Origin of the sequence: Paraburkholderia sp. BR10937, from assembly GCF_040965695.1 — a bacterium.
Classification (GTDB): domain Bacteria; phylum Pseudomonadota; class Gammaproteobacteria; order Burkholderiales; family Burkholderiaceae; genus Paraburkholderia.
In genome coordinates this window covers 1-51,835 of record NZ_JBFRCL010000063.1, presented here as the reverse complement: position 1 = coordinate 51,835, position 51,835 = coordinate 1, and the positions used below count along the sequence as shown (strand labels likewise).

Annotated in this window: 45 protein-coding genes and 1 pseudogene; 22 read left to right on the top strand and 24 right to left on the bottom strand. The window is 65.9% G+C overall.

Features of this window, described 5'->3' with window-relative positions:
• Positions 1-66 precede the first annotated feature (66 nt).
• The 8 genes from AB4Y44_RS35160 to AB4Y44_RS35125 all read left to right on the top strand — a co-directional run bounded on the left by AB4Y44_RS35160 (position 67) and on the right by AB4Y44_RS35125 (position 9,147).
• A complete protein-coding gene (locus tag AB4Y44_RS35160; RefSeq protein ID WP_368702095.1) occupies positions 67-1,209 on the top strand; it encodes a carbon-phosphorus lyase complex subunit PhnI in 1,143 nt (380 codons plus the stop codon).
• Positions 1,206-2,135 carry an alpha-D-ribose 1-methylphosphonate 5-phosphate C-P-lyase PhnJ gene (locus tag AB4Y44_RS35155; protein ID WP_368702094.1) on the top strand — a complete coding sequence of 310 codons (930 nt, stop codon included), beginning with the start codon at positions 1,206-1,208 and terminating at the stop codon, positions 2,133-2,135. Before AB4Y44_RS35160 ends, AB4Y44_RS35155 begins: the two co-directional genes overlap by 4 nt.
• Positions 2,132-2,902 carry a phosphonate C-P lyase system protein PhnK gene (phnK, locus tag AB4Y44_RS35150; RefSeq protein WP_342919031.1) on the top strand — a complete coding sequence of 257 codons (771 nt, stop codon included), beginning with the start codon at positions 2,132-2,134 and terminating at the stop codon, positions 2,900-2,902. Before AB4Y44_RS35155 ends, phnK begins: the two co-directional genes overlap by 4 nt.
• A gap of 10 nt (positions 2,903-2,912) precedes the next feature.
• On the top strand, positions 2,913-3,683 hold the full coding sequence (phnL, locus tag AB4Y44_RS35145) for a phosphonate C-P lyase system protein PhnL (RefSeq protein WP_368702093.1): 771 nt from the start codon (positions 2,913-2,915) through the stop codon (positions 3,681-3,683).
• A gap of 46 nt (positions 3,684-3,729) precedes the next feature.
• Complete coding sequence (locus tag AB4Y44_RS35140) at positions 3,730-4,863, top strand: alpha-D-ribose 1-methylphosphonate 5-triphosphate diphosphatase (protein WP_342919033.1); 1,134 nt, start codon at positions 3,730-3,732, stop codon at positions 4,861-4,863.
• 478 nt (positions 4,864-5,341) lie between these two features.
• On the top strand, positions 5,342-6,109 hold the full coding sequence (locus tag AB4Y44_RS35135; protein WP_342919034.1) for an ABC transporter substrate-binding protein: 768 nt from the start codon (positions 5,342-5,344) through the stop codon (positions 6,107-6,109).
• A gap of 246 nt (positions 6,110-6,355) precedes the next feature.
• Positions 6,356-7,471 carry a succinylglutamate desuccinylase/aspartoacylase family protein gene (locus AB4Y44_RS35130; RefSeq protein ID WP_368702092.1) on the top strand — a complete coding sequence of 372 codons (1,116 nt, stop codon included), beginning with the start codon at positions 6,356-6,358 and terminating at the stop codon, positions 7,469-7,471.
• Between the two features lie 500 nt (positions 7,472-7,971).
• The gene (locus AB4Y44_RS35125; RefSeq protein WP_342919036.1) at positions 7,972-9,147 is read left to right on the top strand and encodes a porin; all 1,176 of its coding nucleotides are present in this window, start codon (positions 7,972-7,974) and stop codon (positions 9,145-9,147) included.
• Positions 9,148-9,306: 159 nt separating this feature from the next.
• Here the strand turns inward: AB4Y44_RS35125 and AB4Y44_RS35120 are convergent, their stop codons facing one another.
• Positions 9,307-9,648 (bottom strand): zinc ribbon domain-containing protein YjdM, encoded by a 342-nt coding sequence (locus AB4Y44_RS35120; RefSeq protein ID WP_368702091.1) that lies wholly within the window; start codon positions 9,646-9,648, stop codon positions 9,307-9,309.
• 167 nt (positions 9,649-9,815) lie between these two features.
• Between AB4Y44_RS35120 and AB4Y44_RS35115 the strand changes: the two genes are divergently transcribed.
• A complete protein-coding gene (locus AB4Y44_RS35115; protein WP_342919038.1) occupies positions 9,816-10,232 on the top strand; it encodes a DUF6232 family protein in 417 nt (138 codons plus the stop codon).
• Positions 10,233-10,275: 43 nt separating this feature from the next.
• Here AB4Y44_RS35115 and AB4Y44_RS35110 read toward each other — a convergent pair whose 3' ends face one another.
• Positions 10,276-12,729 (bottom strand): glycogen/starch/alpha-glucan phosphorylase, encoded by a 2,454-nt coding sequence (locus tag AB4Y44_RS35110; protein ID WP_368702090.1) that lies wholly within the window; start codon positions 12,727-12,729, stop codon positions 10,276-10,278.
• A 600-nt stretch (positions 12,730-13,329) separates the two neighbouring features.
• Between AB4Y44_RS35110 and AB4Y44_RS35105 the strand changes: the two genes are divergently transcribed.
• Complete coding sequence (locus tag AB4Y44_RS35105; protein WP_342919238.1) at positions 13,330-14,682, top strand: MFS transporter; 1,353 nt, start codon at positions 13,330-13,332, stop codon at positions 14,680-14,682.
• 77 nt (positions 14,683-14,759) lie between these two features.
• Here the strand turns inward: AB4Y44_RS35105 and ltaE are convergent, their stop codons facing one another.
• On the bottom strand, positions 14,760-15,764 hold the full coding sequence (gene ltaE, locus AB4Y44_RS35100; protein WP_368702089.1) for a low-specificity L-threonine aldolase: 1,005 nt from the start codon (positions 15,762-15,764) through the stop codon (positions 14,760-14,762).
• A gap of 153 nt (positions 15,765-15,917) precedes the next feature.
• A complete protein-coding gene (locus AB4Y44_RS35095) occupies positions 15,918-16,640 on the bottom strand; it encodes a peptidoglycan DD-metalloendopeptidase family protein (protein WP_342919041.1) in 723 nt (240 codons plus the stop codon).
• Between the two features lie 290 nt (positions 16,641-16,930).
• Between AB4Y44_RS35095 and AB4Y44_RS35090 the strand changes: the two genes are divergently transcribed.
• Together AB4Y44_RS35090 and AB4Y44_RS35085 are read left to right on the top strand one after the other, a co-directional pair.
• The gene (locus AB4Y44_RS35090; protein WP_342919042.1) at positions 16,931-17,251 is read left to right on the top strand and encodes a hypothetical protein; all 321 of its coding nucleotides are present in this window, start codon (positions 16,931-16,933) and stop codon (positions 17,249-17,251) included.
• 130 nt (positions 17,252-17,381) lie between these two features.
• Positions 17,382-18,194 (top strand): DUF2968 domain-containing protein, encoded by an 813-nt coding sequence (locus AB4Y44_RS35085; RefSeq protein WP_368702088.1) that lies wholly within the window; start codon positions 17,382-17,384, stop codon positions 18,192-18,194.
• On the opposite strand, the gene AB4Y44_RS35080 is transcribed toward AB4Y44_RS35085, so the two are convergent.
• From AB4Y44_RS35080 to AB4Y44_RS35025, 12 genes are all read right to left on the bottom strand, one after another.
• Positions 18,195-19,118: a dihydrodipicolinate synthase family protein gene (locus tag AB4Y44_RS35080; RefSeq protein ID WP_342919044.1), complete on the bottom strand. Its 924-nt coding sequence runs from the start codon at positions 19,116-19,118 to the stop codon at positions 18,195-18,197.
• 17 nt (positions 19,119-19,135) lie between these two features.
• A complete protein-coding gene (locus tag AB4Y44_RS35075; RefSeq protein WP_368702087.1) occupies positions 19,136-20,863 on the bottom strand; it encodes an IlvD/Edd family dehydratase in 1,728 nt (575 codons plus the stop codon).
• A 572-nt stretch (positions 20,864-21,435) separates the two neighbouring features.
• Entirely contained in the window at positions 21,436-21,762 is a 327-nt protein-coding gene (locus AB4Y44_RS35070; RefSeq protein ID WP_342919046.1) for a DUF4148 domain-containing protein, read from the bottom strand.
• Positions 21,763-21,971: 209 nt separating this feature from the next.
• A complete protein-coding gene (gndA, locus tag AB4Y44_RS35065; RefSeq protein ID WP_342919047.1) occupies positions 21,972-23,384 on the bottom strand; it encodes an NADP-dependent phosphogluconate dehydrogenase in 1,413 nt (470 codons plus the stop codon).
• A gap of 119 nt (positions 23,385-23,503) precedes the next feature.
• A complete protein-coding gene (locus tag AB4Y44_RS35060; RefSeq protein ID WP_368702086.1) occupies positions 23,504-24,118 on the bottom strand; it encodes a DUF938 domain-containing protein in 615 nt (204 codons plus the stop codon).
• Between the two features lie 47 nt (positions 24,119-24,165).
• Entirely contained in the window at positions 24,166-24,783 is a 618-nt protein-coding gene (locus AB4Y44_RS35055; protein ID WP_368702085.1) for a pyridoxamine 5'-phosphate oxidase family protein, read from the bottom strand.
• Between the two features lie 28 nt (positions 24,784-24,811).
• Entirely contained in the window at positions 24,812-25,678 is an 867-nt protein-coding gene (locus tag AB4Y44_RS35050) for an NAD-dependent protein deacetylase (RefSeq protein WP_368702084.1), read from the bottom strand.
• A gap of 21 nt (positions 25,679-25,699) precedes the next feature.
• On the bottom strand, positions 25,700-25,960 hold the full coding sequence (locus tag AB4Y44_RS35045; RefSeq protein WP_342919051.1) for an oxidoreductase-like domain-containing protein: 261 nt from the start codon (positions 25,958-25,960) through the stop codon (positions 25,700-25,702).
• A gap of 86 nt (positions 25,961-26,046) precedes the next feature.
• Positions 26,047-26,811: an SDR family oxidoreductase gene (locus tag AB4Y44_RS35040; RefSeq protein WP_368702083.1), complete on the bottom strand. Its 765-nt coding sequence runs from the start codon at positions 26,809-26,811 to the stop codon at positions 26,047-26,049.
• A 37-nt stretch (positions 26,812-26,848) separates the two neighbouring features.
• The gene (locus tag AB4Y44_RS35035; RefSeq protein ID WP_342919239.1) at positions 26,849-27,790 is read right to left on the bottom strand and encodes a transporter substrate-binding domain-containing protein; all 942 of its coding nucleotides are present in this window, start codon (positions 27,788-27,790) and stop codon (positions 26,849-26,851) included.
• 181 nt (positions 27,791-27,971) lie between these two features.
• A complete protein-coding gene (locus tag AB4Y44_RS35030) occupies positions 27,972-28,865 on the bottom strand; it encodes a LysR family transcriptional regulator (protein WP_368702096.1) in 894 nt (297 codons plus the stop codon).
• 112 nt (positions 28,866-28,977) lie between these two features.
• Positions 28,978-30,387, bottom strand: a complete 1,410-nt coding sequence (locus AB4Y44_RS35025) for a DUF2252 domain-containing protein (protein ID WP_342919053.1) — start codon at positions 30,385-30,387, stop codon at positions 28,978-28,980.
• A gap of 258 nt (positions 30,388-30,645) precedes the next feature.
• Between AB4Y44_RS35025 and gltS the strand changes: the two genes are divergently transcribed.
• The 3 genes from gltS to AB4Y44_RS35010 all read left to right on the top strand — a co-directional run bounded on the left by gltS (position 30,646) and on the right by AB4Y44_RS35010 (position 33,736).
• Positions 30,646-31,860, top strand: coding sequence for a sodium/glutamate symporter (gene gltS / locus AB4Y44_RS35020; RefSeq protein ID WP_342919054.1), 1,215 nt, complete (start codon positions 30,646-30,648; stop codon positions 31,858-31,860).
• Between the two features lie 86 nt (positions 31,861-31,946).
• Positions 31,947-32,567, top strand: a complete 621-nt coding sequence (locus tag AB4Y44_RS35015; RefSeq protein WP_069261635.1) for a LysE family translocator — start codon at positions 31,947-31,949, stop codon at positions 32,565-32,567.
• A 191-nt stretch (positions 32,568-32,758) separates the two neighbouring features.
• Complete coding sequence (locus tag AB4Y44_RS35010) at positions 32,759-33,736, top strand: 2-dehydropantoate 2-reductase (RefSeq protein ID WP_133185663.1); 978 nt, start codon at positions 32,759-32,761, stop codon at positions 33,734-33,736.
• Positions 33,737-33,854: 118 nt separating this feature from the next.
• Here AB4Y44_RS35010 and AB4Y44_RS35005 read toward each other — a convergent pair whose 3' ends face one another.
• Positions 33,855-34,994 (bottom strand): LysR family transcriptional regulator, encoded by a 1,140-nt coding sequence (locus tag AB4Y44_RS35005; RefSeq protein WP_342919055.1) that lies wholly within the window; start codon positions 34,992-34,994, stop codon positions 33,855-33,857.
• 22 nt (positions 34,995-35,016) lie between these two features.
• Entirely contained in the window at positions 35,017-36,372 is a 1,356-nt protein-coding gene (gene oxlT / locus AB4Y44_RS35000; protein ID WP_342919056.1) for an oxalate/formate MFS antiporter, read from the bottom strand.
• A 372-nt stretch (positions 36,373-36,744) separates the two neighbouring features.
• Here oxlT (AB4Y44_RS35000) and AB4Y44_RS34995 point away from each other — a divergent pair, with 372 nt between their 5' ends.
• Entirely contained in the window at positions 36,745-37,689 is a 945-nt protein-coding gene (locus AB4Y44_RS34995; RefSeq protein ID WP_110383445.1) for a LysR family transcriptional regulator, read from the top strand.
• 102 nt (positions 37,690-37,791) lie between these two features.
• On the opposite strand, the gene AB4Y44_RS34990 is transcribed toward AB4Y44_RS34995, so the two are convergent.
• The 5 genes from AB4Y44_RS34990 to AB4Y44_RS34970 form a co-directional block, all read right to left on the bottom strand.
• A complete protein-coding gene (locus tag AB4Y44_RS34990; protein ID WP_342919057.1) occupies positions 37,792-38,757 on the bottom strand; it encodes a hypothetical protein in 966 nt (321 codons plus the stop codon).
• A 51-nt stretch (positions 38,758-38,808) separates the two neighbouring features.
• Entirely contained in the window at positions 38,809-39,621 is an 813-nt protein-coding gene (locus tag AB4Y44_RS34985; RefSeq protein WP_368702082.1) for a fumarylacetoacetate hydrolase family protein, read from the bottom strand.
• Positions 39,622-39,636: 15 nt separating this feature from the next.
• Positions 39,637-40,884 (bottom strand): formyl-CoA transferase, encoded by a 1,248-nt coding sequence (frc, locus tag AB4Y44_RS34980; protein WP_324160147.1) that lies wholly within the window; start codon positions 40,882-40,884, stop codon positions 39,637-39,639.
• 475 nt (positions 40,885-41,359) lie between these two features.
• Entirely contained in the window at positions 41,360-42,088 is a 729-nt protein-coding gene (locus tag AB4Y44_RS34975; RefSeq protein WP_133185668.1) for a GntR family transcriptional regulator, read from the bottom strand.
• Complete coding sequence (locus AB4Y44_RS34970; protein WP_342919061.1) at positions 42,069-42,305, bottom strand: hypothetical protein; 237 nt, start codon at positions 42,303-42,305, stop codon at positions 42,069-42,071. The genes AB4Y44_RS34975 and AB4Y44_RS34970 overlap by 20 nt, the downstream gene beginning before the upstream one ends.
• 557 nt (positions 42,306-42,862) lie before the next feature.
• Between AB4Y44_RS34970 and AB4Y44_RS34965 the strand changes: the two genes are divergently transcribed.
• Positions 42,863-43,276 (top strand): DUF2917 domain-containing protein, encoded by a 414-nt coding sequence (locus tag AB4Y44_RS34965; RefSeq protein WP_342919062.1) that lies wholly within the window; start codon positions 42,863-42,865, stop codon positions 43,274-43,276.
• A 116-nt stretch (positions 43,277-43,392) separates the two neighbouring features.
• Here the strand turns inward: AB4Y44_RS34965 and AB4Y44_RS34960 are convergent, their stop codons facing one another.
• Positions 43,393-44,556, bottom strand: coding sequence for a porin (locus AB4Y44_RS34960; protein ID WP_342919063.1), 1,164 nt, complete (start codon positions 44,554-44,556; stop codon positions 43,393-43,395).
• Between the two features lie 625 nt (positions 44,557-45,181).
• Between AB4Y44_RS34960 and mprF the strand changes: the two genes are divergently transcribed.
• The 5 genes and pseudogenes from mprF to oxlT (AB4Y44_RS34935) all read left to right on the top strand — a co-directional run bounded on the left by mprF (position 45,182) and on the right by oxlT (AB4Y44_RS34935) (position 51,689).
• Entirely contained in the window at positions 45,182-47,791 is a 2,610-nt protein-coding gene (gene mprF, locus AB4Y44_RS34955) for a bifunctional lysylphosphatidylglycerol flippase/synthetase MprF (RefSeq protein WP_342919064.1), read from the top strand.
• Between the two features lie 92 nt (positions 47,792-47,883).
• Positions 47,884-49,161 carry an AcvB/VirJ family lysyl-phosphatidylglycerol hydrolase gene (locus AB4Y44_RS34950; protein WP_342919241.1) on the top strand — a complete coding sequence of 426 codons (1,278 nt, stop codon included), beginning with the start codon at positions 47,884-47,886 and terminating at the stop codon, positions 49,159-49,161.
• 96 nt (positions 49,162-49,257) lie between these two features.
• Positions 49,258-49,547: pseudogene (locus AB4Y44_RS34945) on the top strand (type II toxin-antitoxin system RelE/ParE family toxin).
• Positions 49,519-49,842, top strand: coding sequence for a HigA family addiction module antitoxin (locus AB4Y44_RS34940; RefSeq protein WP_368702081.1), 324 nt, complete (start codon positions 49,519-49,521; stop codon positions 49,840-49,842). The pseudogene AB4Y44_RS34945 and the gene AB4Y44_RS34940 overlap by 29 nt, the downstream one beginning before the upstream one ends.
• Positions 49,843-50,345: 503 nt before the next feature.
• The gene (oxlT, locus tag AB4Y44_RS34935) at positions 50,346-51,689 is read left to right on the top strand and encodes an oxalate/formate MFS antiporter (protein WP_342919066.1); all 1,344 of its coding nucleotides are present in this window, start codon (positions 50,346-50,348) and stop codon (positions 51,687-51,689) included.
• Positions 51,690-51,835: the final 146 nt, after the last annotated feature.

Sequence of the window (51,835 nt, the reverse complement as noted above, 5' to 3'; positions counted from 1 at the left end):
CTTCTATCTCGTGTGCGGCGACCGCCTGATGGGCCTGCCGCGCACCACTCTCGTGGAGAAGCACTGATGTACGTCGCCGTCAAAGGAGGAGAGCGCGCGATCGAAGCGTCGTGGCGTCTGCTCGACGAGGCTCGCCGCGGCGATACGCGCGTGCCCGAACTGAGCGTCGCGCAGATCCGCGAACAGATGCGTCTGGCCGTGGCGCGTGTGATGGCCGAAGGTTCGGTCTACGACGAAGAGCTTGCCGCGCTCGCGATCAAGCAGGCCGCGGGCGATCTCGTCGAAGCGATCTTTCTGCTGCGCGCGTATCGCACCACGCTGCCGCGTTTTGGCTACACGCAGCCAGTCGAAACGGAAAACATGGTGGTGGAGCGCCGCATTTCCGCGACCTTCAAGGACGTGCCCGGCGGCCAGGTGCTCGGCGCGACCTACGATTACACGCAGCGCCTGCTCGACTTCGCGCTGCTCGCCGAAGGCGACGATGCCGCGAGCGCCGCGCCCCGGGCGCCGCGAGCAACCCCGCCCGAAGAAGCGATGCCGCGCGTGGTCTCCCTGCTCGACAAGGAAGGCCTGATCGAGCAGGAAACGCGCTCGCCGCAGGCGCGCGAGCCCGGCGACCTCTCGCGCGAGCCACTCGCGTTCCCTGCCGACCGCACCGTGCGCCTGCAAAATCTCGCACGCGGCGACGAGGGCTTCCTGCTCGCGATGGGCTATGCCACGCAGCGCGGCTACGCGCATTCGCACCCGTTCGCGGGCGAGATCCGCTTTGGTTCGGTATGCGTAGAAATGATGCTCGATGAACTCGATGAAGCCGTGGAGATCGGCGAGATCGACTTGACCGAGTGCCAGATGATCAACCAGTTCGCGGGCGCGAAAGACGTGCCGCCGCAATTCACGCAAGGCTACGGTCTCGCGTTCGGCCACGCGGAACGCAAGGCCATGGCGATGGCGCTGGTGGATCGCGCGCTGCGCGCCGAGGAGCTGGGCGAGACGGTCGCCTCGCCGACTCAGGACATCGAATTCATGCTCTCGCACAGCGACAACGTGGAAGCTTCGGGCTTCGTCCAACACCTGAAGCTGCCGCACTACGTGGACTTTCAGGCCGAGCTGGAACTCGTGCGCAAGCTGCGCGCGCAGCACGAAAGCGGCGCCGGCGCCGATGCCGATGCCGATGCCGATGCCGACGCGCAAAACAGGGAGGCCGCATGAACGCGCCCGATACCTTGCAAACCGCCGCAGCCGAAGTCGCGTCGCACGAAACGCAGGCCGTCTCGGGCTACAACTTCGCCTACCTCGACGAGCAGACCAAGCGCATGCTGCGCCGCGCGCTCCTCAAGGCCGTGGCCGTGCCGGGCTACCAGGTGCCGTTCGCCTCGCGCGAAATGCCGCTGCCGTATGGCTGGGGTACGGGCGGCATCCAGGTGACGGCGGCGATCATCGGCGCGAAGGACACGCTCAAGGTGATCGACCAGGGTTCGGACGACACCACGAACGCCGTGAACATCCGCCGCTTTTTCGCGCGCACCACGGGTGTGGCCACCACGCGCCGCACGAGCGAGGCGTCGATCGTCCAGACGCGGCACCGCATTCCCGAAACGCCGCTCACGGACAAGCAGATCCTCGTGTACCAGGTGCCGATGCCCGAGCCGCTGTTCCGGCTCGAGCCGCGCGTGGCCGAATGCAAGAAGCTGCATGCGCTGGCCGACTATGGCCTGATCAGCGTGAAGCTTTATGAGGACATCGTGCAGCACGGCAGCATCGCCACGACGTACGACTACCCGGTGACCGTGAACGGCCGTTATCTCACGTCGCCCTCGCCGATTCCGAAGTTCGACAACCCCAAGCTGCATATGAACGCCGCGCTGCAGCTGTTCGGCGCGGGCCGCGAACGCCGCATCTACGCGATTCCGCCGTACACGCCGGTGAAGAGCCTCGACTTCGACGACCATCCGTTCGAAGTGCAGCGTTGGGAGCATGCGTGCGCCTTGTGCGGCTCGCGCGAGAGCTTCCTCGACGAGATGATCGTCGATGACGCAGGCCAACGCATGTTCGTCTGCTCGGACAGCGACTACTGCCACGACCGACGCGAACAGATCGATGCGCACGCAACGAATGAAGCAGGAGAGAACGCATGACGCCGCTGCTAAGCGCAAGATCGCTCACGAAGCAGTACGGCGGCCGCAATGGCTGCCGCGACGTGAGCTTCGACCTGTATCCCGGCGAGGTGCTGTGCATCGTCGGCGAATCGGGCTCGGGCAAGACCACGCTGCTCAACACGCTCGCGCTGCGCACCGAGTCCGACTCGGGCGCGCTGCACTACACGAGCGCGAACGGCGAAACGCTCGACCTGCGCACACTTTCCGAGCCGCGCCGGCGTCTGCTCGCGCGCACCGAATGGGGCTTCGTGCAGCAGAATCCGCGCGACGGGCTGCGTGCGGGCGTCTCGGCCGGCGCCAATATCGGCGAGCCGCTGATGGCCGTGGGCGCGCGCCACTACGGGCAAATCCGCAGCACGGCGCAGCAGTGGATGCAGCGCGTGGAGCTGGACGCCATGCGCATCGACGAATTGCCCTCGGCGTTTTCGGGCGGCATGCAGCAGCGCCTGCAGATCGCGCGCAATCTCGTCACGGGCCCGCGCCTCGTCTTCATGGACGAGCCCACGGCGGGTCTCGACGTGTCCGTGCAGGCGCGCCTGCTCGACCTGCTGCGCACGCTCACGACCAACCTGCATCTTTCGGTGCTGATCGTCACGCACGACATCGGCGTGGCGCGGCTGCTCGCGCACCGTTTGATGGTGATGCAGGGCGGCACGGTGGTCGAATCGGGCCTGACCGACCAGGTGCTGGACGACCCGCAACACCCCTATACGCAGACGCTGGTGGCATCCGTGCTGCCGGTCTAGGATGAAAGACATGACTCTGAACTCATCAGCGGGCACGCGCGTGTTCCTCGAAAGACCGGCGCTCATGCTGCGCGCCGAAGACGTGCGCAAGACCTTCACGCTGCACGGCCAGGGCGGCATCGGCATCGAAGCGCTCGCGGGCGTTTCGCTCGACGTGGAGCGCGGCGAATGCATCGTGCTGGTCGGGCCCTCGGGCGCGGGCAAGAGCACCTTCCTGCGCTGCCTGTACGGCAACTATCTCGCCAGCGGCGGCTCGATTGCGATCCGCGACGAGGGCGCGCCGCTCGAGCATCTGGAGATCACGGGCGCGGCGCCTCACGACATCCTGCGCCTGCGCCGCAACGTGGTGGGCTACGTGAGCCAGTTTCTGCGCGTAATTCCGCGCGTGAGCACGCTCGACATCGTGGCCGCGCCGCTCGTTTCGCGTGGCATGGAGGAAGACGAGGCACGCGGGCGCGCGCAAACGCTGCTGGCACGCCTGAACGTGCCGCAGCGCCTCTGGCCGCTCGCGCCCGCCACGTTTTCGGGCGGCGAGCAGCAGCGCGTGAACATCGCGCGGGGCCTGATCGCGCAGCACCGCGTGCTGTTGCTGGACGAACCGACGGCCTCGCTCGACGCGGAAAACCGCGAAGTCGTCGCGAGCCTGATTGACGAAGCGCGCGAGCGCGGCGCGGCGATCGTCGGCGTATTCCACGACGAGGACACGCGCCAGCGCGTCGCCACCCGCGTACTCGAACTCAGCGCGCCGCGCGCGCAAGCGCCGCTCAGCGCCGCAGCCTGAAACCCGCCTGAACGGCGCAAACCGATATCTGATACGGAGCCTGACGATGTTGATCAAGAACGCTCGCATCGTGACGCGAGACGAAGTTTTCACCGGCACGCTAAGCGTGGCGGACGGCAAGATCCGCGACATCTCGCGCGGCTCGACCGCCGCGCCCGAAGCCGAAGACTGGGAAGGCGACTTCCTGCTGCCCGGTCTCGTCGAACTGCACACCGACAACCTGGAAAAGCACCTCGCGCCGCGCCCCGGCGTGCACTGGAACACCGACGCCGCATTCGTCATTCACGACGCGCAGATCGCCGCCGCCGGCATCACCACGGTATTCGACGCGCTGGCCATCGGCACGCGCCTCGCCGTGGGCGTGCGCGGCCGCGACGTGCAGCTCGCGAGCGCCAAGGCGCTCACGCGCTTTTCCGAGCGCAACCTGCTGCGCGCCGAACACTTCCTGCACTTGCGCTGCGAAATCGCCACCGAAGACGTGATCGAGCTGTTCGACACCTTGAGCGACCACCCGCTGCTGCGCCTCGCCTCGGTGATGGACCACACGCCGGGCCAGCGCCAGTGGCACGACCGCGAGCAATGGCGCAAATTTCAGGAGCGCCACGGCAAGTGGACCGACGAGCAGACCAACACGATGCTCGCCGAAATGGCCACGGAGCAGGAACGCTACGCCGACGCGCACCGCCTCGAAATCGTGCAGCGCTGCCGCACGCGCAACATCCCGCTCGCGAGCCACGACGACACACTCGTGGAGCACGTCGAGCAGGCCGCCGCCGAAGGCATCGTGCTCGCCGAATTCCCGACCACGCGCGTGGCCGCCGAGGAAGCGAAAAAGCGCGGCATCGCGACGATCATGGGCGCGCCGAACGTCGTGCGCGGGGGCTCGCACTCGGGCAACGTCTCGGCGCTGGAACTTGCGCAGGCCGGTTTGCTCGACATCCTCTCGTCCGATTACGTGCCGTCGAGCCTCCTGACCGCCGCGTTCGACCTCGTGACCAAGGCCGACTGGACGCTGCCGCGCGCGCTCGCCACGGTCTCGTGGGAACCCGCCAGCAAATCGGGCCTGCACGACCGCGGCGCGATCGAGCCGGGCCTGCGCGCGGACTTCGTGCGGGTGACGATGCTCGATTCGCTGCCCGTGCCGCGCGCGACGTGGCGCGCGGGCGTGCGCGTGGTCTGACGTCGTCCATACGGTGCAGCCGATGTGTCTGACGCACCGCAACAATAAATGGCGCGCCGCCCGGCCCCATTTGGGCAGAAGGCCAACGGCGCGCCGTCAATTCGATTTCAATTTGCCTTCATACCGCTGACGAAGCCGCGAGCGCGCGGCATCGCATTCTTCCGACTGTTGCGGCAGAGCATCGCGCAGCGCATCCCAAGCCCCCGCAACGGCCTGTCCCCATTGGCCTGCACGCCTTGCCCGACAAGGCTTCGCGTTAAATCGTACAAGCGCACGGGCGTACACTTACCGGCACCCTTTCCCGCTATCCGGTATTACACTAGCGACGCAGCAATTTTGACCTGGTAAGCTTGCGCGCGCTTCGCTGGCCGCAGGCTGGCGGGTCCAACGATAATCCGGCGCGAGCCGCGCCGGGAAATGCGCCATGGCGGCACGACCGCACGCGGCGCGCCCTGAACCATCTCGAGGAGTACCCATAGTGAAGAAACTGCTTGCCACCCTCACGGTTGCCGTGCTCGCCGTCTCGGCCGGCGTCGCCCATGCGAAGGACTGGTCCACCGTGCGTTTCGGCGTTGACGCCAGCTACGCACCGTTCGAATCCAAAGCACCCGATGGCAAGCTGGTCGGCTTCGACATCGACCTCGGCAACGAAATCTGCAAGCGCCTGAACGCCAAGTGCGTGTGGGTCGAGCAAGACTTCGACGGCATGATCCCGGGCCTGAAGGCCAAGAAGTTCGACGGCGTGCTCTCGTCGATGACGATCACCCCGCAGCGCGAACAGCAGATCGCCTTCTCGGCGAAGCTGTTCAACACGCCGACGCGCCTCGTCGCGAAGAAGGGCTCGAGCCTCGCCCCGACGGCTGACTCGCTCAAGGGCAAGTCGGTTGGCGTCGAGCAAGGCACGATCCAGGAAACCTACGCGAAGGAAAACTGGGCGCCGAAGGGCGTGAACGTCGTTCCTTACCAGAACCAGGACCAGGTCTACGCCGACCTGATCTCGGGCCGTCTGGACGCCGCGCTGCAGGATGAAGTGCAAGCGGATCTGGGCTTCCTGAAGACGCCGCGCGGCGCTGGCTTCCAGTTCGCCGGCAAGGAAATCCCGACGGGCGCCGCCGCCATCGGCCTGCGCAAGGAAGACGCCGACCTGAAGGGCAAGATCGACAAGGCCATCGCCGACATGATCAAGGACGGCACGTACAAGAAGATCGAAGCCAGGTACTTCGACTTCGACGTGTACGGCGGCTAAGCACCGCATCGCGCCGGCGCTGCATTACGGCGCACGAAGCCCGGGCTTTCCGCCCGGGCTTTTTCTTTTCCGGATTTTTATTTCGGATTCCGTATTTTCAGATGATGCCGCAGGCGCGCGCGGGCGCGCCGGTTCCGGCGGCGCGTCGAATCGGCTAAGATCGGTCTACGGTCCCCTGCACGTGCTCACGGGGGCCATCGTTCACCCCAACACCTTTTGCGGGCCGCCGCGCCCCGCGCATCCATCATGCAAACCCGAAACCACCCGTTGATCGCGCCCGCCCTCGGTACCGCGCGGGAACTTGCCAGTTTCCACTACGGCAAGGCCGGCGGTCCCAAGGTCTACATCCAGTCCTCGCTGCACGCCGACGAATTGCCGGGCATGCTCGTCTCGTGGGCGCTGCGCCGCAAGCTCGCGGACCTGGAAGCTGCGGGCCGCCTGCGCGGCGAGATCGTGATCGTGCCGGTACCCAACCCCGTGGGCCTGAATCAGCACTGGCTCGGGCATATGATCGGCCGCTTCGAATCGAACACGGCGCAGAACTTCAACCGCAATTTCCACGAGCTCACTGCGCTCGTGCTGCCCAGCATCGAGGCGCGTCTCGGGCCCGACGAAGCCGCGAACCGCACCGCGATCCGCGCCGCCATGGGCGAAGCATTGGCCGCGCAGAAGCCGAAAACCGAACTCGATTCGATGCGCCTCGCGCTCCAGTGCCTTTCGTACGACGCCGACATCGTGCTGGACCTGCATTGCGACTGGGAAGCCGCCATGCACATCTACACGAACCCCGAACTGTGGCCCGAAGTCGAGCCGCTCGCGCGCTATCTCGACGCCAAGGCGTCGCTCCTCGCGCTCAACTCGATCGGCAATCCGTTCGACGAGATTCACAGCTTCTGCTGGTCGGAGCTGCGCGAGCACTTCGGCACGCGCTTCCCCATTCCGTACGGCTCGATTTCGGTGACGGTCGAACTGCGCGGCCAGCGCGACGTCTCGCACGAGCTCGCCGAGCACGACGCCCAGGCCATCGTCGACTATCTGATCGCGCGCGGCATCGTCGAAGGCACGGCCGCGCCGCTGCCGCCGCTCGCCCATGCGGCCACGCCGCTCGCGGGCACGGAGCCGATCGTGGCGCCTGCCAGCGGCGTGCTCGTGTTTCGCGTGGATTGCGGCACGTGGGTGGAACGCGGCGCGGCCATTGCCGATGTCATCGACCCGCTCGCCGACACCGTGACGACGCTGCACGCGGGCGTGAGCGGCGTGATGTATGCACGCCATAGCGCGCGCTTCGCCACGGCCGGCATGGAAGTCGCACGCATTGCCGGCGAAAAGCCCATTCGCAGCGGCTCGCTTCTTTCGCTGTAACGGCAACGCCTTACCGTAAAAAGGCTCGCATCATGGATGCGGGCCTTTTTTATGAGCATTTCCCGCCATTTCAACTACTTCGGGTAACTAATTTTTAACCTCCATGAATCGACGGCAATCAACCATGTAAAGCGCGCATTGATCGGCCTTTAATGCGCCCTTGAGATAAATCAAACTCAGCCTGAAGCCAGATTCAAAAGATCGATTAACCCGGCAGATAAAAGAAAGCTTAGAAAAAAATTTTATAAGGCCGATTGCCGCAGTCCAGCCTTTCAAATTGACAGGAAAATCGCCCGCAAAGTCAATAACGGCGGGGTTCGGGCGCCGTTCACCCCGGCTGCAACCCGTGTGTCGCATTCGCACAACAGAATGGCGACATTTTCCCTACAAAGTCTTACTGTCACATTCCTTTCGTTATCGACCCTTAAATTGCAGCCCGTCACATTGACCGGCCCATAAGAGGCCGGAGTAGTCATCTCGTCCTTTACCCGGAGAAACAGTTGAAAAAGAAAATTCTGACCACCGCTATTCTGACCTCGATCGCAGGCGTTGCCCACGCGCAAAGCAGCGTGACGCTGTACGGCGTGATCGACGCGGGTGTGAACTACATCAGCAACGTGAAGAACTCGAACGGTACGAACGGCAGCTCGCACCAGTTCTCGTACGGTGACGGCGTGGCGCAGGGCAGCCGTTGGGGCCTGCGCGGCACGGAAGACCTGGGCGGCGGCCTGAAGGCGATCTTCGTGCTCGAAAACGGCTTCAACAGCGGTAACGGCACGGCAGGCCAGGGCGGCGCGATGTTCGGCCGTCAAGCATTCGTTGGTCTGACGCAGTCGAACATCGGTTCGCTGACGTTCGGCCGTCAATACTCGCTCAACACGGACATTCTCGGCTCGCAGTACTCGACCGGTGGCAACACGGTTTCGGGTAACTGGGCCTACCACTTCAACGACATCGACCAGCTGACGTCGAGCCGCATCAACAACGCGGTCAAGTTCCAGAGCGTGAACTTCTCGGGCTTCACGTTCGGCGCGTTGTACGGCTTCTCGAACTCGACCTCTTTCGCCGGCGCACCGGCAACGGGCACGACGGCCAGCCCGATCGCCGGCTCGTCGCGCGCGTACAGCTTCGGCGCGAACTACGGCTACGGCCCGTTCAGCATCGGCGCTGCTTACTTCAACCAGACGTACCCGGGCCAGACCACGCCGTCGACCACGACCACGATCGCCAACGTGCCGCAGGGCACGCTGCGCGACCTGCGCTCGTTCGGTGTTGGTGGCCGTTACGTCGTCGGCCCGGCAACGCTGTGGGCCCTGTGGACCAACACGCTGCTCTCGCCGATCGCTGGCTCGTCGACGCTCTACAACGCGTACGAAGCAGGCGGCAAGTACGCCTTCACGCCGGCTCTGTCGGCTGCGCTCGGCTACACGTACTCGCGCACCTCGGGCAGCCAGACGGCTCACTGGAACCAGGTCAACGCATCGCTTGACTACGCGCTCAGCAAGCGCACCGACGTCTACGGCCTCGTGTCGTACCAGGACGCATCGGGCACGCTCGCGAACGGCCAGAAGGTTCAGGCGCAGATCGGCGACTCGGGCTCGAACATTTTCCAGCCGTCGGGCACGGGTTCGCAGGATCAAGTCGCGGTTCGCGTCGGTATCCGCCACAAGTTCTAAGCAGCGTCACATACGCAACAGCGGCAGCCGGCGACTCATAGCGCCGGCTCTGCTCGGCGCGCCGCAGCTCACGCTGCGCGCCGCGCCTTACCGGACGGGGCATCCCTTGGGATGCCCCGCTTTTTTTGGTTCATCGCAGTCGATGCGCGGCGCCCTTCGTCACGCCTTCTTGACGAATTCCGATTTGAGGCTCATGGCGCCGAAGCCGTCGATCTTGCAATCGATATCGTGGTCGCTGTCCACCAGCCGGATGTTCTTCACTTTGGTGCCCATCTTGATCACGCCACCCGAACCCTTGAGTTTCAGGTCCTTGATGACCGTGACGGTATCCCCGTCCTGCAGGACATTGCCGGCCGAATCGCGATAGACCTTGCCCGCTGTTTCGGCGGGCGAGGTGGCTTGCGCCGACCATTCATGAGCACACTCCGGGCAGATGTAGACGCCCCCATCTTCGTAGGTGAACTCGGAATTGCATTTCGGACAGCGTGGCAATGCGCTCATGGAGAATCCCTGGTGCCGACGGGGGCATTAAAAGCGTGCAAGTATAGCGGCTCCGGCAGGCGGCCCAACCCGCCATGCGTCCGGCCTGCGACGTTATGTCCGCCGCGACCCCGCCCTGGCCCCGCTTCTGGTACGCTGCGCTCTCTCACCTCGCAGCTATCGAACCGATGGAACTCCCTTTCAACGAAGCCGCCGTCTCGGTCACGCGCAACGCGCTCTCCGCAGCCGGCCAGGTCTTCCCCATGCGCGACATCGAGGACGTGCGTATCGTCATCGGGCGGCGCAGCCGCGTCGTGCCGATCGCGATTAGCCTGGTCGGCGCCGCCGGCGCTGTCGTGGGCGGCGTGCTCGGCTCGGCGACCGGTCTCGCGTGCGGCGTGATGGTGATCGTGGTGGGCTGGCTAGCGTGGCTCTGGCAGGAAGCCGTCCACCGGCTCTACGTCGTGACGGGCGGAGAATCGCGCGAAGCGGTCACGAGCCTCGACCCGGCATTCCTCGAACGCGTGCAGGAAGCCGTGCGCACCGCCAAGGCCGCGCAAACGGCGCAGGCCGAGGGCGGCACGACGCGGCCCGCAGCACCCTGATCCCGCCGGAAGCACCGCTGGAAGCACTGCGGGCGCTTGCCCCTCACTCCATCTCGATCGACTTCACGTGCCAGATATCGCGGGCGTATTCCGCGATCGCACGGTCCGACGAGAATTTCCCCATCCCCGCCACGTTTTCGATCGCGCTCGCGGTCCATGCCGGCACGTCCATGAAGCGCTGGTCGGCCGCGTCCTGGGCCTCCATGAAGGCCGAATAGTCGGCCAGCACGAGGTAGTGGTCGCCCCAGTCCACGAGCGTATGAAAGATGTCCGTGTAGCGTGCCGAATCGTGCGGTGAGAAGAAGCCCGTGCGCATCTGGTCGAGCGCGCGGCGCAGCTCGGCGTTTTCCTCGTAGACCTGGCGCGGCCGGTAGCCCGCGCAACGCAGCTGGTCGACCTGGTCTGACGTGTGGCCGAAGATGAAGATGTTGTCCTGCCCCACGGCCTCGCCGATCTCGATGTTCGCGCCGTCCAGCGTGCCCATGGTGAGCGCTCCGTTGAGCGCGAGCTTCATGTTACCGGTGCCCGACGCTTCGGTGCCCGCGGTCGAGATCTGCTCGGACAGGTCCGCCGCGGGAATCAGCACCTCGGCCACGCTCACGCCGTAGTTCGGCACGAACACCACCTTGAGCCGATCGCCCACCACGGGATCGCTGTTGATCTTCGCGGCCACGTCGTTGATGAGGTGGATGATCATCTTCGCCATGCGGTACGCCGACGCGGCCTTGCCCGCGAACAGCACGACACGTGGCACCCAATCGCGCTCGGGCGCTTCGAGAATGCGGTTGTAGCGCGTGATCACGTGCAGCACGTTGAGCAGCTGGCGCTTGTACTCGTGGATTCGCTTGACCTGCATGTCGAACAGCGCGTCGGGATTGAAGACGATGCCCGTGCGCTGCAGGGCGCGATGTGCGAGACGCACCTTGTTGCTGCGCTTGGCCGCGCGGAACGCGGCTTCGAACGAAGCGTCGCCGCGCAGCTTGCGCAGCGCGCCCAGTTCGAAGAGATCGCTGCGCCAGCGCGGCCCGATCGCTTCGTCCACGAGGTGCGCGAGCGGCTGGCTAGCCTGCGCGAGCCAGCGGCGCGGCGTGATGCCGTTGGTCACGTTGGTGAAGCGGTCGGGAAAGAGGCGCGCGAAGTCGGCGAAGATATCGCGCGTCATCAGTTGCGAGTGCAACTTCGAGACACCGTTCACCTTGTGGCTCGCCACGATCGCGAGATAAGCCATGCGTACGCGGCGCTGGCCGTATTCGTCCACGAGCGAGATGCGGCGGATCAGGTCGAGGTCATGCGCGCCGCGGTCGCTCGCTTCGCGCAGAAATGCCGCGTTGATGTCGAAGATGATTTCGAGGTGGCGCGGCAGGAGGCGCGCCAGTAGTTCGATGTCCCAGGTTTCCAGCGCTTCAGGCATCAGCGTGTGGTTGGTGTACGAGAACACGCGGCGCACGTGGCCCATCGCCTCGTCCCAAGGCAGATGATGCACGTCCACGAGCAGGCGGATCAGCTCGGGAATCGCCAGCACCGGGTGCGTATCGTTCAGGTGCACCGCGACCTTTTCGGAGAAGCGCCCGAACGTGCTGTGCGTGCGCAGGTAGCGGCGAATCAGGTCCTGCATCGTCGCGGAAACGAAGAAGTATTCCTGGCGCAGACGCAGTTCGCGCCCGGCCATCGTCGAGTCGTCGGGATAAAGCAGCCGCGAGACGTTCTCGGAGATGTTGCGCGCTTCCACCGCGCGCTGATAGTCGCCCTGGTTGAACGCCGAGAGATCGAGCTCTTCGTCCGCGCGCGCGGACCACAGCCGCAGCGTGTTGGTCGCGCTGGTGGCGAAGCCGGGAATCACCGTGTCGTAGGCCATGGCGTTCACGTGCTGCGTGTCGACCCATTCCACATTGCCGTTGCGCTGCATGGTGCGCCCGCCAAAGTGCACGGGATACTGCACCTCGGGCCGCGGGAATTCCCACGGATTGCCATAGCGCAGCCAGTAATCGGGCGCCTCGACCTGTTCGCCGTTCACGATCTGCTGACGGAACATGCCGTAGTCGTAGCGAATGCCATAGCCGAAGCCCGGAATGCCGAGCGTCGCCATCGAATCGAGAAAGCACGCCGCGAGCCGGCCGAGGCCGCCATTGCCGAGCGCCGCGTCGGGCTCGTAGTCGAGCACCGTGTCCATGTCGACGCCCACGCTCGCCAGCGCCTCTTTCATCTGGTCGTGGATGCCGAGCGCGATCAGCGCGTTCGAGAACGTGCGGCCGATGAGAAATTCCATCGACAGGTAATAGACGCGTTTGACGTCCTGGTCGTACTGGCGGCGCGTGGTGATCATCCAGCGCTCGACGAGCCGGTCGCGCACGGCGAGCGCCGCGGCGTGCAGCCAGTCCTGCGGACGGGCCGTCACGGCATCCTTGCCGACACCGTACATCAGGCGATTGGAGAGGGAACGGCGCAGCGCTTCGACGCTGCTTTGCAACTGATCGAACTCGAGACCGATGGCTGTCATCGATTGACTCCTGTCGAGTGCACCTGGTGCAGAGCGCCTGGTGCAGTCCCACGCATAGCGCTGGAAATGGCGGCGCGCCCATAAAGGTGCAGGGCGCGCGGTTGTTCCGGGCCTGCGCCGCGCGCGGCGGTACGGAACCATGACGCATCGGCGCCACGGCGCAAATGGCCGGCACCGCTCGCCAGCGAGCGCAGATCAATTTGCAGAGTAGTGCATTTTCAAATGGCGTGCGGCGGCGCGCCATGCGGCCGCGGAGCGTGTCCGCCAGCCACGCGGAACCCGCCGGCCGCCTCGATCCCTTGCCATGCGGACGGTTGCGCGCGCGCAGCGCGGCGCCATACCTGCGCGTGACGGGCTTGGCGGTTAGTTGCGATATGCCTGCGCGATGGCGGTCGCGCGCCACCCACTGCCTTACAGTCGCCCCACGCTCTGGAGCGTCTCCTGCAGAACCCGGCGGGCTCTGTAACAATCGCAAAATTCGTCCGCTCGGCCCGCGCCGCAGCCTTCATCGTCCATCCGCCCGAGACTGTCTTGTCCGAAACCTTTTCCGCGGCGCGCGAAACCCGCAATACCCTCAATACCGAGCCGCCCGACGCGCCCATGTCCGCGAAGAACCGCCGCGCCATGGGCGCGGTGATGCTCGCCGTCGCGCTCGCCACGCTCGACACCGCCATCGCCAACACCGCGCTGCCCGCCATCGCCACCGACCTGCATGCGGCCCCCGCCGCCTCGGTGTGGATCATCAACGCGTACCAGCTCGCGATGGTCGCCACCCTGCTGCCGCTCGCCGCGCTCGGCGACATCATCGGCCACCGGCGCATCTATATCAGCGGCCTCGCGATCTTCACGGTCGCTTCGCTCGCCTGCGCGCTCGCGCCCACGCTGACCGCGCTCGCCGGGGCGCGCGTGCTGCAGGGGCTCGGCGCGAGCGCCATCATGAGCGTGAACACCGCGCTGATCCGCTTTCTCTACCCGCCGCACCGGCTCGGGCGCGGGCTCGGCATGAACGCGCTGATCGTGGGCGTTTCGTTCGCCGTGGGGCCGACCATGGCCTCGCTGATCCTCTCCGCGGGCACCTGGCCGTGGCTCTTCGCGATCAACGTGCCGCTCGGCGTGCTCGCGCTCGTGTTCGCGCTGCCCGCGCTGCCGCAGACGGCGCGCGGCAAGCACGCCTTCGATCCCGTCGCGGCGGTGCTCAACGTGATCACGTTCGCGGCGCTGATCTTCGCGCTCGGCGAGGCTGCGCAGCGCGCGCCCGGCATGGAAGTGGGCATTGCGGCCGTCGTCGCGCTGGTATTCGGCGCGTTGCTGATCCGGCGCGAGGCCGGGCATCCCGCGCCCATGCTGCCCGTGGATCTGTTCCGCCGGCCGGTTTTCGCGCTTTCGTCGGTCACCGCGATCTGCTCGTTCGCGGCGCAGGGCCTCGCATTCGTCTCGCTGCCGTTCTATTTCGAAACCGTGCTGATGCGCAGCCAGGTGGAGACCGGCTTCCTGATGACGCCCTGGCCCGTGGTCGTGGCCGCCGCCGCGCCGATTGCGGGACGCCTCTCCGACCGCTACCCGCCGGGCCTGCTCGGCGCGATCGGGCTCGCCATTCTCTCGGCGGGCATGGCGTCGCTGGCGCTGCTGCCCGCGCACCCCTCGGTGACGGACATCGTCGTGCGTATGGCGATCTGCGGCGCGGGCTTCGGCTTTTTCCAGTCGCCCAACCTGCGGGCGATCATGGCGAGCGCGCCGCCCGAGCGCAGCGGCGGCGCGAGCGGCACCATCGCGGTCTCGCGTCTGCTCGGGCAGACCACGGGCGCGGCATTGGTGGCGCTGTGTTTTGGGATCGTGGGCCGGCACGGCCCGACGCTCGCCCTGGGCCTTGGCTGCGCCTTTGCGGGCGCGGCGGCCATCGCGAGCGGGCTGCGGCTGTTCGCGCCGTCGCACCGGGCGGTGCAGCGCGGGTGATGCGGGTGGTGCGGGCGGCTGAGGTCTGAGGCAAAGGCGCGCAGGAAACGCATGCCTTCGCCAGCCCGTCGACCGGCTTATCGCGCGAAGTAACCCTTCACCGCCGCCACGAACGTGTCGATATCGGCGGCCGTCACGTCGAGGTGCGTGACGAAGCGCGACGCGTACAGCATCTGCGTGAGGATGCCGCGCTCCTTGAGATACGCCTCCAGCGGCGCGCAGTGTTCCTGCGGGAACTGCACGAACACCATGTTCGTGGCCTGCGACATCACCTTCACCTGATCGATCTGCGCGAGACCGGCGGCGAGACGCGCGGCGTTCGCATGGTCGTCGGCGAGACGCGCGACATTGTGATCGAGCGCGTAAAGGCACGCGGCCGCGAGCACGCCCGACTGGCGCATACCGCCGCCCAGCACCTTGCGCCAGCGATGCGCAGCGTCGATGAGCGCGCGGCTGCCTACCAGCACCGACCCCACCGGCGTGCCCAACCCCTTCGAAAAGCAGATCGACACCGAGTCGAAGCCCGCCGTGAGCGCCTCGAGCGGCTGGCCCGAAGCGACCGCCGCGTTGTACACGCGCGCACCGTCGAGGTGCGTGGCGAGCCCGCGCTCATGCGCGAGCTGCGTGGCCTTCGCGACGTAATCCGCCGGCAGCACCTTGCCGCCGATGGTGTTTTCGAGCGCGAGCAGACGCGTGCGCGCGAAGTGGTCGTCGATCGGCTTGATCGCCGCGGCGATGCGCTCGAGCGGGATCGAGCCGTCTTCGGCGTTGTCGAGCGGCTGCGGCTGGATGCTGCCCAGCACGGCCGCGCCGCCGCCCTCGTACTTATAGGTGTGGGCCGCCTGGCCGACGATGTACTCGTCGCCGCGCGCGCAATGCGCCATCAGCGCGGCGAGGTTGCTCTGCGTGCCGCTCGGGAAGAAGAGTCCCGCCTCCTTGCCCGCCTCTTGCGCCATGCGCGCCTGCAAGCGCAGCACGGTCGGATCGTCGCCCCATACGTCGTCGCCGGTTTCGGCGCGGGTCATGGCGGCGAGCATGGCTTGGCTCGGACGGGTGACGGTGTCGCTGCGCAGGTCGATCATTGCGATGAAATCCTCGTGGTTAAAGCACGCGCGGGACGCACTGGCGCGCGCCTGGTCGGGCGCGCGTCGCGCGGCGTGGGAACCATCGAGTGTATTTTCAAACGGCGGCCCAGCGCAATGCCGGGCCGGGCGCAGGGCGCGCTTTCGCCGTGGCTAGTGCGCGAGCAGCGGCAGCGGATCGACGGGCTTGCCGTCGCTACGGACTTCGAACTGAACGCCGCCGGCGCCCATTTCCGCGATCGGCTGGCCTTGCGAGACGGCGTCGTCTTCCTTCACGAGCAGCTTGCCGTTGCGGCCGTAAGCCGTCACGACCTGGTCGTTGTGCTTGATGATCACGAGCGGCCCGTAGGCCTCGATCCCCGTGCCCGCATAGACCACGCGGCCGGCGGCGGCGGCCTTGACCTCCTCGCCGGGCATGCCGCCGATCACGATGCCGGTGGACTTGCCGGGCACGAAGCGCTGCAGGATCGGCCCGCGCGCAGGCCACGCGAGCGCGATGCTGGGCGCGACAGGCGCCGGCATGGCGACGCCGGCGGCGGCGGGCGCGCCGCCAGGCATCTGCGCCTGCGGCGCAGCCGCTGCGTAGTTGGGCGGCGGCGCGACGCGCAGCACCTGGCCCGGCAGCAGCTGGGCGTTGGCGGAAGGCAGCTGGTTCCAGCTCGCGATGTCCTGGGGACGCTGGCCGAAGGCCCCGGCCACGCGCGAGAGCGTGTCGCCCGGATTGACGCGGTAGTAGCCCGCTGGCACGCCGCTCGTGGACATGGGGGGCGCGCTTTGGGATTCCCATGGCGCGAAGGTGCTGCTACAGGCGCTGCAGACGAGCGTGAGGGCGGCCAGCGCCGCATACGCGCCCGGGTTTCGCCGTTGTCGATTCATCTTGCTGTTCCTCGCTTGGTCCTCGCGTATGACGAAAAAATACGCATGTGGAGTGCGCGGCGGGCCGCAGGCGTTCACTTGCGCGCCACCTTCCGCGCGAATGAAGACGGAATAAGCCGGAAATGGCGAACGTCCCCCATTATATCGTTCATGCTCCAGCCGCCTTTTTTCGCCGGCATGCTCGCCCGGCCTGCGTTTGCGCGGGTCAACGCCTATACTGGTTCACGCGTCACCCGATAATCAGATGAAAGGCCTCTCGCTGCAGTCCCATGGCCCTGAGGGATCCGAGAATGAACAAAGCCACCTTTCTTTCGCTGCAACTCAACGTCGAAGATGTCACGTCGTCGCCGGGCCTCGTCGAATTGTTGAACAACCATCTCATCTTTGCGGCCGATGTGGCCGAAGCCGCCGACGAACTGGTCCAGCACGCCAGCATCGCACGGCTTTCCGGCGCCACCGAGGCGTCCGTGGAAATTCCCGCCATAGTCATCGAGCGCCTGCGCGATGCGCTCGACACGCTGAGCGGCTATGACGAAACCTGGCTTTTCGCGCTCGAGCCCGGGCGTGCGCTCTTCGACGACATCGCACGCCGGCCTCGCCTGCTTCATTAGTACGCGAACCCGGAGCGGACGGCGCCCTACCCGCATCGCCCGCCCCATTTGCCTGCGCGCCGGCGCCCGTATGCCACGCTGCCGCGCGCGGAGCGCCTTGTTTTTGGCGCGCCAAACTGGGGGAACCGCCGTGAAATCCATTCTGAACCGCCGTAACGCCGCGCTCTCTGGCGCACCATCACGAATCCTGGCCGTCGCCCATGATGCCGCCACGCAGCGCGCCGTCGCAAGCGAAGCCGCGAGCCGCGTCCCGCAGTCCGCGGCCGAGCCTACCATGACGCCGCCCGAGGCCCCCGTCGAGATCGAATCTCGCGCGGAGCCGGCCGCTGGCGCAGCGGTGCAGCCCGAAGGCGCCGGCGGGCCTCGGCCGGTCTCCACGCTCCATCCGGTGCCGGTCATGCCCGCGCACCTGAACGGCCGCCCGGTGCAGATCGCCGACGGCGCCGCATTCGAAGCCCTCCACGCTGCCGACGAGTTGATGACGTTCCGCGTCTTCCGCTGCTTCGCCTATACGGTTAGCCTCTTCTTCCATCCGCCCACGCTCGGCTACTTCGTCGCACTCCATCAGGAAAGCGTACTGTGGCGCGCGCTGAAAGCCAACGACCTCGACGCGGCCGGCTCGGCGTTTCACCTGATGCAGGAGCAAGCCACGCGCCTCGCCGACGGCGAAACGCGCCGCGTGCAACTCGTCGCGCAAAACGCGGAGCTCACGCGGCAGATCGAGGAGTCGGAAGCCCAGGCCGAACGCCTGCGCGTGGACCTGCAGCGCCATGCGGAACAGGAACAGACGGTGACGGGCCGCCAGCACCAGATACGAAAGGACGTCGCTCAGCTGGAGGCGCAGCGCATCGCCGCGCAGGCCCAGTTGAACAAGGCGCACCGGGCGCTGCATCAGCTCAAGGTCGCGACGAGCGAGGGCGTGCCCCATCTGCATGCGCGGTGATCACGCGAGCGGGCCCAGTTGCCGCGCGAATCGCCGGGCGGCTTCGAGGCCGAAGCGGCTCGGCACCAGCTTCACGTCGCGCTCATGCTCCACGTCGAGGCCCATGCGCCATGCCGCGATGCGCTTGCCGTAGCAAATCAGCGTATCGAGCGACTGCATGACGAAAACGATGGCGGGCAGCACCTGCTGGTACAGCGCTTGTGCGCGCTCGAGATCGCCTGCGCAATACGCGGCGTACACCTGCTGCTGCCAGTCGAAGCAATCGGGCGCGACGATCATGCCGGCGCAGCCCGCGCGCAGGTTGTCGAGCAATTCCAGGCCGCCGCGGCCGTTGAGCACGGGCATCAGGTCGCCGATCTGCGCGATCGTTTCGGCGATCGTGACCGCCGGGCCTTCGCCCTTGAGCACGCGGAAGTTCGGGCATTGCGCGGCGAGCGCGCGCAAACTGCCCGGCGCGAGCCCGACGCCCAGATACTCCGGCGCGCTCTGGATGCCGACCGTCACGTCGAGCCCCGCCATCACGCCAGCGAAGAAGTCGAAGTAGAACGATTCGGGTTGCGCAGGCTCGCCTTGAGCGCGCGCGGGCGGCTGGAGGATCAGCCATGCCGCGCCGCGCCCGATCGCGCGTTGCGCGAATTCGCGCTGCGCCTGCACCGTGGGGCCGCTCACCGTGACGGCAAGCGGCAGCGCGCCGCCGCTGTCCTCCTGGGCCCAGTCGATCACCTGCTCGCGTTCGGCGCGCGAAAGCTTGTTGACCTCGGTCGCAAGCCCGAGCACTGCGATGCCCGGCGCGCCGCCGCGCACGGCCGCTTCGACCTGGCGCCGCATGGCGGCGCGGTCGAGGCGGTTATTGCGATCGAAGAACGCATAGAGGATCGGATAGATGCCAGCGACGGCACCGGCGGCTTTGGCTGGCGCGCTCATCGCGTGCTCCGGCGCGCTCAGTGGGAGTCGCGCGGCACGGCCGCGCCGCTCGCGCCGACAAGAAAGTCCAGATCGGCGCCCTTGTCGGCCTGCAGCACGTGCTCGACGTAAAGCCGGTAATAGCCGCGCTCGGGCAGTTCGGGCGCCGTCCACTCGGTCTTGCGGCGCGCGAGTTCCGCGTCTGAGACTTCCAGATGCAGGCGCCGCGCCGCGACGTCCAACTCGATCATGTCGCCCGTGCGCACGAGTGCGAGCGGACCGCCCGCCGCCGCTTCGGGCGACACGTGCAGCACGGCCGCGCCATACGCCGTGCCGCTCATGCGGCCGTCCGAAATGCGCACCATGTCGGTAATGCCCTTTTGCAGCACCTTCTTCGGCAGCGGCATGTTGCCGACCTCGGCGAAGCCCGGATAGCCCTTCGGCCCGGCGCCCTTGAGGACCATGATGCAATGCTCGTCGATATCGAGCGAATCGTCGTCGACCTTCGCGTGCAGTTCCTCGACGTTCTCGAACACGACCGCGCGGCCGCGATGACGCAACAGCGCGGGCGTGGCTGCCGAAGGCTTGATGACCGCGCCGTCGGGCGCGAGGTTGCCCTTGAGCACGGCGATGCCGGCTTTGGGCTTGAACGGCTGCGCGAACGAGGTTATGACTTCGGCGTTGTAGTTCGGCGCGTCGGCCACGTTTTCCCAGAGGGTTTTCCCGTTGACCGTCAACGCGTCCCGATGCAGCAGCCCTTGCTCGCCCAGTTGCCGCAGCACCGCAGGCAGGCCGCCCGCGTAATAGAAGTCCTCCATCAGATAATGGCCGGAAGGCTGCAGATTCACGAGGCAAGGGACATCGGAGCCCAGTTCCCAGTCATCGAGCGAAAGCGGCACGCCGATGCGCCGCGCGAGTGCGATCAGGTGCACGACGGCGTTGGTCGAGCCGCCGATGGCGGCGTTGGTGCGGATCGCGTTTTCGAATGCCGCGCGGGTGAGGATCTTCGACATCGTGAGGTCCTCGCGCACCATCTCGACGATGCGCCGCCCGGCGAGTTGCGCGAGCACCTGGCGGCGCGCATCGACAGCGGGGATGGCCGCGTTGTGCGGCAGCCCCATGCCCAGCGATTCGACCATCGAGGCCATCGTGGACGCCGTGCCCATGGTCATGCAGTGGCCGCGCGAGCGGTTCATGCACGACTCCGCCTCGACGAATTCGGCCTGCGACATCGTCCCCGCGCGCACTTCCTCCGACATTTGCCACACGCCCGTGCCCGAGCCGATCTCATGGCCCCGGAAGCGCCCGTTGAGCATCGGGCCGCCCGAGACGGCGAGCGCGGGCAGGTTGCACGACGCCGCGCCCATCAGCAAGGCCGGCGTGGTCTTGTCGCAACCGACGAGCAGAATCGTGGCGTCGATCGGATTGCCGCGAATCGACTCCTCGACGTCCATGGAGGCGAGATTGCGAAACAGCATCGCGGTGGGCCGCAGGTTCGATTCGCCGAGCGACATGACGGGAAATTCGAGCGGCAGGCCGCCGGCTTCGTACACGCCTTTTTTCACGTGCTCCGCGAGTTCGCGAAAGTGCGCGTTGCACGGCGTGAGTTCCGACCACGTATTGCAGATGCCGATGACGGGACGGCCGTCGAACGCGTCGTGAGGGATGCCCTGATTCTTCATCCACGAGCGGTGAATGAAGCCGTCCTTGTCGGCTTTGCCGAACCAGGCCTGGCTGCGCAAGGGCTTGCGGGTGGGGCGGGTCATGGCGGGGCGTCTCCTGTAGCGGGGCAACTGTCAGGGAAACTGCCGCCCGATCATAGGAGTGACGTTCGGACCCGTCAATGTTCGATATGGCGTCCTTAGATATGGACAATACGCGCCACAAAAAAGTACGGGCCGGTGGAGAACCGGCCCGCGCTGGACTGCCTTGCAACAACGTACTGCGTACTGCAACTGCACGGCTGCACCTCTCACTGCGCCAGCCAATTTCAACTGCCTTCTGCTCTCTGCGTACTGCAACTTCCTGACTGCAACAACTCACCTACTGCGTACTGCGTACTGCGTACTGCGTACTGCGTATTGCGTATTGCGTATTGCAACTGCACACTGCGAACTGCACCTTCTACTGCAACCACTCACTGCGTATTGCACCTACGACTTCTACTACAACCACTCTCTGCGTATTACGACTGCACCTTCTACCGCAACCACTCACTGCGTATTACAACTGCAACTCACTGCTCACTTCTGCTGCAACTACCGACTACGGACAGCGACAACTCACTACAGGGGGTAGCTTGCCGGAACCGCCTGCAGCGGTTCCGTTCGGTCAGGGCTTAGTGGCCGAAGTAAATGCGCTGATGCGGGGCGACTTGCGCCGGTTGCACCGCGGCACCCGACTGCGACGTGCCGACTGCCGGTGCGCCGTAACCGCTGGTGTCGCCGGCGGCGAGCTTTTCCTGGCTCACGCGCGCTTGCGCGGCTTGCAGGTTTTCCGGGTAGTTCACATGGTCAGCCGACGGGTTGTAGCCAGCGTGCTCGAGTTGAACCAGTTCCGCGCGCACCTGGGCGCGGGTCAGGCCCTGCTCGCTCGACTGGGCGAACGAGATAGCCGGGATGGCAAGGGCTGCGGCAACGACAACTGCGGGGATAAGCTTGTTCATGATCGGACCTCCATCTGTTTTATTTCCGCTTCGGAACACCGTGTTCGTCAGCGATTGATTACAGTGTAGGCGTCCGATTACGCTAGGGAAAACCCTAATTCATCAAAACACCATTGCGATTTCGGTAATAAAAAAAGGTGAGCCCTGAGGACTCACCTTACGATTCCAACAAAGACCGCAACGACAATGCGGCCTTCTGCCTTGCGACCTTACGACCAGTCGGCGTGGAAGCTGCCCGGCTTGTCGATGCGCTCGAACGTGTGCGCACCGAAGAAGTCGCGCTGCGCCTGCACGAGATTGGCGGGCACGCGCTCCGACCGGTAGCCGTCGAAGTACGCGATGGCCGAAGAGAACGCCGGCACCGGCACGCCCGCGCTCACCGCCTGGATCACCACGTCGCGCAGCGCCGACTGATAGTTGGCCGCGATGTCACGGAAATAGGGATCGAGCAGCAGGTTGTCGAGCTGCGGGTCCTTCGCGTAGGCGTCCGTGATCTTCTGCAGGAAGCGCGCGCGGATGATGCAGCCCGCGCGGAAGATCTTGGCGATCGTGCCGTATTGCAGGTCCCACTCGTACTCGTCTGAAGCCATGCGCAGTTGCGCGAAGCCTTGCGCGTACGAGATCACCTTCGAGAAGTACAGCGCGCGGCGCACCGACTCGATGAACGCCTTGCGGTCGCCCGAGAACGGCTTCGCGTCCGGGCCCGCAAGCACCTTGCTCGCGGCCACGCGCTGCGTCTTGAGCGACGAGAGCACGCGCGCGAACACGGCTTCGGTGATGAGCGGCAGCGGCGCGCCAAGATCCAGCGCGTTCTGGCTCGTCCACTTGCCGGTGCCCTTTTGGGCGGCGCGGTCGAGGATCACGTCGACGAGATCCTTGCCCGTTTCCTCGTCCTTCTTGCCGAAGATCTTCGAGGTGATCTCGATCAGGTAGCTGTCGAGCTCGCCTTCGTTCCATTCGGTGTAGACCTTGCCCAGTTCCTCGTTCGAGAGGCCGAGCACCTGCTTGAGCACCGCGTAGCTTTCGGCGATCAGCTGCATGTCGCCGTATTCGATGCCGTTGTGCACCATCTTCACGAAATGGCCCGCACCGTCCGGGCCCATGTAGGCCACGCACGGCTCGCCGTCCGTCGGCGCCTTCGCGGCGATTTCAGTGAGGATCGGCGCAACCAGATCGTAAGCATCGCGCTGGCCGCCCGGCATGATCGACGGGCCCTTGAGCGCGCCTTCCTCGCCGCCCGACACGCCCGTGCCGATGAAGTGCAGGCCCGACTTCGCGAGTTCCTGGTTGCGGCGGATAGTGTCGGTGAAGTGCGTGTTGCCGCCGTCGATCAGGATGTCGCCCTTCTCCAGCAGCGGCTTGAGTGCGGCGATGGTGTCGTCGGTGGGCGCGCCGGCCTTCACCATCATCAGGATGCGGCGCGGTTTTTCCAGCGAATCCACGAACTCTTCGAGCGTGTACGCCGGCACGAGCTTGCGATCCGGATACTCGGCGATCAGCTCGTCGGTTCGGGCGCGGCTGCGATTGAACACCGAGACCGCGTGGCCGCGGCTTTCGATGTTGAGCGCCAGATTGCTACCCATCACGGCCAGACCTACAACGCCGATTGGCTGTTTGCTCATGTTGTTTCTCCACTTCATTCATTGACGGCGCCGCAACGGGGCGCCAACCGTGCAAGCATAAGGGAAACGTAGCGGCGCTGCGCGAACGCGCGCATGCGCGCCGGACGTTTGCCGACTGCTTAGCGTTTTCGGAACACCAGGCTGAAATTGTTCGCGGGCATCGGCACGCGCGCTTCGCACGCGAAGCCTCGCGCCTGCGCCAGCGCCTCCACTTCCTCCATGTCGCGCACGCCCCAGGAGGGGTCGCGCGCGCGCAAGTCGGCATCGAAGGCCTCGTTGCTCGGCGCCGTGTGCGCGCCTTCGCGCCGGTACGGCCCGTAGAGCACGAGCGCTCCGCCCGTAGCAACGCGCGCGCCCGCGCCTTTCATGAGCGCCTGCGCCGCTTCCCACGGCGCGATGTGAATCATGTTGATGCAGACGATGGCATCCACTGCGTCGATCGGCCAGGGCTCACGGCACACGTCGAGATCGAGCGGCGCACGCAGGTTGGCGAGACCCGAGTGCTCGCGCCAGGCCTCGATCGAGGCGCGGGCGCGCGCGTCGGCGTCGCTCGGCTGCCACGCGAGGTCAGGAAACGCGGCCGCGAAGTGGACGGCATGCTGGCCGGTGCCGCTCGCGATTTCGAGCACGGTGCCCCGCGCAGGCAGCGCGCCGCGCAGCACCTCCAGGATCGGCGCGGCGTTGCGCTCGGCGGCGGGCGCGGACAGGCGTTGGACGGCTTGCGGTTCGTTCATCGTCTTGCGGTCTTTCGGCGTTTGGTTGACGTTCAGTCGGCGTTCACTCAGTACAGCGTGGTCTTGATGCGCTCGGCGAGACCGGCTTCGTAAGTCTCGGCGTCGAACGTCTCGCCATATTGCTCCTCGTTCACGCGGCGCAGCATCTCGCCCGCGCTCGGCAGGTGCGAGCGTTCGACGTGGCGCGACGGGTCCCACAGCTTCGAGCGCACGATGGCCTTGGAGCAATGGAAGTAGACACTTTCGACGTCGATCACGAGCACCGACCGCGGAGGCCTGCCATCCACGGCGAAGCTCGCGACGAGCGCGGAGTCGGTGCTCACGCGGCCACGCCCGTTCACGCGCAGCATCTCGCCCACGCCCGGCACCATGAACAGCAGCCCCACCTGCGACGAGGCGATCACGTTGCGCAGGCTGTCCACGCGATTGTTGCCGGGCCGGTCGGGCAGCGCGAGCGTGTGCTCGTCGAGAATGCGCACGAAGCCGGGTGCATCGCCGCGCGGCGAGCAGTCGAGACCTTCCGGCCCCCCCGTGGCGAGCATGACGAACGGCGAGCTCTCGATGAAGCGCCGGTAATCCGCGTTGACGTGATCGATTTCCTTGCGCAACGAGCGTTCGTGCGGCGTGCCGTAGTGCGCTTCGAGGTTGGCTAGCGTGGTCAGCATGTCGTCGGGTCCGTGGAGTCGTGAAGTGTCAGGGGGCGAGGCGCGCACCCAGCGCGTCGAGCGCGGCCGCGCAGGGAGCTTCGAGCTTGAGGGCGAGGAGCGGGTCGGCGCGCGTCTTGCCCATGTTGATCGCGGCCACGGGTTTGCCGCGCTGCTGCGCCCACGCACAGAAGCGGTAGCCCGAGTAGACCATGAGCGAGGAACCGACCACGAGCACGGCGTCGGCCTCGTCGAGCGCGTTCGAGGCGCTCGCCACGCGCTCGCGCGGCACGTTCTCGCCGAAGAACACCACCGAAGGCTTGAGCATGCCGCCGCACGCGGCGCACGCGGGCACGTGGAAGGCATTGGCGCCGTCGAAGTCGAGATGGGCGTCGCCGTCGGCGGCGGGTTCCGCGCTCGCGCCCACGATGGCAGGGTTGCGCGCCTCGAGTTCCGGCTGGATCGAGGCGCGCGAATACTGCGCCCCGCAGTCGAGGCAATGCACGTGTGCGATGCTGCCGTGCAACTCGATCACGTCGGGGCTGCCCGCGCGCTGATGCAGGCCGTCGACGTTCTGCGTGACGAGCGTGCGCGCATAGCCCGCCGCACCGAGGCGCGCGAGCGCGCGGTGCGCGCCGTTGGGCTGCGCGAGCCCCACGGTGGGCCAGCCGATCAGGCTGCGCGCCCAGTAGCGGCGCCGCATGCTTTCGGAGCCGAGGAATTCCTGCAGCGTGATGGGCGGCGAGCGCTTCCAGGCGCCGTTCTCGTCGCGGTAGCCCGGAATGCCCGAATCCGTGCTGATACCCGCGCCGGTCAGCACGAACAGGCGCGGATGGCGCTCGACGAACGCCTGCAGCGCGTCGAGGGCGGCGGCATCGAGGACGGGAGCGTTGGCAACGAGAATGGATTCGGTCATGGCGGCAGGGAGCGATGCAGTTCAGCGCCTGGGCTTGCCGCCCGACGGCGCGGCCGCTGGCGAAGCCAATTTCGCGGCTTGCTTGCGCGGGGCTTTCGCCTGCGCCTGCCGTTCGGCTTCGCGCGCTTCCCACGCGGCCAGCGCGGCGCGGTAGCGGCCGAACTCCTCGTCGTACAGATCGAAGATGCAGGGGTCGCAGCCGCTATGGCAGCAGTCGTCGTTATCGGGGCATTCGGGCGGCTGGGGACGGGGATCGTCGTCCGGACGCGGGGGCAAAGACATGGGCGCTCGGGCGTCGTAGTGGTTCAGCGGCCAGTATACGGGACGTGGCGGCCGGGCGTGCGGCAGCGCTCGCCCGGCCTGCGCACTCAGCCGCGCCCCACGAACGGCATCTTCGTCGCCATGATGGTCATGAACTGGACGTTCGCTTCGAGCGGCAGCTGCGCCATGTGCAGCAGCGCGTCGGCCACGAGCTCCACGTCCATCAGCGGTTCGATGGCGATTTCGCCGTTCGCCTGCGGCACGCCGCGCGCCATGCGCTCGGCCATCTCGGTCGCCGCGTTGCCGATGTCGATCTGCCCGCACGCGATGTCGTAGCGCCGGCCATCGAGCGAAACGGTCTTCGTCAGGCCCGTGATGGCGTGCTTGGTGGCCGTGTAGGCGGCGCTGAACGGCCGCGGCGCATGCGCCGAAATCGAGCCGTTGTTGATGATGCGCCCGCCGCGCGGCGTCTGCCGCTTCATGAGCCCGAACGCCGCGCGCGTGCACAGGAACACGCCGGTGAGGTTCGTATCGACCACGGCGCGCCAGTCGTCCACGGAAAGCTCGTCGATGTCCACGGCCGGTGCGTTGCGGCCCGCGTTGTTGAAGAGCAGGTCGAGCCGGCCGTAGCGCGTGCGGATCGTCTCGAAGAGCGCCTCGACGGCCGCCGCGTCGGTCACGTCGCAAGGCGCCGCCAGCGCTTCTTCGCCGCGCGCGCGGGCCTCCCCCTCGAGCGCTTCGAGCGGCGCAGCCCGCCGCCCCGCCAGCACGACGGCAAAGCCGTTGGCCAGCAGCCTTTGCGCGCACGCGCGGCCAATGCCGCTTCCCGCGCCCGTCACCAAGGCGATCTTGCGTTGTTCCGTTTCACTCATCGTTGCCTCTTTGTTTCGGTTGAGCCTTCAATCGCCTTCAATCGAGCGGCTGGTCGTTGGGATGCGCGAAAAGCGCCTTCATCGGCTCCGAAATCGGATAGTCGAGGTTCACGCCCGCAGGCGGAATGGGCGACTCGAACCAGCGCCGGTAAAGCGCGAGTGCCTCGCCCGAGCGCTCCATCTTCGCGATGGTGTCGTCGGCAATGCGCTTGAATGCGGTGTCGCCGCGCCGGAACATGCAGCCGTACACTTCCGATCTGGCCGGGCTGCCGACGATCGCGAAAGCGCGCGCGTCGTTCAGGTTACGCGCGCTTTGCTCGACCGGCGCGCCCGGCGTTTCGCTCGCCATGTAGCCGGTCGCGAGCGTGGCGTGCAGCAGCGGTTCGTCCATCACGAAGGCGACGGCGCGTCCCGCGCGCACGGCTTCGACGGAGTCGCCGTGCGTCTTCGCGACGACGATGCGCATGTTCATCGCGCGCTCCATGTTCCAGCGGCGCAGCAGGCGCTCTTCCGACGTGCCCGCGGTCGTGACCACCGTACGGCCCGCGAGATCGCCGAAGTCCTTGACTGGCGAGCCGCGCTTCACGAGCATGCGCACGCCGTACTCGAAGATGCTGTTGGAGAACGCGACGTCGTTCTCGCGCTCGCGCGTATGCGTCGTGGTGCTGCACTCGAGGTCGATCGTGCCGTTCTGCACGAGCGTGATGCGGTTCTGCGGCGTCACGACGAGTTCGCGCACGCGCAGTTCGGGGAGCTTGAGCGTCTCACGCACGTTATCCACGATGCGCTGGGTGATCTCGTACGAGTAGCCCGTCGCGTGCTCGCCACCGGCCATATAAGAGAACGGCACGGCGGCCTCGCGCACGCCGATGACGATGGTCCCGGTGTCGCGAATCTTGCGCAGCGTAGGGCTTTCCAGTTCATCGGCATGCCCCGCGCCTGCAAACACGCAGGCGCCCGCGAGCGCGGCGTAGCGCATGTGGCCGCACAGCCTTCTGGCGATACCCAACGGCTTTGACTCGCGCTTCAACCGTGTCTTCCCTGGATCTCTCGTTCGTTCGCGTGGAGCGCGCGCACAGCGGCGCTCCCCCCTGCGCGCGATTGTACCGGCGGCCCGTGAGGGCTCACGTGATGCGGCGTCGGCTCCCGTGTCCGGGCGCTCACGCCGTGCACGCAGCGGCGAGGCAGCCGCGCAGCACTTCCACGAACGCGCTGCCCGCCTGCGAGTCCATGCCGCCTTCGCGCCACATCGCGAACACGCCGACCGTGAGCGCCGGCTCGACGCGCCGGATCACCACCGGTTCGCCCGCCCCGCGCGCGCTGAGTTCGTCGAGCAGCACGCGGCCGATGCCGCGCGCCGCGAGTGCGCGCGCGACGTGCCACGTCTGCGCCTCGACGGCCGCGAGCCGGTCGTCCACGCCTTCGGCTTCGAGCAGGTTGCCGATCGCCTCGCCGAGCGGATCGACGTTGCCGATGCTGATCCACTCGCCGTCGACCAGATCGCGCAACGCGAGCGGGGTGTGTTCCGGCGTCGGGTCGTCGGGCGGCCCGACGCAGACCACGGCCGTGCGCGCCAGTTCGACCGCGGCGATGCCCGGCCGCGCCGGCGGATTGAGCGCGACGCCCAGATCGAGTTCGCGCGTGAGCAGCGCGTTGAGCAGTTCCGCGGTATGGCGCGTCTGGATCCTGAGCGACACCTCGGGGTAGTCGGCGCGAAACGTCTGCACGGCAGCCGGGATCAGGCTCATGCCGAGGCTCGGCAGGCAGCCGATGCGCAACAGCCCTTGCGGGCGCAGCGCGAGATTGCGCGCGAGATCGCGAATGCTGTCGAGGTTCGATTGCAGCTTCTGCGTTTCGGCGAACAGCAACTCGGCCTCGCGCGTGGGCTGCAGGCGGCCGTGCGCGCGGCTGAAGAGCTTGAGGCCCGCGCTGCGCTCCGCATGCGCGAGCACCTTGCTGACCGCGGGCTGCGAAACGCACAGCAACTCGGCCGCCTTGGACAGCGAGCCGGTGCGCATGATCGCGTGAAAGACTTCGATATGACGTAGACGCATGGGGCGCGTGCCGTGCATGCGTACGAGGCTCATGCGCGGCGCGATGAAAGAAAAGCGCAAGGATAGCGCGTTCGGCTGCGCGCCTCGCCTGCAGGTTCGACTCAGCCTCTGCTCATATGCGGAAATCGGCGGCCATGTCGTCGTCGCTGCGCGCGACGATCGTGCCGTTGCGCGCGGCCTTGAGGAACACGTCGTAATCGCGCTCCACCTGGTCGGCATAGCTGAATGCGTAGCCCGTGAGCGCCTCCGCGAACTGATCGCTGCGGCCGATGTACGAAGAGATTTCGATGGCGGCGCTGCCCGACTTCGCATGCGCGCGTGCAAGCGCCCAGCCGCACAGACGCGCATAGCCGCAGAGCAGCGTGCTGTCGAGCAACTGGAGATCGACCGAGAGCTTCATGTCGCGCAACTGGCGCACGTAGAAATGACGGCCGTTGGGCCCCGTGGTCCAGCCAAGGAAGATATCGCTCGCCGCCTGCAGCAGCCGCTGGCCGTGCACGACGCGCGCGCCTTCGTGCTTGATCGAAGGCGACTTGAAGTACTGCGAAACGACCGAGCGGCGCGCCTCTTTTACCTGCAGGAAGAGTGGCTTCTCGTGATGATCGACGAGCAGCATCACTAGGCAGCGCGTGCCCACGCTGCCCACGCCCACCACCTTGAACACCAGGTCCTGAATCGCGAAGTGATCGAGCAGTTCGCGCCGGTCGGGTGCGAGCGTCTTCGCGTAAGCCTCGTACATGGGCTCGATCAGCGTGCGCCAGTCGCCAAGCGTGAACCAGTCGTCTTCGGGTTCGAACAGCGTGTTGACGCCGTGCACGTGAAAGAGCGCGGGCGGTGCGTCGTGAATCGTCCAGTGGTCGCCATCGCGCTCCGCGAGCTTTTCGAGCAGGTTCTCGTGCGTGCGATTCGCGGCCTTCTCCATGCCGCGCCGGATCAGGCGACGGCCTTCGGGCGTGAGCGCGGTTTCGACCATGCGGTCGAAGGTGATTTTGTCGTACCAGAGATCGAGCGCGCCGTACTCCGCGTATTGGCGCAGGCGGTCGCGATAGCTGGTCACGGCCGTCATCACCAGTTCCTCGGCCACGCCGCGCGAGTAGCGCATGTGCCGCGCCGCCACGACGAAGCTCGCCACGAGCCGCTTCACGTCCCACTCCCAGGGGCCGGGCGCGACCTCGTCGAAGTCGTTGAGATCGAACACGAGCTGGCGCTCGGGCGTAGCGAAGGCGCCGAAGTTCAGCAGATGCGCGTCGCCGCAAATCTCCATCGCCATGCCGGTGTTGGGCAGACCCGCGAGGTCGTGCGTCTGGAGGATCGCGCTGCCGCGAAAGAACGTGAAGGGCGAGACGATCATGCGCCCGTAGCGCAGTTGCACGAGGTTCGGCACGCGGCCTTCGCTGCTCGCGCGCAGCAATGCGAGCGGGTCGCGCTTGATGGTGCCGGTTTCCTTGTGGCTGGAACGTTTCGAGCGCTCGCGCGCGGCACGCCCGGCCGCCTCGCGTTCAGCAACGGTGCTCCCATTCATGACCTTCTCCGGTTCTTGTACGGTCTCGCGCCATCGTGGCGAACGGGGAAATGCGGGGGTATTCGTCCTGCATGGGCGGCGGCTTTGCGCCTGTGAATGTCTGCCAATTTAAGCGTGGGGCCCCGTTTCGTGCAAGCAACGTGGCCGAAACCGGCGCCAGGCTGCGCACCATGCGCGCAGCGCGCAAGCGGCTGGTGTACCGTGCGCGAAAGACGCGACGCCTGCCTTGCACCTTCGCCACCCCGCCGGACATACGCCATGAATGTCAAAGTCTACGGAACGCTCGTCGTCGCATCGCTCGTGCTGATGGTCGGCCAGTGGCTCGTCGCCGCCGTGCCGATCCTGCGCAAATGGACGATACCGGAACCCGTGGCAGGCGGCATCGTCGCCGCGCTGATCGTGTTCGGACTGCACAGCTTCGCGCACATGGACGTGGTCTTCGACACCTCGCTGCAGGCGCCGCTCATGCAGGCGTTCTTCGCCACCATCGGCCTCAATGCGAACCTCGCCAACCTGAAACACGGCGGCCCGGTGCTCGTGCGCTTTCTCGCGGTCGTGGTCGCCCTGCTCGTGCTGCAAAACGTGCTGGGCATCGCGCTCGCCATGGCGTTCGGCGTCGATCCGCTGTTCGGGCTGCTGGGCGGCTCGGTCTCGCTCGCGGGCGGGCATGGCACGGGCGCCGCATGGGGCGCGGTGTTCACCGAGCATCACGGGCTGCAGTCCGCGACCGAAGCGGCCATTGCGTGCGCCACCTTCGGGCTGATCATGGGCGGCATTCTTGGCGGACCCGTTGCGCAGCACCTCATGAAGCGCATCGGCACGCAGGCTGGCGACTCAGCGGCTGGCGCCAGCGGCACGGCAACGCCCGAGCCGTACGCCTTCGAAGAGCCGAAAGCCGAGCAGCCCACCACGCCGGGCGCGTTCATCAACACGCTCACGCTCATCGCCATCAGCCTCGCCGTAGGCGAAGCGCTCTCCGGGCTGATCGCGGGCACCGCGTTCGAATTGCCGACCTTCGTGTGCGTGCTGTTCGTCGGCGTACTGCTCGCCAACGGGCTCGCGCTCATCGGGCGGCCCGTGGCCGAGCACGCCGTCGCGCTGATCGGCAACGTGAGCCTCGCACTCTTTCTCGCCATGGCGCTCATGACGCTGCGCCTGTGGGACCTCGCCGCGCTCGCGCTGCCGGTGTTCACGATCCTCGCCGCGCAAACGCTGCTCATGGTGGTCTACGCGATCTTCGTGACCTTCCGCGCGATGGGCGCGAACTACGACGCCGTCGTGCTTTCGGCGGGCCACTGCGGCTTCGGCCTGGGTGCAACGCCCACGGCGATTGCGAACATGCAGGCGGTCACGGCGCGCTTCGGCCATTCCCATCTGGCGTTTCTCGTGGTGCCGATGGTGGCCGCGTTCTTCATCGACATTGCCAACGCCATCGCCATCAAGCTCTTTCTCATGCTGCCGATTTTCCATTGAGCGGCCGGGCGGATCGCGCGAAGCGCGCTAGAATGGCTCGATTCTCGGCGCGCCGCGCACGGCGCTAACGTTTTTCGAGCGTCATCATGTCCCTCACCGCCTGGCTGTTCTTTCTGCCCGCCTGCTTCGCACTGAACATGGCACCGGGGCCGAACAATCTCCTCTCGATCAACGTGGCCGCGCGGCACGGTTTCCTGCGTGCGTTCCTCGGCGGCACGGGCCGGCTCGTTTCGTTCGCCGCCATGATCGCGCTCGCGGCCACGGGTCTGGCCGTGGTGCTGCGCGCATCCGAGGCGGTCTTCTTCGTCATCAAGCTTGCGGGCGCCGCTTACCTCGTGTGGCTCGCCGTACAGCTCTGGCGCAGCGACGCCAACCCCATCGGCGAAAGCATGGATGGCGATGCCTCGCTCGCGCGTCTCGCGTGGCGCGAATGCCTCGTGGCGGCGGGCAACCCCAAGGCGATTCTCGTTTTCACGGCTTTCCTGCCGCAATTCGTCGATGTCGCGAGGCCCATCGCACCGCAGTTCGGCGTGCTCGGCGCAAGCTTTCTCGTGCTCGAATGCGTGGCCATCGCGCTCTACTCGCTCGCCGGCATGTACCTCGGCCGCTGGCTCACCCGCACCACCGTGCGCCGCTGGTTCAATCGCACCTGCGGTGCATTTCTCGGCCTGATCGGCGTGAGTTTTCTGCTCGTGCGGCGCGCCTGAACAGCCTCTCACGCGCCCTTCATCCATAAGCTTGTCTTGATGATTTTCGCGAGAAACTTTAACTGTCGTTAATCGACGGCACCCCCTATGCTCAAACCATCGTCCGGGGTCGCGGCGAGCGGGCAGCTTTTCCCCAACGCTTGCGAAACGCCCTGCGGACAAGCGGTTTTCAACGTCATTGGGGTTTCAACATGAAGATCTGCATCTTTGGAGCGGGCGCCATTGGAGGCATGATGGGCGTGCAACTCGCACGCGCCGGCGCCGACGTGAGCTTCGTTGCCCGCGGCCCACATCTGGCCGCGATGCGCGAGAACGGTGCCCGCCTGCTGATGGACGGCGAGGAGTACGTGGCGAAGGTGCGCTGCACGTCCGATCCGCGCGAACTGGGCGTGCAGGACGTCGTCATCATTACGCTCAAGGCGCATTCGGTGGCGGGCGTGATCGACGCGATGCAGCCGCTCCTCGGCAAGCACACGGCGATCGTCACGGGCACCAACGGCATTCCCTACTGGTACTTCTACCAGCACGGCGGCAAGTTCGCGGGCACGAGGCTCGAAAGCATAGACCCGGACGGTGCGCAATGGAACCGTCTCACGCCCGAGCGCGCGATTGGCTGCGTGCTCTACCCAGCCGCCGAAATCGACGCGCCCGGAGTGATCCGCCACGTGTACGGCAAGAAGTTTCCGATTGGCGAGCCTTCGGGCGAGCGCACGCCGCGCATCGTCCAGCTTCATGAAGCCATGCAGGCCGCCGGGTTCGATGCGCCGATCCGCGAGAACATCCGCGACGAAATCTGGCTCAAGCTGTGGGGCAATCTCTGCTTCAACCCGATCAGCGCACTCACGCACGCCACGCTCGACGTCATCACCAGCGACCCGGCCACGCGCGCCGTGGCGCGCACGATGATGCTCGAGGGCAAGCGCATTGCCGAGCAGTTCGGCGTGAACTTCCGCGTGGACGTGGAGCGCCGCATCGACGGCGCGGGCGCGGTGGGCGCGCACAAGACCTCGATGCTCGTCGACCTCGAAACGGGCCGGCCGATGGAGATCGATCCGCTGATCACCGTCGTGCAGGAAATGGGCAGGCTGGTTGGCGAGCCGACGCCGGCCATCGACACCGTGCTCGCGCTGGTCAAGCAGCGTGAGCGGATGGCGATGCAGCCGGCGTAAGTCATCGCGAAAAGGCGGCGCGTGAGCCGCTTTTCTCTCTGTGCCGGTTCCGGTGCTGGAAAAACAAAACGGATCGCTTCGAGCGATCCGTTTTGTTTTGCAGAAGAAGAAACGCGCGCTATTCGATGCGGGCGTGGGTGCGGGTCACCTGGAGCGGCGGCGGCGTATCGGCGCCGCGCAACGCGACGCGCATCGGCGTGCCGTTCGAGCCACGCATCGGCGAGCCGTCGATGGACGTTTGCGGCAGCGCGTCGCTATCCGGCGATGAGGCCGGTGCGTCCGAACCGACCGCCACTGCTGCTCCGTCCGCGACTGGCCCGTCCGGCATGAACTGCGACCAGGCCGCCTGAGCACAAGGCCGCAGCGAACGATGGCGACGCCGCACGAGCATCGTCGTCACGTTCACCACGGGATGCAGCAAGCGCGTCACGAGCGGCCCCGCGGGCGCGGGCCAGTGACACGTTGCGTGCGCAACGTCGCCCGCGCGATGCGCATGCCCCCCGCGCGCGCCGTCCGCGCACACCGGCAACACGCCGATGCCCATGCCGAGCTGCGCCATGCGCGCGACGCCCGCTACGTGCGCGAACTCCTGCAGCGGCCTCCCCTCAGGCCGCAGACCGTCCAGCGCACGCATCACCGCGCCGCGGCAACCGGCGTCGCGATTGAGCGTGACGAGCGGTTCGCGCGCGAGATCGTCCCATCGCAGCGCCCCCTGTAGCGCAAGCGGATGGTGAGCGGGCAAGAGCGCGCAAAGCGGCGTGGCCGAAAGCGGCTGCACGTCGAGGTTGCCGCTCGCGAACGGCACGCTTTCGGCGATCACGCCGAAATCGGCCTCGCCCTGCTCGACAGCCTGCAGCACGGCCGCCTGCGGCAAGTCCTGCAGTTGCAGCGTGAGCGAAGGAAACGCCGCCGCGCAGCGCGCGAGCGCGGCGGGCACCCAGGTCGACGAAAGCACCGGGTTGCTGGCCACGAGCACCACGCCGCTATGCGCCTGGTGCGCGTCGCGGCCTTCGTTGAGCGCCATCTCGATCTCGTCGAGCAAGCGGCCGATGCGCCGCTCGAAGCCGCTGCCCGCAAGCGTGAGCTCGACCTGGCGCGTGGTGCGGTCGAACAGCTTGAGCTCGACCGCTTCTTCCAGTTCGCGCACGCAGCGGCTCACCGCCGACTGAGTGAGCCCGAACTCGCGCGCGGCGCGCGTGAAGCTGCGCGCCCGCGCCACCGCGACGAACACCTTGAGCTGCTGGAGCGATACGTTCATCGACATGGCCGGCCCGCGTGCCTCATTCGCCGCTTTGGTTGGACCAGTGCGGCAACCCCGCGCCCGTATTCGTGGCCAGCGTGACGTTCGGCTCGTTGCCCGCTTCATTGCTGGCTTCGCTGCTCTGCTCGATCAGACGCCTGCGCATCGGCGCGAGGAAGAACTTGGCGCTCACGCCCGCCGCGATCGTGATAACCGCAGCCGCGATGAACACCGCGCTCCAGCCGCCCGTTGCAGACAGCACCGAGGCCACCGGCACGAGCAGCGCTGCCGTGCCCTTGGCGGTGTACAGCGTGCCGGCGTTCGATGCAGCGTACTTGCTGCCGAACGTGTCGGCGCAGATGGCCGGGAAGATCGAGAAGATTTCGCCCCAGAACAGGAAGATGAGCGCGGCGAAAGTCATGAACGCATACGGGTTCGTGCCGAACTGCATCATGCCGAGCAGCGCGAGCCCTTCACCCACGAAGATCAGGAACATCGCGTTCTCACGGCCGATCTTGTCGGAGATGAAGCCGCACAGCGGACGCGTAAAGCCGTTGCAGATGTTGTCGATCGAGAGCGTGAGCGTGAGCAGCGGCAGCGTCATGCCGAACACCGTCATCGGAATGCGGGCGAGGCCCCAGTCCTTGGCGATCGGCCCGATCTGCGCCGTTGCCATCAGACCGCCCGCGGCCACCGCGACGAAGCAGATGTAGATCACCCAGAATACCGGCTGCTTGACCATCTGTCCCGGCGTGTAGTCGACGCGCGAGACGAGACGGCGGCCTGCCACGGCGACGGGGCGCGTCACGGGCTTCACGAGCAGCAGCGAGAGCACGAGAATCGACACGCCCTGGAGCACGCCGAAAAAGAAGAACGTGTGCTCGTAGCCGGAGCGCGTGATCATGTTCGCAATCGGAATCACCGTCACGGCGGCGCCGGCGCCGAAGCCCGCGGCCGTGAGGCCCGCGGCGAGGCCACGGCGGTCCGGGAACCACTTGAGCGCGTTACCCACGCAGGTGCCGTACACGCCGCCCGCGCCGATGCCCGCGATCACGGCCGACACGTAGAGCATCGGCAGCGTCGTGACGTAGGAGTTGATCACCCAGGCGAGGCCTGCGCAAACCGCGCCGCCCGCCACAACCGGACGCGGGCCGAACTTGTCGACGAGCCAGCCTTCCACCGGCACGAGCCAGGTCTCGGTCAGAATGAAAATCGAGAACGCCAGTTGAATCTCCGCCTGGCCCCAATGGTGGCGCGAATTCATTGGTGCGACGAACAGCGTCCATGCGTACTGCAGATTGGCAACGAGCGCCATGCATAGCATGCCCACCACCAGTTGAAACCAGCGGTTCGTCCAGAACGGACCGCTCTCGCTCCTCTGACCGATTGCATTCATATCGCTTGTCTCCGCTATCTATTCATTGCAGCCTGCATGATTACGGGTCTGCATAAATTGAGGCTTATGGTTTTAACTTTTCACTTCGCTACGCTGTGTTTTTTTATTCGCCGGGTGAATCAAAAATCAGAATGAAAAGTCGTCAATCCTCATTCACCCTGGCGTTACGTCAGACCCTGAAAACATCGTGCAACAAGGGATTTTCTACGTGTTGTCCCTTATGAAATCGTATTTCCGAGCGTTAACCCGAACGTAGCTTCGAGCGTTTTGCGCGGCATTCGGACTCCTTTCAACTTATGCTAGGGTGATTGCTGAATTACTCACAATTAAAGTTTGTTATTATGTGGATTCAGTATCCTTTATGGTTCGGCCATGACGATGCGAAACGCCACGCTGCGCCAGCTCAAGGTCTTCGAGACCGTGGCGCGCCACCTCAGTTTTTCGCGTGCTGCGGAAGAGCTGCATCTCACCCAGCCGGCCGTTTCCACGCAGGTTCGGCAGCTCGAAGATCACGCAGGCCTGCCGCTCTTCGAGCAGCTCGGCAAGAAGATCTATCTCACGCCCGCGGGCACGGAGATGCTGCACTACAGCCGCGCGATCATGCAGCAGTTCCACGAAGTGGACGAGGCGATGAGCCAGCTGAAGGGCGTCTCGGGCGGCAAGCTCAACGTCGCCGTCATTAGCGCCGGCGATTACTTCTTTCCGCGCCTGCTGGCCGAGTTCACGCGCCGCTACAAGGGCGTCGCGCTCAACCTCTCCGTGCACAACCGCGAGCAGCTGCTCCAGCAGCTCGCCACCAACCAGACCGATCTCGCCGTGATGGTGCGTCCGCCCCACGCGACCGACGCCATCAACGAGCCGTTTGCGCCTCACCCGTACGTGATCGTTGCGGCGCCCACGCACCCGCTCGCCAACAAGCGAGCCATCAAGCTCAGCACGCTCGCCAACGAGGCGTTCATCGTGCGCGAGCGCGGCTCGGACACGTGGAACTCGATGGAAGAAGGCTTCGCAGGAAAGATCACGAACCTCAAGATCGCCATGGAGATCCAGAGCACCGAGACGATCAAGCAGGCCGTGATCGCGGGCATGGGCATCGCCTTTCTTTCGGCGCACACCATCAGCCTAGAACTGCAGGTCGGTCACCTCACCGTGCTCGACGTCGAAGGCTTCCCGGTCATGCTCAACTGGTACGTCGTGCACCGGAAAAACAAGCGCTTGCCGCCTGTTGCGCTCGCATTCAAGCGCTTCCTCATGGAGGAAGGCGCGGCACTCATCGAGAACATTACGAAAGTGTCAGAAGCGAGTTTGCATAAGTAAGGTTTGATGGTTGTGCCATAAACCATCAGGCATGAATAATCATCCGCGTCATATTGCGCGTTCAGTGGTTTTCCCCTGGTCCCGCAAATAGTCGATACGACGTCAGTGCGGCCCTTGCCGCTGGCGCAGCGCGCCGCCCCGGCTGCGGCGCCGCCGTGGCAAGTCCTGCGATGCGTGATGACCCGCGCGCCCCGCGCCGCCGTGCGGCGTGTCGCTCGCGGCTAGCCAGGCAGGCTCGAACGCGCCGCTGCCGCAAGCCGCGACCAGCAGTTCGTCCGGCACACCCGCAAAACTTGCATGGAATGTCGCGCTGAAGGGCTCGCGTGACTGTGACGCCTCGACCGCGCCCGTACGTGCGAGCCGCGGTCGCCGCGCGCCGCTCATGAGCCGCGCGCCCAGCGCCGCGCACAGCACGCTTGCCGCGACCAGCACGGAGAGTTCGAAATCGGGCGAAGCGCGCGCGCTCAGGAATCCATAGCCGAGCGCCGCGCCTAGCAGCAGCGCGATGACATGCATGACGCGGTCGCCGCGGCCGAACGGCACGCGCCTGCGCACCGCGCCGCGCGCTTGCGCGCCACGGCTGAACAGACTCAGCGCGCCGCCGATCAGCAGTGCACCGGTGGCCGCCGCGACGAACAGCGCAACACGTTCACCAGCGCCACGCTCAGGCTGCAACAGGTAGCCAACGAAGGCGCCAATCAAGACACTCGCGCCCGACACGCCCCCCAGCAGCGCCGCCGTCCGCGCGCGCCGCGTGAGGTCACGCCGGCCCGCAAGGCACAAACCGGCCAGCACGCCGGCTTCGACAGCCACCGTCGCGTCGGCCGCATGCATCCAGCCGGCGGCGATCACGCCGGGCGGAACGGTCAGTAGCAATGCGAACGAAATGGCGAAGGCGAGCCAATGCTTGTGCGGCGCATCAGCACGCCTCGCGCAGCGCGGCGCGGCGCGAAAACGCCGCGCACGCACCGGCGCGAGCGCCGCCAATTGTGCAAATGCACAGCCGAGCCATGCGAATAGCGCGCCCGCGCCCAGCCACGCCAGGTCGCCAGCCAGTTGCTCCGGCATCTCTCCTCCTCGCGCGGCATTGCTGCCGCGCGCGTCTTTGGTTTTACGCCGTCAAGCCGCGCCCTCTCCGGCGGCGAGCGACTCGATTTGGGCCGACGCGGTGGCCAGCGCATTGCTCAACGTACCGATCCCTTCGATGGTGACCTCGACCGTTGCGCCTTCAACGATCGAGCCTACGCCGAGCGAGGTGCCGCACGCAATCACGTCGCCGGGTTCGAGCGTCAGGTCCTGCGAAATGAGGCTCACCTGCTGCGCCGGCGAAAACACCATGTCGTCGAGCGGATAATTCTGCCGCTCCACGCCATCGAGTTTCGTGACGACGCGTGCGCGCTGCCAGTCGAACCCGGAAACGATCGCCGGGCCCAGACAACAGAACGTATCGAAACCTTTGGCGCGGCACCATTGCGGGAAGTGCGGATTCTCGGTGATGAGGCCCGCGGCCGTGACGTCGTTGACGATCGTGTAGCCGAAGATCGCCGACTCGGCTTCCTGGACGCTTGCATCGCGGCAGCGCTTGCCGATCACGATGCCGAGTTCGCCTTCGAAGACGATTTTTCCCGCATAGTGGGCAGGACGCCGAATCAATTCTGAAGAGCCAATCACCGAAGCCGCCGGCTTGATGAGAAAAAGCGGGTGCGCTGGCACCGGTTTTTCGAGTTTCGCGGCGAGCGCGTGAAAATTGTTCCAGAGCGCGACGACTTTGCCGGGCGCACAGGGCGCGAGTGGCGTGAGCGCACGCAGCGACAGCACCGCGCCAGTGGGCACCGGCTGATCGAGCCCTTCGTATTCGTGCAAGTAACCGTTCTCGACTCGGCCGAACACGATGCTGCCGTCGCTCGCCATCAAACGCATCCACGTTTCCATGTTTTCTCCTGGGTTTCAAACGGCGCCAGAAGCGCGCAGCGAGTGGATCTCGTCCTTCGTGTAGCCGAATTCGGCGAGCACTTCGTCGGTGTGTTCGCCCAGCATCGGCGAGCGCGTGACTTCGGTCGGGCTGTCCGAGAGCTTGATCGGGTTGCCCACCGTGAGGTACTTGCCGCGCACCGGGTGATCCACCTCGACGATCGTGCCGCTCGCGCGCAGCGATTCGTCGCTGGCGATCTCCTTCATCGAGAGAATCGGACCGCACGGAATGTCGTAGCGATTCAGCACGGCCATCGCGTCGAACTTCGTGCGATGCATGGTCCAGTGCTCGATCTCGTCGAAGATCGCCTTCAGGCGCGGCAGACGCGCATTCGGCGTGGCGTAGTCCGGATCGTCAATCCACTCCTCGCGCCCGATCAGCTTGCAGATGCGGTCCCACACGGGCGCCTGCGCGATGAAATAGATATAGGCGTTCGGATCGGTCTCCCAACCCTTGCACTTGAGAATCCAGCCCGGCTGGCCGCCGCCCGACGCATTGCCGGCGCGCGGCACGGCCTCGCCGAAGCCGTCGTTGGGATACTGCGGGTACTCCTTCATGACGCCGGTGCGCTCGAGCCGCTGCTGATCGCGCAACTTCACGCGGCACAAGTTGAGCACGCCGTCCTGCATGGCCGCGAGCACCTTCTGGCCGCGCCCCGTGTGCGTGCGCTGATAGAGCGCCGTGACGATGCCGAGCGCGAGATGCAGGCCCGTGCCGCTGTCACCGATCTGCGCGCCCGAGACGACCGGCGGGCCGTCGTCGAAACCCGTCGTCGATGCCGCGCCGCCCACGCACTGCGCGACGTTCTCGTAGACCTTGCAGTCCTCGTACGGGCCAGGGCCGAAGCCCTTCACCGAAGCGACGATCATGCGCGGGTTCAGCGTCTGTATATGTTCCCAGCTGAAGCCCATGCGCTCGAGCGCGCCCGGCGCGAAGTTCTCGACCAGTACGTCGCAGTCGCGAATGAGCCGCTCCAGCACGCGCTTGCCTTGCGGGTTCTTCGTGTCGAGCGTGAGCGAACGTTTGTTGCCGTTGAGCATCGTGAAGTAGAGGCTGTCCGCGTCCGGCAGGTCGCGCAGTTGCTCCCGCGTGATGTCGCCGGCGCCTGCGCGCTCTACCTTGATCACGTCCGCGCCGAACCAGGCGAGCAGTTGCGTGCAGGTGGGTCCCGACTGCACGTGCGTGAAATCGAGGATGCGCACGCCGTTCAATGCCTTGCCCATGTCATGTCTCCTTATCTAATCGTGGCCGGGCGAGTTTTCGAAAATCTGTGGGGTTGCGTGGGCAGAGGCGTTTCGCGCTATGGCGCGACATCTGCGTCCTTGAGCAATACGGTATGTGATATATCAGAACGAAGCAAGAGGGAAATTGCCCATCGGGAATGCCATTAGAATCGCGTCAAAGCCTTATCCAGTATGGTTTTGACACAACTTCGACGGCGTTGACGCGGTGCACACGAGGGAAAACCCCGAGCATTTGCGGCGTCTGATATGCCAGATTCCGTGTGAAGGATGGCCGGACGTCATCGCGATTTGGTCAGGGATGCCAGGGGTTGATGCGCATAAAGTCGGCTGTCGGATGCCGCTCAACGGACGCGCGATGAAGGGGGCGCAGGGACGCGAATCGACGTAAACGCAAAACGGGAGACCCAAAGGTCTCCCGTTTTTTGCCTCGATTCAGCGGCGTCTGCCGCCTGCCTCAATCCAGGAAATCGCAGTTCTTCTCGACATAAACCGCGAGATCGAGCGAATGCTGGCGCACGAGCTTTTCCGCCAGTTCGGTGTCGCGCTTCTCCAGCGCCTCGATAATGCGCAGATGATCGACGATCGAGCGCGAAGCCCGGTCGCTCTGCGAAATCGTCATGCGGCGAATGGCGCGCACGTGCACGAAGATGTTCTTGATAGTGTCGAGGATGATCTGCGAGCGGGAAAGCTCGACGATCGCCTGGTGGAACGCGATGTTGGCGTCCGAGTACTCGGCGATGTGTTCGGCAGGCGTGCTGTCGCGGAAGTCGTCGAACATGTGGCGCAGCCGCGCGATTTCCTCGTCGGTGGCGTGGATCGTGGCGAGGCGCGCGGCCATGCTTTCGAGCGCGGCCCACATCTGGATCATCTCGACGATCTCGCGCTTGCTCTTGCGCACGATATAGATGCCGCGGCGCGGCACCATGCGCAGGAAGCCTTCCTGCTCGAGCAGCGTCATGGCCTCGCGCACCGGCGTGCGGCTCACGCCGAGCGATTCGCTCAGCACGCGCTCGTCGAGCCGGATTTCCTCGCGCGACTGGTAGATGTCGGCGTCGGCAATGGCCTGGCGCAGCATGGCGTAAGCCTGATCGCGCAGGCTCAGTGTGGCGTTGATGGGCTGCAGCGCCAGCTTGAGCGGCGCCGCTTCCCGGCTTGCTACAACTTCAGTTTGTTCTGACGACATTGATTACCTCTTTTCCGACCTGCGGACGGATTCGCGGACCGAATTGTGCACGACGAACGGCCCTGGCGCGCGGTGCTTCGCCCAAACCAGCGTACCGGCCATGCCGCGCGGCCTGCTCGATGGCGGACTGCGGCAGCCACCTGGCGATCATGACCGTAGCAGTTGCTCCCAGACCCACGACCGCTGCACCGAACAGTGCGAGAGAAACGAAATCCATTTGAAGCTCCGCATGATTGAGTAATCGAATAACTCAATCATATGCTGCGTCGCGACAAAAAGCAATATTCTGTATGTGATATATCAGATGCAGTCGTTTCCACACAACACTTCGATGGTGCAGGGCTTATCAGGGGCGCACTCCCACATTGTGGGCACGGCCGACCGGATATCCATGAAAAACAACCAATCCTAGTGAGAAACCGGTGCTGCCCGCAAGGGGATATGCCAACGAAGGGCACGATCGCGTCATGCAACGGTGAGAACGAGACTCGCACGCAACACAAACTGCGGCGGCCAAAGCCATTTAAGCATTTCAGGTTGACAGCGCTGCAACGCACCCCGCACACTCAGTCCATGCACACTTCCTTCACCCACCTCGCCATCGCAAACACGATGAATCATCCGTGGAAAACCCATACGGGTATCCCACGGGGATGGTGTGCGTACTAGCAGTCTGTCGTCACGCAAATCACAAGCCCCGCCGGCATCGACGGGGCTTTTTGTTTTTCTGGGTGGCAGTGCTCCGTTCGTCGGCTCCAAAAACTGGAGAAAACGATGGATGACGCTTTTCAGGCAGCCTCACTGACCGCTTCACAACCCGCTCTGCACACCGTTGCGGACGCAACCGACTGTTTCGACGATCCGTTGCCCGTCCAATCTGTCCACTTTGCCGTGCCGCCCATGCGCACGCTCACCTGGCGCGTGAATGCGTCGGCCACGCTGCGGGTTCAGGTGGCCCAGGTGTGGGTCACGCGCGCCCGCTCGCCCTACGACCACTGGCTGCAACCGGGCGAGACGCTCCGGCTCGAGCGTGGCGAGCGCATCTGGCTCAGTACTGAGGCCGCCTTGCCGGCACGCGTGAGCATCACGAGCGCCTGGCAGCCGCCGTTTGCGGGCGTACGGCGCGGTATGGAGCGCCTCGCCGCCTGGCTTGCGCTGCTCACGCTCCGGCGCTCGCGCGAGGCGTGATGTGCGAAGCCCTGGCGCTTGACGCGTTTTGAGCCGAAGCCAGAGCCTCAAACGCCAAAACGCCGGATGCGCCGCCCAACTGGCGCGTATCCGGCGTCACAAGTCGAGGCACGCACTCAGAACTTGTGCCGCAGCCCGAGGTTCACGATGGCCTGGTTCGACGTGCCCGAGTAACCATACGAGCCGACCGAAGCCTCGGCCGGCATCGAGCCGCCCGTGCCGTTGCCGGTATCGCCGCTCGCATGCTGCCAGGCCGCCGTCATATAGAGGTCGGTGCGCTTCGAGAGGCTGTAATCGGCGCCGAGCGACACCTGGTTGTAATTCGCCGACGTATCGCCATTGGCGTGCGTGTAGCTGTAGCCAATGCCGAGCAGCAGCGCCGGGTTCAGCTGATAGTTCACGAAGCCCTGGCCGGTGTTGTACTTTTGCGTCTCGCGGAACACCGAGCTGCCGTCCGGCGAGTAGCGCGCGTTGCTGTAGCCGAGGCCGAGCGTGAACTGGCCGAGCTGATACTGCGCCGCCGCGCGCGCGATGGTGAGCGAGTGTGCCGTGGCGTAGCCGGAGTTGATCGGGCCGTCGAAGGTGCCGTCCGAAGTGCTCGTCCAGCCGCCGGTGCGAATGCCGTTCACGGCCTGGCTGTTGGTCGCGTAGAAGTAGCCGCCTGCCAGCGCGAGCGGACCGTTGGTGTAGTTGACCGCCGCCGAGTACGACTGTTCGGCACCTGTCGAGCCCGCAATGCCGCCAAAAGAGTACATCGCCGCAGCCTGGAGGCCGCTCCAAACGGGCGTGGTGTACTTGACGGCGTTGTTCACGCGGAAGCTGTTGTCGTAGTTGTCGACGTCGCCGGGCGTGGCGAACACGGAGCCGAAATAGTTGTCCGCCGTAATGCCCTGCACGAGGTCGATGAGCGGGTCATACTGCCGCCCGAGCGTGAGCGACCCGTACTGCTCGGCCGTCAAGCCCACGTATGCCTGTCGGCCGAACAGCCTGCCACCCTGCGCGAGCGCGCCGGTGGAGGGGTTGAAGCCGCTTTCCAGCTGGAAGATCGCCTTGAGGCCGCCACCGAGATCTTCTGCGCCCTTCAAACCCCATCGCGAGCCGGAGAGATTGCCGAAGCTGCTGTTGCCGAGCGTCCAGAGGTTTTTGCTGCCGTCGGCGTGATTGACGTAGGTGATCGACGTGTCGATCGTGCCGTACAGCGTCACGCTGGTCTGTGCCTGAGCCGTGCCGGCAACCCCGAGCGCGGCCAGCGAAAGGGAAGTCAAGGCTAGTCTTTTCACGTCATTCTCCAGGCGCAGTAAAACAACTCCTGACCAAAGCAGACTAACTCGCCCGTCGCGCATTGTAAAAGGAATAAACAAGCTGTCTCGAATTAGTGACAGCGATTTCAGGAAGCGCCTGGCTAACAACCCAAACATTATCTCCGGCTGCGAAACAATCACGAAGCGCCTGCCTGCAACGCCCGCCACGCAAGGCTTGCGGCGAACCGGCCTGATCGGCGCGTGTTTCAGTATGCGATAAGCGCCCGCCCATTACTCACAAGTTAACGATTACCTTGCCGTTCAATCCATCTGTTAATTAGGCTCTGCAAACATCAATCATGAAAAGATTATTCCCCAATTAAATCCACTAGTTACGGCTCGCCATTGCGCCGAATTGATCCGCACCCAATAGCGGTTTCTTGCATCGGGGCGTCAACCGGCGGGTAGTCCTATGCGTTTGCTGAGCTTAACCAGTCCTTTCCGAACGATTACGATTCGGCTCGAATTTCCGGTTCGCGCGCAAGGTGCGCGAGAACCGGCCTCGAAAGAACGTAAGCGCAAAACGCGAATAAACACGATGTCACCGCCGGGGAAGCTGTAACAGTCGATACGGCGACATCGCAGAGAGCCACCAGACCGATCCATGTCTCAATCGCATTCTTCGCGCGCGGCGCGCGCCCTCGGGGCGCTGCGCCGCCGTGCCGGTGCCCTGCACCTGCAGCGCTTCGTCGCGCCGGTGTTCGCGCTCGGCATTTGCGCGCTGCTGCTGGTCGTGTTCCAGCACCTCTCGCGCACGGTCGACTACCACTCGGTGATCCGCCAGCTCTGGACGCTCACGCCGGCCCAATGGGTCGGCGCGCTCGCCGCCACGGCCGTGAGCTTCGTCGCGCTGGTCGGACGCGACGCCGTGGGCCTGCGCTACCTCGGCGCGCGCGTCTCGCGCGGCGCGCTGTGGGCCGGCGCGATCGCCGGCTCGGCGCTCGGCAACGTCACCGGCTTCGGCGCGCTCACGGGCGGCGCCGTGCGCTGCCGCGTGTATGGCGGCGCGGGCGTCACCGCCGCGCAGATCGGCCGCATGACGGTGTTCACGAGCGTCACGCTCGCCGCCGCCCTCGTGCTCATGACCGCCCTCGGCATGGTGGGCGCCGCCGGCACGCTCTCCGGTCTGCTGCATCTCTCGCCCGACGAACTGCGCCTGATCGGCGGCGTGGTGCTCGGCTGCGGCGCGGTGATGGTCATCCTTTGCCCCGCAAGCGCGCGCGAGATCGAGCCGTTCGGCCGCGCCTGGCTGCGCTTTGCGGTGCCGGCGCGGCGCGACCTCGTCGCGCAACTGCTGCTGGCCGCGCTCGACGTGGTCGGCGCCGGACTCGCGCTCTGGTCGGTCATGCCGCATGCGCTCCTCGGCTTCAGCGACTTCCTCACCGTGTACTGCGCCGCCATGCTGCTCGGCCTGATCGGCCACACGCCCGGCGGCATCGGCGTGTTCGAAGCCGCGATGGTCTACGCGCTCGGCCCGAGCGTGCCGACCTCGAAGGTGCTTGCCGCGCTGCTCGCCTATCGCGCGATCTACTTCGGCGCGCCGCTCGCGCTCGCCGCGGCGGTGCTCGCCGTATTCGAGGGCCGCGCGCTCAAGACGCCGCTCAGCGCCCGCTTTGCGAAGCGCGGCGCCGACGGCGTCTCGCAACTCGCGCCGCTCTTCCTCGCCATCGTCACGTTCGTGACGGGCAGCATGCTCGTGATCTCGGGCGCCACGCCCGCGTTCTCCAAACGTATCGCGCTGCTGCAAACCATCGTGCCGCTCTGGGTGCTCGAAAGCTCGCAGCTGATGGGCAGCCTCTTCGGCGTGTTGCTCCTGTTCGTCGCGCGCGGTCTGCTGCGGCGTCTGGATGCTGCCTGGTGGCTCGCGCTCGTGATCGCCGTGGCCAACCTCGCGCTCTCGCTCGCCAAGGGCCTTGCCTTCGTCGAAGCGGGCGTGCTGTGCGTGCTGATCGTACTGCTCCTCGGCACGCGCAAGCGCTTCAATCGCCACTCGTCCATGTTCTCCGAGCGCTTCACGCCGGCCTGGCTCGCCTCGGTCGGCTGCGTGATCGCGCTCGCCGTGTGGGTGCTGCTGTTCGCGTTCCGCGACGTGCAGTACTCGCAGAACCTCTGGTGGCAATTCGCCTTCCACAGCCGCGCCCCGCGCGCGCTGCGCGCCACGCTCGGCGCCGGCGTGTTCGCCGCCGCGCTCGCGCTGTGGCAATTGCTGCGCCCCGCCGCCGGCCGCTTCGTGATGCCCCCGAGCGAAGACCTCGAAGAGGCCGCGCGCATCGTGCGCGCGCAGGAGCGCAGCGACGCGGGCCTCGCGCTGATGGGCGACAAGAGCTTCCTCTTCTCCGCCTCACGCAAGGCTTTCCTCATGTACGCGAAGCGCGGCCGCACGTGGGCGGCGCTGCACGATCCGGTCGGCCCACGCGAAGAGTGGCCCGCGCTGATCCGCGAATTCGTCACGCTCGCCCATGCTCACAACGGCCGCGCGGCGTTCTATCAGGTACGCGCCGACGCGCTGCCGCTCTATCTCGACGCCGGCCTCACGCTGATGAAGCTCGGCGAGGAAGCGCGCGTGATGCTGCAGGAATTCGACCTCAAGGGTCCGCAGCGCGCGCATCTGCGCTACGCGCTCAAGCGCGGCGAACGCGATGGCTTTTCGATCGAACATATCGAGCCCACGCAGATGGGTGCGAGCCTGCCGGTGCTGCGCGCGATCTCCGACGCCTGGCTGCAGGACCGCGAAGCGCGCGAAAAGAGCTTCTCCGTGGCTGCGTTCGACGACGACTATCTCGCCGCGCAGTCCGTGCTGCTGATCCGCCAGAACGGCGAGCCGCTCGCCTTCGTTACCTTCATGACGACCGATCTGAACACCGACGCAACGGTGGGCGTCATGCGCCATCTGCCGGGCGCCTCGCCCTATGCGATGGAGTATCTGTTCACGCAGCTCGCGCTGCATCTGAAGGCCGCCGGCTACCAGTCGCTCTCGCTCGGCATGGCGCCGCTCTCGGGCATGGGTCCCTCGCCGCTCGCTTCGTCGTGGCACCGGCTCGCGGGCTTCATCTGGCGCTTCGGCGGCCGCTTCTATAACTTCCGGGGGCTGCGCGGCTTCAAGAACAAGTTCGCGCCGCGCTGGGAACCACGCTATCTGGCCGCTTCGGGCTCGATCAGCGTGTTCATCACCCTCGCCGATCTATCGCTGCTGGCAGGAGGCTGGCGCTCATGACATTCCGTACTCCCAGGCTGCCGCGCATTGCAGGCACGGCAGCGGGCGCCGCTGTGCTCGCGTTTTTCACGGCTCACGCCAACGCGGCTTCGATGCCCGTCTCGACGCCCGCTTCCGCTGCGACGATGCACGTTTCCGGCGGCCGTTACGGCGAAGTCGCGGTGACGAAACCGGGTGGCGCGATGCGCGGCTTCACCGTGCTGTTCTCGGCGGACAAGCACTGGAGCGCCGCCGACCAGACGCGCGCCGACGCGCTCGCGCAGCATGGCGCGCTCGTCGTGGGTGTGGATACGGAGCGCTATGCGCAGAACCTCGCCGCCCTGAAGAACGAGGCCTGCCACAAGCTCTACAGCGACGCCGAAGCGCTTAGCCACCAGCTCGAACGCCAGTTGGGGTCCAACGAGTACTACGCGCCGATCGCCATCGGCAGCGGCCAAGGTGCGCTCATCGCACAGCACATGCTCTCGCAGGCGCCTGCGAACACGATGGCGGGCGCCGTGTCGCTCGATCCGGCCGCGAAGCTCGACGCGCGCTTCGCACCCTGCCCGGCCGACCCCACGCTCTCGCGCGGCAATGGCCTGCCCGGCTTCTTCGAGCAGGGTGTGACGACAAAAGATGCGCACGCAACCGGTCCTGGCGCACCGCGTGCCTTCGCCCCCGGCGTTGCCGACGCCGACAAGTTCGTCGCGCTCACCTCAAATCACCTGCGCGTCGTGACAGAAAGCGAAGAGGACGTGTCGGACCTGCCGCTCGTCGAATTGCCCGCGGCGCACCCCACCGACATGCTCGCGGTGGTGATCTCGGGCGACGGCGGCTGGCGCGATCTCGACAAGACGATTGCAGAAGCGCTGCAAAGGCAGGGTATTTCGGTGATCGGCTGGGACGCGCTGCGCTACTTCTGGAGCGAAAAGACGCCCGAGCAAACGAGCCACGATCTCGCCCGCGTGCTGAAGACCTACGGCTCGCGCTGGCATGCGCAGCACGTCGCGCTGGTGGGCTACTCGTTCGGCGCGGACGTGATGCCGTTCGCCTACAACCGTCTGCCCGACGCGTTGCGCGCGAAGGTGTCATACATGTCGCTGCTCGGCTTCGCGCCGGACGCCGACTTCCAGATCCGCGTGACGGGCTGGCTCGGCATGCCCGCCAGCGACAAGGCGCTGCAGGTGCGCCCGGAACTCGCGAAGGTGCCACCTTCGATCGTGCAATGCGTGTATGGCGCGGGCGAGAAAGACACGCTGTGTCCGGCGCTCGTGAATACCGGCATCGACGTCGTCAAGACGAACGGCGATCACCACTTCGACGGCGACTACAACGCGCTCGCCGGGAAGATCATCGCGGGGTGGAAGAGGGAGATCGCGATGCGGGGGTGAGGGAGCGCGTCGCTTTTCCATGTTCGCTTGACGGCGAACGGACTTTGGTCGACTATAACGCCGCGCGTCATATGACGCGCGGCGTTATGCTTTGGCATGGCGATCCAAAACTTCCATGACAAGGAAACGGCACTCATCTGGTCCGGTGCGCAGTCGCGTCGACTGCCGGTGGAAATTCAGCAGGTCGCACGCCGCAAGTTGCGCATGCTGAACGCCGCGCTCGCGCTCGCTCTCGCCGATTTACGCGTTCCACCGGCCAATCGACTTGAGGCTCTAACGGGGATCGCGCGGACCAACACAGTATCCGTATCAACGACCAGTGGCGGATATGTTTCAAATGGCACGGCGGCCACGCCCATGACGTCGAAATCGTCGACTACCACTGAGGTGCGGACTATGAAAAAACTCCGGAACGTCCATCCCGGCGAAGTGCTGCAGGAGGAATTCCTCACGCCGATGGAGATGAGCCAGAACGCGCTGGCGCGAGCCATGAAAGTACCGCCGCGACGCATCAACGAAATCGTGCATGGCGCGCGCAGCGTGACCGCAGACACCGCGCTGCGTCTGTCGATCGTATTCGGCACCTCACCGCAGTTCTGGATGAACCTCCAGAGCGACTACGATCTGGAGGAAGCCGCAGGAAACGCCGATCTCTCGGAGCTTCGACCCCCCGCGGCATAGGCGCCCCAATGTTTCGCGCTGCATGATTCGTCTCCTCGATCGGCGGTGCCGACCCGCCGGCAGCCAGTTTGGCACGCGTACCGGGACGCTGCACGACCTCGCGTCCTGCCGGGCCGCCAATTTGCGCGCAAAACGGGCGGCCAACCTTTCACTCATATCAATGTGAAAGGCTTTAGAAAAATTTCTCCTTACATTACCAAACGCTTTCAACTATAACGACATCACATGTCGCGATTTCCGCTATCTCGCGCATGCCTCAGCCCGCCCGGCCTAGCCGGCGGGCTTTTTTTTCTGGCGCCGGCCGCATCGGCCGAAAGCTTTCAAACGCCATACTCATCAATGCCAGAGCTAGTAGAAGCCCTGAGGTGTTTCCCGCTTGACTTCATTGATATATCACATATTGTGTAAACGACTGTCAGCTAAACGACAGGAATCGTGACTGCGATCCGGGCAACCGCCGCGCTTCGCAGATGGCCATTCATTCGAAGAAACCGGAGACACACATGGAGCATCGGCAAGGAGGGGCGTCGCGATTCGCGTCGCCGTGGACGCAACTCGTGCTCGGCGTCATCTGCATGGCGATGATCGCCAATATGCAGTACGGCTGGACGCTGTTCGTCAATCCGATCAACGAGAAATATCACTGGGGGCGTGCCGCGATTCAGGTCGCGTTCACGATCTTCGTCGTCACCGAAACCTGGCTCGTGCCCGTGGAAGGCTGGCTCGTCGACAAGTACGGACCGCGTCCCGTGGTCGTGGGCGGCGGGCTGTTGTGCGCGGTTGCCTGGGCGCTCAATTCGGTCGCCGCGTCGCTGCCCGTGCTCTATATCGCGGCCGCCATCGGCGGGCTCGGTGCCGGCGCCGTCTATGGCACGTGCGTCGGCAACGCCCTCAAGTGGTTTCCGACCCGCCGCGGGCTCGCGGCCGGCATCACGGCGGCGGGTTTCGGAGCGGGGTCGGCGGCGACCGTCGTGCCGATCGCCAACATGATCAAGAGCAGCGGATACGAGTCCACCTTCCTCTGGTTCGGTCTGGGACAAGGCATCGTCGTGCTCGTGCTCGGCTTCGCCCTCAGCGCGCCCGTCTCGCACGGGGTAGCGGCGGCGAAACGCGCCATTGGACAAATGGGACACGCGGCGAAGCAGGTTGCGCAGAGTGCGAGCGCCGTCTACAACGCGAGCCCGCGCGAGGTGGTGGCGTCGCCCATCTTCTGGGTGATGTACGCCATGTTCGTGATGATGGCCGCAGGCGGCCTGATGGCGACCGCGCAGCTCGGCCCCATCGCGAAGGACTTCGGGCTGCACGACTCGCCCGTTTCGCTGCTCGGCCTCACGCTGCCCGCGCTCACGTTCGCGCTCACCATCGACCGCGTGCTCAACGGTCTCACGCGGCCCTTCTTCGGCTGGGTATCGGACCGCATTGGCCGCGAGAACACGATGTTCGTCGCGTTCGGCATCGAGGCGATCGGCATCGTGCTGCTCTCGCAATACGGCCACAGCCCGACGGCGTTCGTCGTGCTGACAGGCATCGTGTTCTTCGCGTGGGGCGAGATCTACAGCCTCTTTCCCGCCACCTGCGGCGACACCTTCGGACCGAAGTTCGCCGCGACCAACGCGGGCCTGCTCTACACGGCGAAGGGCACGGCCGCGCTGCTCGTGCCGTTCACGAGTGTGATCACCGCGGCAACCGGCAGTTGGCACGCGGTATTCATGCTCGCCTCGGGCATGGCGGCGGTCTCCGCCCTGCTCGCCGTGTTCGTGCTCAAGCCATTGCGCCAGGCCCATCGGCAAAAGCATGCGGAACCGGCGGCCGACTTCCCGTATGGCAGCCCGCTCGTCCAGGACTGAGCCGTCCCATCTCGCGAAACCAATCGGGATAGGGGCAGGCCTCGCGACCTGACCCCTCCCACGCCACCGTGCGTACGGGTCCGTACACGGCGGCTCGGATCGGTTAGCCGACTGGACCGACAGAGGGAAGTCCAAGAGAACGTAGA

Bases quoted from the DNA above. Each gene is read 5' to 3' on its own strand.
- ltaE (WP_368702089.1), bottom strand. From the start codon at position 15,764: ATGATCGACCTGCGCAGCGACACCGTCACCCGTCCGAGCCAAGCCATG.
- AB4Y44_RS35005 (WP_342919055.1), bottom strand. From the start codon at position 34,994: ATGAACGTATCGCTCCAGCAGCTCAAGGTGTTCGTCGCGGTGGCGCGG.
- mprF (WP_342919064.1), top strand. From the start codon at position 45,182: ATGTCTCAATCGCATTCTTCGCGCGCGGCGCGCGCCCTCGGGGCGCTG.
- AB4Y44_RS35140 (WP_342919033.1), top strand. From the start codon at position 3,730: ATGTTGATCAAGAACGCTCGCATCGTGACGCGAGACGAAGTTTTCACC.
- AB4Y44_RS35045 (WP_342919051.1), bottom strand. From the start codon at position 25,960: ATGTCTTTGCCCCCGCGTCCGGACGACGATCCCCGTCCCCAGCCGCCC.
- AB4Y44_RS34995 (WP_110383445.1), top strand. From the start codon at position 36,745: ATGACGATGCGAAACGCCACGCTGCGCCAGCTCAAGGTCTTCGAGACC.
- AB4Y44_RS34950 (WP_342919241.1), top strand. From the start codon at position 47,884: ATGCCCGTCTCGACGCCCGCTTCCGCTGCGACGATGCACGTTTCCGGC.
- oxlT (WP_342919066.1), top strand. From the start codon at position 50,346: ATGGAGCATCGGCAAGGAGGGGCGTCGCGATTCGCGTCGCCGTGGACG.
- AB4Y44_RS35070 (WP_342919046.1), bottom strand. From the start codon at position 21,762: ATGAACAAGCTTATCCCCGCAGTTGTCGTTGCCGCAGCCCTTGCCATC.
- AB4Y44_RS35030 (WP_368702096.1), bottom strand. From the start codon at position 28,865: ATGCGTCTACGTCATATCGAAGTCTTTCACGCGATCATGCGCACCGGC.
- gndA (WP_342919047.1), bottom strand. From the start codon at position 23,384: ATGAGCAAACAGCCAATCGGCGTTGTAGGTCTGGCCGTGATGGGTAGC.
- oxlT (WP_342919056.1), bottom strand. From the start codon at position 36,372: ATGAATGCAATCGGTCAGAGGAGCGAGAGCGGTCCGTTCTGGACGAAC.
- AB4Y44_RS35155 (WP_368702094.1), top strand. From the start codon at position 1,206: ATGAACGCGCCCGATACCTTGCAAACCGCCGCAGCCGAAGTCGCGTCG.
- AB4Y44_RS34985 (WP_368702082.1), bottom strand. From the start codon at position 39,621: ATGGAAACGTGGATGCGTTTGATGGCGAGCGACGGCAGCATCGTGTTC.
- AB4Y44_RS35035 (WP_342919239.1), bottom strand. From the start codon at position 27,790: ATGCGCTACGCCGCGCTCGCGGGCGCCTGCGTGTTTGCAGGCGCGGGG.
- phnL (WP_368702093.1), top strand. From the start codon at position 2,913: ATGACTCTGAACTCATCAGCGGGCACGCGCGTGTTCCTCGAAAGACCG.
- AB4Y44_RS35010 (WP_133185663.1), top strand. From the start codon at position 32,759: ATGAAGATCTGCATCTTTGGAGCGGGCGCCATTGGAGGCATGATGGGC.
- AB4Y44_RS34990 (WP_342919057.1), bottom strand. From the start codon at position 38,757: ATGCCGGAGCAACTGGCTGGCGACCTGGCGTGGCTGGGCGCGGGCGCG.
- AB4Y44_RS35105 (WP_342919238.1), top strand. From the start codon at position 13,330: ATGTCCGCGAAGAACCGCCGCGCCATGGGCGCGGTGATGCTCGCCGTC.
- frc (WP_324160147.1), bottom strand. From the start codon at position 40,884: ATGGGCAAGGCATTGAACGGCGTGCGCATCCTCGATTTCACGCACGTG.
- AB4Y44_RS35075 (WP_368702087.1), bottom strand. From the start codon at position 20,863: ATGACCCGCCCCACCCGCAAGCCCTTGCGCAGCCAGGCCTGGTTCGGC.
- AB4Y44_RS35110 (WP_368702090.1), bottom strand. From the start codon at position 12,729: ATGACAGCCATCGGTCTCGAGTTCGATCAGTTGCAAAGCAGCGTCGAA.
- AB4Y44_RS35080 (WP_342919044.1), bottom strand. From the start codon at position 19,118: ATGAGCGCGCCAGCCAAAGCCGCCGGTGCCGTCGCTGGCATCTATCCG.
- AB4Y44_RS35060 (WP_368702086.1), bottom strand. From the start codon at position 24,118: ATGAACGAACCGCAAGCCGTCCAACGCCTGTCCGCGCCCGCCGCCGAG.
- AB4Y44_RS35090 (WP_342919042.1), top strand. From the start codon at position 16,931: ATGAACAAAGCCACCTTTCTTTCGCTGCAACTCAACGTCGAAGATGTC.
- AB4Y44_RS35040 (WP_368702083.1), bottom strand. From the start codon at position 26,811: ATGAGTGAAACGGAACAACGCAAGATCGCCTTGGTGACGGGCGCGGGA.
- gltS (WP_342919054.1), top strand. From the start codon at position 30,646: ATGAATGTCAAAGTCTACGGAACGCTCGTCGTCGCATCGCTCGTGCTG.
- AB4Y44_RS35050 (WP_368702084.1), bottom strand. From the start codon at position 25,678: ATGACCGAATCCATTCTCGTTGCCAACGCTCCCGTCCTCGATGCCGCC.
- AB4Y44_RS35130 (WP_368702092.1), top strand. From the start codon at position 6,356: ATGCAAACCCGAAACCACCCGTTGATCGCGCCCGCCCTCGGTACCGCG.
- AB4Y44_RS35025 (WP_342919053.1), bottom strand. From the start codon at position 30,387: ATGAATGGGAGCACCGTTGCTGAACGCGAGGCGGCCGGGCGTGCCGCG.
- AB4Y44_RS34975 (WP_133185668.1), bottom strand. From the start codon at position 42,088: ATGTCGTCAGAACAAACTGAAGTTGTAGCAAGCCGGGAAGCGGCGCCG.
- AB4Y44_RS35095 (WP_342919041.1), bottom strand. From the start codon at position 16,640: ATGAATCGACAACGGCGAAACCCGGGCGCGTATGCGGCGCTGGCCGCC.
- AB4Y44_RS34965 (WP_342919062.1), top strand. From the start codon at position 42,863: ATGGATGACGCTTTTCAGGCAGCCTCACTGACCGCTTCACAACCCGCT.
- AB4Y44_RS35120 (WP_368702091.1), bottom strand. From the start codon at position 9,648: ATGAGCGCATTGCCACGCTGTCCGAAATGCAATTCCGAGTTCACCTAC.
- AB4Y44_RS34940 (WP_368702081.1), top strand. From the start codon at position 49,519: ATGACGTCGAAATCGTCGACTACCACTGAGGTGCGGACTATGAAAAAA.
- AB4Y44_RS35160 (WP_368702095.1), top strand. From the start codon at position 67: ATGTACGTCGCCGTCAAAGGAGGAGAGCGCGCGATCGAAGCGTCGTGG.
- AB4Y44_RS35115 (WP_342919038.1), top strand. From the start codon at position 9,816: ATGGAACTCCCTTTCAACGAAGCCGCCGTCTCGGTCACGCGCAACGCG.
- phnK (WP_342919031.1), top strand. From the start codon at position 2,132: ATGACGCCGCTGCTAAGCGCAAGATCGCTCACGAAGCAGTACGGCGGC.
- AB4Y44_RS35015 (WP_069261635.1), top strand. From the start codon at position 31,947: ATGTCCCTCACCGCCTGGCTGTTCTTTCTGCCCGCCTGCTTCGCACTG.
- AB4Y44_RS34970 (WP_342919061.1), bottom strand. From the start codon at position 42,305: ATGGATTTCGTTTCTCTCGCACTGTTCGGTGCAGCGGTCGTGGGTCTG.
- AB4Y44_RS35055 (WP_368702085.1), bottom strand. From the start codon at position 24,783: ATGCTGACCACGCTAGCCAACCTCGAAGCGCACTACGGCACGCCGCAC.